Origin of the sequence: Flavobacterium sp. LS1P28 (genome assembly GCF_003970335.1) — a bacterium.
Classification (GTDB): domain Bacteria; phylum Bacteroidota; class Bacteroidia; order Flavobacteriales; family Flavobacteriaceae; genus Flavobacterium.
Window position 1 is genome coordinate 57,672 of the sequence record NZ_RYDI01000009.1, and the last position, 57,671, is coordinate 115,342.

The 57,671-nt window shown below is 33.9% G+C and carries 51 protein-coding genes and 1 pseudogene (2 of these 52 cut by a window edge); 27 read left to right on the forward strand and 25 right to left on the reverse strand.

The window, feature by feature from the left end:
* Both EKL97_RS08685 and EKL97_RS08690 read right to left on the reverse strand, forming a co-directional pair.
* Window positions 1-730: the beginning of an outer membrane beta-barrel family protein gene (locus EKL97_RS08685; protein WP_126568658.1), read on the reverse strand. The gene continues 1,724 nt to the left of window position 1, outside the view; 730 of the gene's 2,454 nt are visible here — the first part of the coding sequence; its start codon is at window positions 728-730; its stop codon lies off the left edge, out of view.
* 97 nt (window positions 731-827) lie between these two features.
* Window positions 828-1,172, reverse strand: coding sequence for an ArsC/Spx/MgsR family protein (locus EKL97_RS08690; protein ID WP_126568659.1), 345 nt, complete (start codon window positions 1,170-1,172; stop codon window positions 828-830).
* Window positions 1,173-1,269: 97 nt separating this feature from the next.
* Between EKL97_RS08690 and EKL97_RS08695 the strand changes: the two genes are divergently transcribed.
* The 3 genes and pseudogenes from EKL97_RS08695 to EKL97_RS15835 form a co-directional block, all read left to right on the forward strand.
* Window positions 1,270-2,181 carry a CPBP family intramembrane glutamic endopeptidase gene (locus tag EKL97_RS08695; RefSeq protein WP_126568660.1) on the forward strand — a complete coding sequence of 304 codons (912 nt, stop codon included), beginning with the start codon at window positions 1,270-1,272 and terminating at the stop codon, window positions 2,179-2,181.
* Between the two features lie 40 nt (window positions 2,182-2,221).
* Window positions 2,222-3,271 carry an AMP-binding protein gene (locus EKL97_RS08700; protein ID WP_126568661.1) on the forward strand — a complete coding sequence of 350 codons (1,050 nt, stop codon included), beginning with the start codon at window positions 2,222-2,224 and terminating at the stop codon, window positions 3,269-3,271.
* Window positions 3,272-3,472: 201 nt separating this feature from the next.
* Window positions 3,473-3,685, forward strand: a pseudogene (locus tag EKL97_RS15835) (transposase); the annotation flags it as partial.
* A gap of 278 nt (window positions 3,686-3,963) precedes the next feature.
* Here EKL97_RS15835 and EKL97_RS08710 read toward each other — a convergent pair.
* The 7 genes from EKL97_RS08710 to prfB form a co-directional block, all read right to left on the reverse strand.
* A complete protein-coding gene (locus EKL97_RS08710; protein ID WP_126463356.1) occupies window positions 3,964-4,386 on the reverse strand; it encodes a DoxX family protein in 423 nt (140 codons plus the stop codon).
* Window positions 4,387-4,698: 312 nt separating this feature from the next.
* The gene (locus EKL97_RS08715) at window positions 4,699-6,327 is read right to left on the reverse strand and encodes an acyl-CoA carboxylase subunit beta (protein WP_126463354.1); all 1,629 of its coding nucleotides are present in this window, start codon (window positions 6,325-6,327) and stop codon (window positions 4,699-4,701) included.
* A 155-nt stretch (window positions 6,328-6,482) separates the two neighbouring features.
* Entirely contained in the window at window positions 6,483-7,484 is a 1,002-nt protein-coding gene (gene lpxD, locus EKL97_RS08720; protein WP_126463352.1) for a UDP-3-O-(3-hydroxymyristoyl)glucosamine N-acyltransferase, read from the reverse strand.
* Between the two features lie 302 nt (window positions 7,485-7,786).
* Window positions 7,787-8,785: an NADP-dependent oxidoreductase gene (locus EKL97_RS08725; RefSeq protein ID WP_126568662.1), complete on the reverse strand. Its 999-nt coding sequence runs from the start codon at window positions 8,783-8,785 to the stop codon at window positions 7,787-7,789.
* A 77-nt stretch (window positions 8,786-8,862) separates the two neighbouring features.
* The gene (locus EKL97_RS08730; RefSeq protein WP_126568663.1) at window positions 8,863-10,827 is read right to left on the reverse strand and encodes an aconitate hydratase; all 1,965 of its coding nucleotides are present in this window, start codon (window positions 10,825-10,827) and stop codon (window positions 8,863-8,865) included.
* A 55-nt stretch (window positions 10,828-10,882) separates the two neighbouring features.
* Window positions 10,883-12,265 carry an NAD-dependent succinate-semialdehyde dehydrogenase gene (locus EKL97_RS08735; RefSeq protein ID WP_126568664.1) on the reverse strand — a complete coding sequence of 461 codons (1,383 nt, stop codon included), beginning with the start codon at window positions 12,263-12,265 and terminating at the stop codon, window positions 10,883-10,885.
* A 664-nt stretch (window positions 12,266-12,929) separates the two neighbouring features.
* A protein-coding gene (gene prfB, locus EKL97_RS08740; RefSeq protein ID WP_126456165.1) for a peptide chain release factor 2 occupies window positions 12,930-14,028 on the reverse strand; the annotation gives its coding sequence in 2 pieces (ribosomal slippage) (window positions 12,930-13,964 and window positions 13,966-14,028; 1,098 coding nt in all).
* Window positions 14,029-14,219: 191 nt separating this feature from the next.
* Here prfB and EKL97_RS08745 point away from each other — a divergent pair.
* Window positions 14,220-15,242 (forward strand): threonine aldolase family protein, encoded by a 1,023-nt coding sequence (locus tag EKL97_RS08745; protein ID WP_126456163.1) that lies wholly within the window; start codon window positions 14,220-14,222, stop codon window positions 15,240-15,242.
* Between the two features lie 78 nt (window positions 15,243-15,320).
* Here the strand turns inward: EKL97_RS08745 and EKL97_RS08750 are convergent, their stop codons facing one another.
* Window positions 15,321-15,641, reverse strand: coding sequence for a YbaB/EbfC family nucleoid-associated protein (locus EKL97_RS08750; protein WP_126454841.1), 321 nt, complete (start codon window positions 15,639-15,641; stop codon window positions 15,321-15,323).
* A 70-nt stretch (window positions 15,642-15,711) separates the two neighbouring features.
* On the opposite strand from EKL97_RS08750, the gene EKL97_RS08755 reads away from it, so the two are divergent.
* Complete coding sequence (locus tag EKL97_RS08755) at window positions 15,712-17,847, forward strand: S9 family peptidase (RefSeq protein WP_199742827.1); 2,136 nt, start codon at window positions 15,712-15,714, stop codon at window positions 17,845-17,847.
* A gap of 69 nt (window positions 17,848-17,916) precedes the next feature.
* Window positions 17,917-18,957, forward strand: coding sequence for a PLP-dependent cysteine synthase family protein (locus tag EKL97_RS08760; protein ID WP_126568666.1), 1,041 nt, complete (start codon window positions 17,917-17,919; stop codon window positions 18,955-18,957).
* 83 nt (window positions 18,958-19,040) lie between these two features.
* On the opposite strand, the gene EKL97_RS08765 is transcribed toward EKL97_RS08760, so the two are convergent.
* The 3 genes from EKL97_RS08765 to gcvT form a co-directional block, all read right to left on the reverse strand.
* Window positions 19,041-21,113 (reverse strand): hypothetical protein, encoded by a 2,073-nt coding sequence (locus EKL97_RS08765; RefSeq protein ID WP_126568667.1) that lies wholly within the window; start codon window positions 21,111-21,113, stop codon window positions 19,041-19,043.
* A gap of 537 nt (window positions 21,114-21,650) precedes the next feature.
* Window positions 21,651-22,364 (reverse strand): YebC/PmpR family DNA-binding transcriptional regulator, encoded by a 714-nt coding sequence (locus EKL97_RS08770; RefSeq protein ID WP_126454832.1) that lies wholly within the window; start codon window positions 22,362-22,364, stop codon window positions 21,651-21,653.
* Between the two features lie 58 nt (window positions 22,365-22,422).
* Window positions 22,423-23,505 (reverse strand): glycine cleavage system aminomethyltransferase GcvT, encoded by a 1,083-nt coding sequence (gene gcvT / locus EKL97_RS08775; protein WP_126516245.1) that lies wholly within the window; start codon window positions 23,503-23,505, stop codon window positions 22,423-22,425.
* Between the two features lie 285 nt (window positions 23,506-23,790).
* On the opposite strand from gcvT, the gene EKL97_RS08780 reads away from it, so the two are divergent.
* A complete protein-coding gene (locus tag EKL97_RS08780; protein ID WP_126568668.1) occupies window positions 23,791-24,639 on the forward strand; it encodes an NAD(P)H-hydrate dehydratase in 849 nt (282 codons plus the stop codon).
* A gap of 27 nt (window positions 24,640-24,666) precedes the next feature.
* On the opposite strand, the gene EKL97_RS08785 is transcribed toward EKL97_RS08780, so the two are convergent.
* A complete protein-coding gene (locus EKL97_RS08785) occupies window positions 24,667-26,016 on the reverse strand; it encodes a TlpA family protein disulfide reductase (RefSeq protein WP_126563662.1) in 1,350 nt (449 codons plus the stop codon).
* Window positions 26,017-26,498: 482 nt separating this feature from the next.
* Here EKL97_RS08785 and EKL97_RS08790 point away from each other — a divergent pair, with 482 nt between their 5' ends.
* Both EKL97_RS08790 and EKL97_RS08795 read left to right on the forward strand, forming a co-directional pair.
* Window positions 26,499-27,293: a HipA family kinase gene (locus tag EKL97_RS08790; protein ID WP_126563663.1), complete on the forward strand. Its 795-nt coding sequence runs from the start codon at window positions 26,499-26,501 to the stop codon at window positions 27,291-27,293.
* Window positions 27,271-27,654 (forward strand): DUF3037 domain-containing protein, encoded by a 384-nt coding sequence (locus EKL97_RS08795; protein WP_126562034.1) that lies wholly within the window; start codon window positions 27,271-27,273, stop codon window positions 27,652-27,654. The genes EKL97_RS08790 and EKL97_RS08795 overlap by 23 nt, the downstream gene beginning before the upstream one ends.
* Window positions 27,655-27,660: 6 nt before the next feature.
* Here EKL97_RS08795 and EKL97_RS08800 read toward each other — a convergent pair whose 3' ends face one another.
* Both EKL97_RS08800 and EKL97_RS08805 read right to left on the reverse strand, forming a co-directional pair.
* Window positions 27,661-28,851 carry an NAD(P)/FAD-dependent oxidoreductase gene (locus tag EKL97_RS08800; protein WP_126568669.1) on the reverse strand — a complete coding sequence of 397 codons (1,191 nt, stop codon included), beginning with the start codon at window positions 28,849-28,851 and terminating at the stop codon, window positions 27,661-27,663.
* Between the two features lie 129 nt (window positions 28,852-28,980).
* Window positions 28,981-30,510, reverse strand: coding sequence for a S10 family peptidase (locus EKL97_RS08805; RefSeq protein WP_126568670.1), 1,530 nt, complete (start codon window positions 30,508-30,510; stop codon window positions 28,981-28,983).
* A 197-nt stretch (window positions 30,511-30,707) separates the two neighbouring features.
* On the opposite strand from EKL97_RS08805, the gene EKL97_RS08810 reads away from it, so the two are divergent.
* Window positions 30,708-31,253, forward strand: coding sequence for a hypothetical protein (locus EKL97_RS08810; RefSeq protein WP_126568671.1), 546 nt, complete (start codon window positions 30,708-30,710; stop codon window positions 31,251-31,253).
* 191 nt (window positions 31,254-31,444) lie between these two features.
* Here the strand turns inward: EKL97_RS08810 and EKL97_RS08815 are convergent, their stop codons facing one another.
* On the reverse strand, window positions 31,445-31,840 hold the full coding sequence (locus EKL97_RS08815; protein WP_126568672.1) for a response regulator: 396 nt from the start codon (window positions 31,838-31,840) through the stop codon (window positions 31,445-31,447).
* Window positions 31,837-34,671: a PAS domain S-box protein gene (locus tag EKL97_RS08820; RefSeq protein WP_126568673.1), complete on the reverse strand. Its 2,835-nt coding sequence runs from the start codon at window positions 34,669-34,671 to the stop codon at window positions 31,837-31,839. Before EKL97_RS08820 ends, EKL97_RS08815 begins: the two co-directional genes overlap by 4 nt.
* Window positions 34,672-35,049: 378 nt before the next feature.
* On the opposite strand from EKL97_RS08820, the gene EKL97_RS15695 reads away from it, so the two are divergent.
* The 6 genes from EKL97_RS15695 to EKL97_RS08845 all read left to right on the forward strand — a co-directional run bounded on the left by EKL97_RS15695 (window position 35,050) and on the right by EKL97_RS08845 (window position 39,411).
* Entirely contained in the window at window positions 35,050-35,199 is a 150-nt protein-coding gene (locus tag EKL97_RS15695; RefSeq protein ID WP_199742828.1) for a hypothetical protein, read from the forward strand.
* Between the two features lie 12 nt (window positions 35,200-35,211).
* Window positions 35,212-35,454 carry a hypothetical protein gene (locus tag EKL97_RS08825; protein WP_126463444.1) on the forward strand — a complete coding sequence of 81 codons (243 nt, stop codon included), beginning with the start codon at window positions 35,212-35,214 and terminating at the stop codon, window positions 35,452-35,454.
* Between the two features lie 17 nt (window positions 35,455-35,471).
* Window positions 35,472-35,852 carry a YchJ family protein gene (locus EKL97_RS08830; protein ID WP_126463319.1) on the forward strand — a complete coding sequence of 127 codons (381 nt, stop codon included), beginning with the start codon at window positions 35,472-35,474 and terminating at the stop codon, window positions 35,850-35,852.
* A gap of 89 nt (window positions 35,853-35,941) precedes the next feature.
* A complete protein-coding gene (locus EKL97_RS08835; RefSeq protein WP_126463317.1) occupies window positions 35,942-37,060 on the forward strand; it encodes a vWA domain-containing protein in 1,119 nt (372 codons plus the stop codon).
* A gap of 84 nt (window positions 37,061-37,144) precedes the next feature.
* Window positions 37,145-38,608 carry a magnesium chelatase gene (locus EKL97_RS08840; protein WP_126568674.1) on the forward strand — a complete coding sequence of 488 codons (1,464 nt, stop codon included), beginning with the start codon at window positions 37,145-37,147 and terminating at the stop codon, window positions 38,606-38,608.
* 209 nt (window positions 38,609-38,817) lie between these two features.
* On the forward strand, window positions 38,818-39,411 hold the full coding sequence (locus EKL97_RS08845; RefSeq protein ID WP_126463313.1) for a 2OG-Fe(II) oxygenase: 594 nt from the start codon (window positions 38,818-38,820) through the stop codon (window positions 39,409-39,411).
* Window positions 39,412-39,432: 21 nt separating this feature from the next.
* Here EKL97_RS08845 and EKL97_RS08850 read toward each other — a convergent pair whose 3' ends face one another.
* On the reverse strand, window positions 39,433-40,428 hold the full coding sequence (locus tag EKL97_RS08850; RefSeq protein WP_126568675.1) for a metal-dependent hydrolase: 996 nt from the start codon (window positions 40,426-40,428) through the stop codon (window positions 39,433-39,435).
* A gap of 175 nt (window positions 40,429-40,603) precedes the next feature.
* On the opposite strand from EKL97_RS08850, the gene EKL97_RS08855 reads away from it, so the two are divergent.
* The 7 genes from EKL97_RS08855 to EKL97_RS08885 all read left to right on the forward strand — a co-directional run bounded on the left by EKL97_RS08855 (window position 40,604) and on the right by EKL97_RS08885 (window position 46,542).
* Entirely contained in the window at window positions 40,604-41,503 is a 900-nt protein-coding gene (locus EKL97_RS08855) for an MBL fold metallo-hydrolase (protein ID WP_126568676.1), read from the forward strand.
* Window positions 41,504-41,653: 150 nt separating this feature from the next.
* Entirely contained in the window at window positions 41,654-42,508 is an 855-nt protein-coding gene (locus EKL97_RS08860; protein WP_126568677.1) for an EamA family transporter, read from the forward strand.
* Between the two features lie 353 nt (window positions 42,509-42,861).
* Window positions 42,862-43,572, forward strand: coding sequence for a PepSY domain-containing protein (locus EKL97_RS08865; protein WP_126463305.1), 711 nt, complete (start codon window positions 42,862-42,864; stop codon window positions 43,570-43,572).
* 47 nt (window positions 43,573-43,619) lie between these two features.
* Window positions 43,620-44,489 (forward strand): DUF2911 domain-containing protein, encoded by an 870-nt coding sequence (locus tag EKL97_RS08870; protein WP_126568678.1) that lies wholly within the window; start codon window positions 43,620-43,622, stop codon window positions 44,487-44,489.
* 610 nt (window positions 44,490-45,099) lie between these two features.
* Window positions 45,100-45,309, forward strand: coding sequence for a helix-turn-helix transcriptional regulator (locus tag EKL97_RS08875; protein WP_126463301.1), 210 nt, complete (start codon window positions 45,100-45,102; stop codon window positions 45,307-45,309).
* A gap of 2 nt (window positions 45,310-45,311) precedes the next feature.
* Entirely contained in the window at window positions 45,312-45,626 is a 315-nt protein-coding gene (locus EKL97_RS08880) for a HipA N-terminal domain-containing protein (protein ID WP_126463299.1), read from the forward strand.
* Complete coding sequence (locus tag EKL97_RS08885; RefSeq protein ID WP_126562024.1) at window positions 45,619-46,542, forward strand: HipA domain-containing protein; 924 nt, start codon at window positions 45,619-45,621, stop codon at window positions 46,540-46,542. Before EKL97_RS08880 ends, EKL97_RS08885 begins: the two co-directional genes overlap by 8 nt.
* A gap of 176 nt (window positions 46,543-46,718) precedes the next feature.
* Here the strand turns inward: EKL97_RS08885 and mnmE are convergent, their stop codons facing one another.
* Window positions 46,719-48,107 carry a tRNA uridine-5-carboxymethylaminomethyl(34) synthesis GTPase MnmE gene (gene mnmE, locus EKL97_RS08890; RefSeq protein ID WP_126459159.1) on the reverse strand — a complete coding sequence of 463 codons (1,389 nt, stop codon included), beginning with the start codon at window positions 48,105-48,107 and terminating at the stop codon, window positions 46,719-46,721.
* 177 nt (window positions 48,108-48,284) lie between these two features.
* Here mnmE and EKL97_RS08895 point away from each other — a divergent pair, with 177 nt between their 5' ends.
* The 4 genes from EKL97_RS08895 to EKL97_RS08910 all read left to right on the forward strand — a co-directional run bounded on the left by EKL97_RS08895 (window position 48,285) and on the right by EKL97_RS08910 (window position 52,891).
* Entirely contained in the window at window positions 48,285-49,115 is an 831-nt protein-coding gene (locus tag EKL97_RS08895; protein ID WP_126568679.1) for a universal stress protein, read from the forward strand.
* A gap of 74 nt (window positions 49,116-49,189) precedes the next feature.
* A complete protein-coding gene (locus EKL97_RS08900; protein WP_126568680.1) occupies window positions 49,190-50,023 on the forward strand; it encodes a universal stress protein in 834 nt (277 codons plus the stop codon).
* Window positions 50,024-50,139: 116 nt separating this feature from the next.
* The gene (locus EKL97_RS08905; RefSeq protein WP_126568681.1) at window positions 50,140-51,912 is read left to right on the forward strand and encodes a MutS-related protein; all 1,773 of its coding nucleotides are present in this window, start codon (window positions 50,140-50,142) and stop codon (window positions 51,910-51,912) included.
* Window positions 51,913-52,000: 88 nt separating this feature from the next.
* Entirely contained in the window at window positions 52,001-52,891 is an 891-nt protein-coding gene (locus tag EKL97_RS08910; RefSeq protein WP_126568682.1) for a hypothetical protein, read from the forward strand.
* Window positions 52,892-52,972: 81 nt separating this feature from the next.
* Here EKL97_RS08910 and dnaN read toward each other — a convergent pair whose 3' ends face one another.
* The 5 genes from dnaN to EKL97_RS08935 form a co-directional block, all read right to left on the reverse strand.
* Entirely contained in the window at window positions 52,973-54,091 is a 1,119-nt protein-coding gene (gene dnaN / locus EKL97_RS08915) for a DNA polymerase III subunit beta (RefSeq protein WP_126459175.1), read from the reverse strand.
* A 103-nt stretch (window positions 54,092-54,194) separates the two neighbouring features.
* A complete protein-coding gene (gene gldG / locus EKL97_RS08920) occupies window positions 54,195-55,880 on the reverse strand; it encodes a gliding motility-associated ABC transporter substrate-binding protein GldG (RefSeq protein ID WP_126568683.1) in 1,686 nt (561 codons plus the stop codon).
* Window positions 55,880-56,605 (reverse strand): gliding motility-associated ABC transporter permease subunit GldF, encoded by a 726-nt coding sequence (gene gldF, locus EKL97_RS08925; protein WP_126459181.1) that lies wholly within the window; start codon window positions 56,603-56,605, stop codon window positions 55,880-55,882. The genes gldG and gldF overlap by 1 nt, the downstream gene beginning before the upstream one ends.
* Before the next feature lie 68 nt (window positions 56,606-56,673).
* On the reverse strand, window positions 56,674-56,970 hold the full coding sequence (locus tag EKL97_RS08930) for a putative quinol monooxygenase (RefSeq protein ID WP_126459184.1): 297 nt from the start codon (window positions 56,968-56,970) through the stop codon (window positions 56,674-56,676).
* 58 nt (window positions 56,971-57,028) lie between these two features.
* Window positions 57,029-57,671, reverse strand: the 3' portion of a protein-coding gene (locus EKL97_RS08935; protein WP_126568684.1) for an S-adenosyl-l-methionine hydroxide adenosyltransferase family protein. Its footprint extends 185 nt past the window's final position; the window shows 643 of its 828 coding nt (coding positions 186-828); its start codon lies off the right edge, out of view — the gene reads right to left on this strand; the stop codon is at window positions 57,029-57,031.

Sequence of the window (57,671 nt, forward strand, 5' to 3'; positions counted from 1 at the left end):
AGCCAATAAATGTTCCGTTTAAACCGCGGTTTTTTCCTTTTTTCAAAATGATATTTAATAATCCACCACCACCTTCCGCATCGTATCGTGCTGATGGGTTAGTGATCACTTCTACTTTTTCAATGGCATCCGCAGGAATCAATCGCAAGGCTTCCGCGATATTTATGGCATTTGAGGGTCTGCCATCAATAAGAACGCGAACATTATCGTTTCCACGAAGACTTATATTTCCTTCAATATCTACCGCTACAGAAGGAATGTTGTCTAACACATCGCTTACAGTTCCACCTTTTACCATCAGGTCATTTCCTACGTTGTATACTTTTTTATCTAATTTGATTTCGACAGTAGTTTTTTCAGATCGAATAATAACCTCATTTAATTGATTTGCATCCTCCTCTAAACTAATCAATCCTAAACTGGTGTTAACCTGAAGGTTTTTTTGCTTAATTTCATTTACTTTGAAAGAAATAAATTCAATATTAATATCGTAAACACCTGGAATAACTTCTATATTAAATTCTCCTTTTGGATTTGTTATTCCTCCGGCAACCGGTTTTGGATTGTTAGGATTCAGGAATGTTATAGTAGCATATTCTAAGGGTTGTTTGCTGATTTTTTCTATTACTTTACCGGAAATTTTAATTTTTTGGGTGGGAGCTTGTTGTGCAAAACTAAATAGTGTAGTAAAGAAAAGCACTACAATTAAAACAGATTTCATTTTTTTCATTTTAAAAAAACTTTGGTTACAGTCGTTAGATTGTAAAAGTAAGAGATGGTTTAATAGTACAAATCATAAAAAAATGTTAATTAAAAAAATAAGAATTTTAGGAAATAAAGACCTCTACTTTTTCTAAATCTCTTCCTATTATTGCTTTATTTCCCATGATAACCAGGGGTCTTTCTATCAGAATTGGATTTGATAGCATAGCTTGAATGATTTGTTCCTCATTCATCGTTGTTCCTTTGAAATTTTCAATCCAAATTTTTTCTTTTTGACGAACCAATGCTATTGGTGCTATATTTAGTTTCTTTATAATTGCAGACAATTGCTCAAAAGTGGGCGGACTTGTCAGATAATTGATTACTTCAAACTCTTTTTCAGATTTTTCTACAAATGCGAGGCAATTTCTAGATTTTCCGCAACGTGAATTATGGTATATTTGTATCATATTTAGTCGTTTTTAAATAATTGTTAAAAGCATTAGATTAGAGGTAACAAAAATAACGTTTGTGAAACTAATCAAGTATAAAATTAAATTAAAATAGATGTTTATAGCGCAGGGTTTAAAATCAGAGAATACGTTTTGGAAATATATTAAAGGATCATTTATATTTATTTTTGCTTCAATCTTGGGTCAGTTGCCACTTCTGATCCTCTTAATTTATGAAACAACCGTTAAAGGAAAGCCATATCCTTCAAATAATGAAGCTTTAATGCAGTTTTTTGAGCCCAATTTAAACTTATTTTTAGTCCTGATTTCATTTGTGGTTCTTATGGGAAGTATTATTTTGGTTGTGCGTTATTTGCATCATCAAACGCTACTTTCGGTAACTACTTCACGGGTTAAAGTAGACTGGAAGAGAATCGTATTTTCCTTTTTAATTTGGGCGGCATTTACTGTTGTATCCACATTGTTATTTTATTTTTATAGTCCAAGTGATTTTGTGATCAATTTTAAGCCTGTTCCATTTGCTATTTTGGTTCTCATCGGTATTGTTTTAATTCCGATACAAACTAGTTCTGAAGAATATATTTTCAGAGGCTATTTGATGCAGGGATTTGCGAACCTTGCTAAAAACAAGTGGTTTCCTTTGCTGATGACTTCTGTTATTTTTGGGGGAATGCATTGGTTTAACCCTGAAGTAGCTAAGATTGGTCCTATTATTTTAGTATATTATATAGGAACCGGATTGTTTCTTGGAATGATTACCTTGATGGATGAGGGTATGGAACTCGCATTGGGATTTCACGCAGCTAATAATTTAGTGGGTGCATTACTGGTCACTTCGGATTGGTCTGCCTTTCAGACACATTCTGTTTTTAAGGATATTTCGGACCCATCTGCGGGATTAGATGTTATTGTGCCGGTTGTTTTTATATACCCGATACTTTTATTTATCTTTAGTAGAAAATACAACTGGACAAATTGGAAAGAAAAATTAACTGGAAAAATTTAATAAAAGAACAGTTTCAATAATTTATAAAAAAAACGCAATCATGGTCAATACAATTACGTATCAAAATGTTCATAATCTATTTAAAATGAATGGTTATCATCTAAATCGAAACGATTTATGCAGAGTAGCGTATAGTTTTATCAAAGAAGGGGAAGAATATGAAAAAGCTGTGGGTGATTTTATCCTAGATTGGTTTGACAACAAATCCTATCTAGAATTGAATACATCAGGCACCACTGGAATCCCAAAAGTGATTCGAATAGAAAAACAAGCCATGGTAAATTCAGCCATTGCAACCGGTGATTTTTTTGATTTGCAACCAGGTAATAAAGCTTTACATTGTTTGCCAACTAAATATATAGCCGGAAAAATGATGTTTGTAAGAAGTTTTATCCTGGGTCTTGATATTGATTTTGTTGCGCCAAGTTCACATCCTTTGTTAAACAATGAAACTAAATATGATTTTGTTGCCATGGTGCCTTTACAGGCTCAAAATTCATTGACAATGTTGAAGAATGTCAAAAAAATGATTGTTGGCGGAGCTAAAATGAATAAAACTCTTGAAAAAGGACTTTGTAAATTGAAAACCAAAGTATATGAGACCTATGGAATGACGGAAACCATCACGCATATTGCGGCAAAGGAAATAGGTGAGATGGCTTTTTCAGTATTACCTAATATAAAAATAGCTAAAGACGACAGAGATTGTCTGGTTATTAATGCACCTAAAATTTCAAGCGAAGCAATTGTTACTAATGATATAGTAGAACTGATCAATGAGAACCAATTTATTTTTTTAGGTCGAATTGACAACATCATAAACAGCGGAGGAATTAAATTAATTCCAGAGCAAATCGAGGAAAAATTAGCTACTATGATTCATTCCAGATTTTTTGTCACTGCAAAACAAGATCTTGTTTTAGGAGAAAAATTAGTATTGATTATTGAAGGGGAACAACAAATTATAGCTGAAACTGTTTTTGATGTTTTGGATAAGTATGAAAAACCAAAAGAGGTTTTGTTTGTTGCAAAATTCGCTGAAACACAAAACGGAAAAATAAAGCGAAAAGAAATTACAGAAAGTATTTAAATTGTTTTTAATAAAAAAACATCCGCCTAAACGAGGGCGCCGAAAAAGTCTTTTTCCGAATAAATCGATAAATAAAAAGAGGGTAAATCTTAGGATTTATCCTCTTTTTTGGTATGTTTAGTTCTAATTATAAGAGTTTTTTTAGATGTTACTACGACAGTAATCAACACATTTCAATGAACATTCTTTGTCTATGATTTAATTATTCCAAAGAATAATTTTTTGAAAAAGATCAATGATTTAATAGATTTTCCTTAATTTATGATAAATTGTTAAATAAATACTGCACCAATAATGGACGTATGGCAGAAAGTCCCAATTCGTATGTTTAAGTATTTGCTTCTTAAAACAATTTGTAGCGTTTCGGATGTTGATGTAGTGGAAGGTTTGCGTTACAACATGTTTTTTAAATATAAATCCAGAACCATTCCGGTTTAAACTGTACAGGTGAAATAGCAATTTTCACAGTCAATTTAAAAAGAATATTTAAATTAATATAAGAAAAATGCAATCTACCGGAGTTACTTAAAAGGACTCTAGCTAAGCCTAAAGTAGGTTTATTGAACCTCCATTAAAAATCAATCATAAAAAAAGAAAAAACGCTTGTAACCGATTATATAAATCCTGTTACAAGCGTTTTTTTATTATCTGAAAAATGATTCTGATCAAAATTAGGAATGTTTTTTATTAAATTATTGCTGCATTTTAAAATAATAATCAGCTGAATTTTTCCCGCTTCCGTAGAATAAGAAAAATATGCAAGCTCCTAATATTAGCAATGCCAATAGTAAATTTTGAGAATGCATTGCTCCCATAAAATTTATTATAGTAGCACCTACCAATATGGGAAGTTGTGTTATTATAGCCCATCTTGTCAGTAAACCAAAAGCAATCATTATACCACCTACCATGTGTGCTGGAGCAATATAGTGGATAAGGAACATTCCGCCACCAATCCTGTCAATTGGAGATATTAGATCATTTAAATATTGGATGTTCGTTATAAAAGAGATTCCTTTCATAAACAAAAATACACCAAGTGTTATTCGTACCAAATCCACGGTTAAATAAGTGTGCGTATTCGCCCATTTGTTTAAATTTTTTACGCTATTCATAATACTATAGTTTTAAATATTTAGTACTAAGTTACTGAATTTTAATATAATAAATTATAATTGTTAAAGAAAACTAAACTTTGATTGTTTTTTTGTTTAAAAAAATAGAATTTCAGCTGTTGAGAATAAACCACTAATAATGCCGTCTTAATTTATAAGTGCAGCGTAAGTAAGTATATTAAATAATTAAAATGAATTTGGTTTAGATTTTCAGCACGTTATATCGCAAAGGGGCTAATGCTATAACTACCAATCCTTTGAATAAATATAATTATAAACCTAAAAAAAAACTAAGTACCTGTAAATGACGGATTAAACTTGAATAATTCCTAAGTTAAATTTTTTATCAATAGGCGAGTGGTTAGCCGCTTCTATTCCCATAGAGATCCAAGTTCGGGTGTCTAAGGGATCAATAATAGCATCTGTCCATAATCGTGATGCGGCATAATAAGGCGAAACTTGCTCGTCATATCTGGCTTTTATTTTATCAAATAATTCTTTTTCTTTTATTTCATCTACGAGTTCTCCTTTTGCTTTAAGCGAAGAGGCTTCAATTTGAGCCAGCACTTTTGCAGCTTGGGTTCCGCCCATAACGGCTAATTCCGCACTTGGCCAGGCGAATATTAATCTTGGATCATACGCTTTTCCGCACATGGCATAATTTCCAGCACCATATGAATTTCCTACAATTACAGTGAATTTTGGTACAACGGAATTGGATACCGCATTTACCATTTTGGCACCGTCTTTTATAATTCCTCCATGTTCTGATTTAGATCCTACCATAAATCCAGTAACATCTTGAACAAAGATCAATGGGATTTTTTTCTGGTTGCAATTGGCAATAAAACGGGTGGCTTTATCTGCACTATCGGAGTAGATTACGCCACCAAACTGCATTTCACCATTTTTAGTTTTTACCACTTTTCGTTGGTTGGCAACAATTCCCACTGCCCAACCATCTATTCTGGCATAACCAGTGATAATAGTTTGGCCATAGCCGTCTTTATAAGCTTCAAATTCTGAATTGTCTACTAAACGATTGATGATTTCCATCATGTCATACTGCTCATTTCTGGCTTTTGGCAAAACACCGTAGATTTCTTTTTCGTCTAATGCTGGTTTTTGGGATTTAATTCGGCTGAAACCAGCTTTATCAAAATCACCTATTTTATCAACTATATTTTTTATTTTATCCAATGCATCTTTATCGTCTTTGGCTTTATAGTCGGTCACACCGGAAATTTCACAATGGGTAGTTGCTCCGCCCAGAGTTTCATTATCAATACTTTCGCCAATAGCAGCTTTGACAAGATAACTTCCTGCCAAGAAAATACTTCCTGTTTTTTCGACAATCAAAGCTTCGTCACTCATGATGGGTAAATAAGCTCCACCGGCGACGCAACTTCCCATTACAGCAGCAATTTGGGTAATTCCCATGCTGCTCATTTGGGCATTATTTCTAAAAATACGTCCAAAATGTTCTTTGTCCGGGAAAATTTCATCTTGCAAAGGCAAATATACTCCGGCGCTATCTACTAAATAAATAATTGGCAGTCGGTTTTCCATAGCAATTTCCTGTGCCCGTAAGTTTTTCTTGGCCGTTATAGGAAACCAGGCTCCCGCTTTTACGGTAGCATCATTGGCTACAACAATACATTGTTTGCCTCTGATGTATCCTATTTTTACCACAACACCACCTGATGGGCATCCACCGTGTTCTGCATACATTCCTTCACCAACAAATGCTCCAATTTCAATGCATTTCGCTTTTGGATCCAATAAATAATCAATACGTTCACGAGCGGTCATTTTGCCTTCACCATGTAATTTTTGAATGCGTTTTTCACCGCCGCCTAATTTAACTATGCTTAATTTTTGTCGCAATGCGGAAAGTAAAAGTTTATTGTGGTCTTCGTTTTTGTTGAAGTTCAAATCCATGATGAAAGAATGTTAAAAATAATTTTGGGCTAAAATACAAAATTCAACTAAATAAATTTTATTGGTTTAGAAAGAAAACGGAATATTTTTTTGATTTAAAAACAAAAAAACAGAAGTTACCTCCTGCTTTTTTATGAATTTAATAAAAAAAAAGGTTATTTATGTTTGGATTCATTTACAAGTCTTTTTAAAATTGCCCATTGTTTGAGTGCATCACGAGCTTCAACGGCCGGATACCCTAGCATGGTTTTTCCTGCAGGAATATCTCCTGTTACACCGGAACCGGCACCTACAATCGCACCATCGCCTATGGTGGTGTGATCCTTTATAGAAGCGCTTCCGCCAATGATTACGCCATTTCCTAATGTTACAGAGCCTGCTAATCCACTGTTTCCAGCCATAATACAAAACTTACCTAGTTTGCTGTTATGCCCAATTTGGACTAGATTATCAATTTTACAGCCGTCACCTAAAATGGTTGAACTGAATTTGCCTCTGTCCACACAGGTATTAGCGCCAATTTCGACACTATTACCAATAATTACATTTCCAATTTGCGGAATTTTGACCAAACCTCTTTGTGGGTCAGGCCGAAAACCAAAACCATCCGCACCTATAGTCGCATTAGGATGCAAAATACAATCATTGCCAATGTGACATCGTTCTCTGATAACCGTTCCTGACCAGATTACTGTGTTTTTACCAATCGTACATTCATCTAGAATGGTCACATTAGGATATACAGTGGAGTTGTCTCCAATTATGACATTAGGTCCTATATAACAGCCAGCACCAATTCGGGCACCAGTGCAAATAGAGGCAGTTGGATCAATCACAGCACTGGGATGAATGTCAATAGTAAATACTGGTGTTGGTGGAGCAAAGAGTTCTAGTACCTGAGACATCGCTAAATCAGCATTTTTAACTTTTATGAAAGCTCTATTTTCTCCGGGTTCTATAGCAATATCTTCATTGACCACTGCCGCACAAGCATTGGAAGTAAACCATAATTTTTCGTATTTTTTGTTTCCAATGAATGAAATTTCGGAAGCGGTAGCCATTTCTAATTGTTCAGGAGCAGTAATGTTTTGGGTAGTATTCCCTATAATTACGCCATTAAGAATCGCATTAATTTCTTGGATTGTATAAGATTTCATTCCGTGTAGATTGGATTTGGTTGTTTAATATTTTTCAAATAAAAGAATTTAGCGTTGAAATTCCTAATCTTACTAATTTCTTTAACAGGAATAAATGGAGTGGTTATATAAATTGTGAATACAATATTGTAATTGTTCCTTATCCTTTGGACATGAGAAAATGCTGATTGATTACAATAAATAGCAAACAACAGTTAGCGGTAGAGACTTTGTTGATTGAATGGTTGGGGTTAATTATAAAACAAATAGCCGGTACTTAATTATAAGTACCGGCTATTTTCTATTTATTTGACTCGGATAAATTATCTTTTCACAATCATTTTTCCATTGTTTTCTCCTTTAAATAAACCAAGTAGCGCTGTAGGTAATTGATCAAAACCTTCTACTATAGTTTCTGTAAACTTCAATTTTCCTTCATTGACCCATTTTGATAAGTGTGCAATTCCTTCTGGAAAGTCTTTTTGAAAATTATTGATAATAAAACCCTGCATTAATACACTTCGGGTTAATAACATGGGTTGGATTCGGGGTCCCATTGGTATTTCGGTGCTGTTGTATAGGGAAATTTGTCCACACAAAGCAATTCTGGAATGAAAATTCAGGTTTTCGATAACCGCATCAGAAATACTGCCACCTACATTGTCAAAATAAACATCCACACCGTTTGGACATAATTTAGCAATTGTGGATTTCATATTGGTATTTGTTTTGTAATTGACGACTTCGTCATAGCCAAATTCTTCTTTTAGCATTTTTACTTTTTCATCAGAACCGGCAATTCCTATTACACGAGCACCTTGGATTTTTGCAAGTTGGCCTACTACTATCCCAACGGCTCCTGCGGCTCCTGATACCACAACGGTTTCTCCCGCTTTTGGTTTTCCAATTTGCATTAGACCAAAATAAGCGGTAAGTCCTGTCATTCCCAGTATTCCTAAATAATACGTTAGGGATTCTACTGTTGATTCAATTTTTTGCAGGCCTTTTTCAGAGGTAATCATTTGTTCGCTCCAAGGCAAAGCGCCCAGAACAGTATCTCCTGTTTTGAAAAGATCGGATTTTGATTCTACTACAGTAGCCAAAACTCCGCCCTCTATAGGTTGGTCTAATTCAAATTGAGGTACATACGATTTTCCTTCATTCATTCGACCGCGCATATAGGGATCTACGGAATAATACAATCCTTTTAAAAGGACTTCTCCTTTTTTTAGATCGTTTAATTCTATATTTTCAGATCTAAAATCATTCAATGTTGGAATTCCATTAGGTCTTGATGCTAATACGATTTGTTTCGTTTTCATTTTTTTTTGTTTAATAAAAACTCCATTAGCCATTAGCTAATGAAGTTTTGTTTCCTATTTTCTTTTTTAAAACTAATTTATAGTTTGGTTCTGAAATCATTTATGATTCCCCCTTTTGCAAGTACGTTAATTTGACGATCACTTAAACTGTGTTTGGTTTCAAATTCTAAAGTGCTTCCGTCCCCTTTTTCGATCACTACTTTTATATTATTTCTATTGACAACATCTTCACGGAGGTTTTTAAAACGGATCAAATCTCCCTGTTCCATTTTGTCATAATCAGAAACGTTTATAAATTCTAAAGGCACAATTCCAAAATTGACTAAATTTTGCCAAGCAATACGGGCATAACTTTGGGCAATAACAGCCACTTGTCCCAAATATTTAGGAGCAAGAGCGGCATGTTCCCGACTGGAACCTTGGGCATAATTTTCTTTTGCAATAACGATATGTCCACCAAATTCTTTTTTAGATTTCATGGCTCGATCATAAAAACTAGGATCGATCACACTAAAAGCATATTTACTGATTTCAGGAATATTACTTCTTAAGGGAAGTACATCGGCTCCAGCTTTCAAAATTTCATCTGTAGATACATTATCGCCCATTTTTAATAAAATAGGAATTCGATAGTCTTGTTGTAAAGCTTCAATTTCAGGAATCGATTTGATATTTGGACCTTTATGTAATTCAACTCCTGATCCATCTTTTAGGGGAGCCACGAGCATATCAGTATTGATAATTTCTACTTCAGGATTCTCAAATTTAGGATATTTCATGCCATAGATTTTTTCCATATCTCTAGGATCTGTGATTTTTCCTGTCAGGGCAGATGCAGCAGCCGTTTCGGGACTACACAAATAAACCTGATCATCTTCTGTTCCAGAACGACTTGGGAAATTTCGAGGCATGGTTCTTAAACTGATTGTTCCGGTAGCGGGAGCTTGCCCCATTCCTATACAACCCATACAACCTGATTGATGAAAACGAGCACCAGCAGTAATCAAATTTGCAAAAGTAAAATTCTTTAGCATGTTTTGAATTGTCTGTCTCGAAGTAGGATTGACATCAAATGAAACTGCACTGTTGATTGTTTTGTCTTTTACGATCACTCCGGCAATCCAAAAATCTCGTAATCCAGGATTTGCAGAAGAGCCTATTACGACTTGACCAATTTCTTTTCCGGCAACTTCGCTCACAGGAACTACATTTCCAGGACTTGTAGGCAGGGCAATCAAAGGAACTAAATCGCCCAAATTGATTGCTGCATATTCATCATAAGTTGCTCCTGAATCGGCAATTAATTCCGTCCAGTCAGATTCCCGATTTTGGGAAATTAAAAACCGTTTGGTTTCATCATCACTGGGGAATACAGTTGTTGTAGCACCTAATTCAGCACCCATATTGGCAATTACATGGCGGTCCATCACGCTCAGATTTTTCAATCCTTCACCATAATATTCTATAATTTTTCCCACTCCGCCTTTTACATCATAGCGTCTTAGCATTTCTAGAATGACATCTTTGGCACTAACCCAATCGGGTAGTTTACCGCTGAGTTCTACACCCATTACTTTTGGCATTTTGACAAAATAAGGTTGACCTGCAATTGCAGCTGCAACATCTAAACCACCGGTTCCAATGGCCAGCATGCCCAAAGACCCTGCAGCACAAGAATGACTATCGGACCCAACGAGTGTTTTTCCGGGTTTGCCAAAACGTTCCATGTGCACCGGATGACTTACGCCATTTCCGGGACGACTGTACCAAAGACCAAATCTTTGTGACGCCGAAAGTAAAAATAAATGGTCATCGGCATTTTTAGAATCCGTTTGTAAAAGATTGTGATCCACATATTGAACCGCAACTTCTGTTTTGGCTTTTTTTAGACCCATGGCTTCTAATTCTAATTGGACCAATGTTCCAGTTGCATCTTGTAATAATGCCTGATCTATCCGGATTCCAATTTCTTGACCCGCAATCATTTCACCATGTAAAAGATGCGATTGGATTAATTTTTGACTAACGTTTAATTTTGACATATTTTGTACTTTTAGATGCTTTTCTTAAATGTAAAAATCGAGATATTGTCTTATTCTAGAAAGGATCGGATAATCCACTCACACGGATTAATTTTTTATTTACAAATTCATGAATTCCAATTTCAGAGAGTTCTCTACCGTAACCAGAACCTTTGGTTCCTCCAAAAGGTAAATCGGCTTGTGTCCAAGTTGGGTGATTGATAAATACCATTCCAGAATCAATCTGATCAGCAAGTCGTTTTCCACGTTCAATATCTTTAGTAAATATGGATCCTCCTAAACCAAAATCAGAATCATTCGCCAAGGCAATTGCAGCAGCTTCGTCTTTTACTCTGTAAAAAGAGGAAACTGGTCCGAATAATTCTTCGTGATATGCTGGAATTTCAGGATTTAGATCCGTTAGAATGGTAGGTTCCATAAAGGCTCCCGGACCATCAACTCTTTTTCCTCCGAGTAAAACGGTAGCTCCAGCAGCAACTGATCTTTCCACTTGATCTACTAAGTGTAATAAAGCTTCTTCACTACTCAATGGACCTAATTCTGTATTTGAATCCATTGGATCTCCTACTTTTAATTTAGCTAGTTTGGCTGTGTACTTTTCGATAAATTCATCAGCAATAGCTTCTATAGCAATAATTCTTTTGGAAGCAATACAACTTTGTCCATTATTGTTCATTCTACCTACTACGGCCCATTCTACAGTTTTATCAATATCGGCATCTTCTAAAACGATTAAGGCATCATTACCTCCTAATTCTAAAACTGATTTCTTAAGGTTTTTACCAGCTTCTGCAGCTAAACTTGCACCAGCGGCTTCACTACCGGTAAGTGAAACACCTTTGATTCTTTTGTCAGAAACAATGGCTGATGCTCTTTTTCCTGAGATTAACAAATTAGTGTATAATCCAATTGGCGCTTGCGCTTCTTTAAATAAATCTTGAATTGCAATTGCACATTGAGGAACCATAGAAGCGTGTTTTACTAAGATAGTATTTCCTACCATGATGTTTGGCGCAATGAAACGAGCTACCTGATAAAAAGGGAAATTCCACGGTTGAACACCCAGTAAAACGCCTATTGGGCTTGATCTGATAATGGCTTCGCCAAGTTCAGGCGCTAATTTTTTATCGGCTAAAAAGGCTTCGCCATTTTGAGCATAATAATCTAATATATTAGCACTTAATTCAATTTCACCTTCTGCCTGTGAAAATATTTTTCCCATTTCGAGTGTAATCAAAGTAGCCAAAGCTGTTTTCTTCTTTCTCATTAAAGAAGCTACTTTGTTTAAAACAGCCGCTCTTTCAGAATATGATGTTTTTTTCCAATCTTGGAAGGTATTGGCAGCTTGTACAATGGCATCATCTACTTGCTTGTCGGTCATTTCATCAAATGATTTCAAAACTTTGTTTGTTGCGGGATTCGTTGTTTGTATGGCCATAATTCTAATATTTAAAGAAGATTAATTTTTGGCTTCTGCCAAAAATAATTTATACTGTAAAACAAATGGTTTTAGCATGTATAATTCAATAATTGGTTAGGAAATTTTTACGAAGTAGATTGGTTTTTTTGAAAAAAATAAAATTGTTCTAGTTTGTAATAACAATTATTGAATAACAAAGATAAAAATATTATGAGGAATAAGACTTACATAATTCCCACATTAACTTTTTTTTATGCGTAAAGTAAACACATCTAAAAGCCTTCTTTTTAAATGTTGTTTCTTTTCGTCTTCCTTTTTTTACATTTGGATGGATGGTGCTAATTTTTACTTTTTTTAATTAAAACAAGACAAGAAATAGTAATTATAGCGGTTTAGATTAATACAATAGGATATTTTTTAAATTAATTTTTCTTCATAATAGTGTTACTTTCAAAACAGAAAAAAATTAGCATTGAAAATGGGATGCAATTGTGAGTCGTGAATAATTACCAAGCAGAAAATAATACCGTTTTCTAATGGCTTTAGAAAAAAAGGTAAAGAGTAGTATGATGCCTTAAGTAACATGATAAAATGTAGCCGCTAAAAAAAGGGTTTATCTATAAAAAAAATCCTACCGACTTTAAAGCCGGTAGGATCTGTTTTATTTTAACTAAATGGTATTTTATTCCTCTTCCTTTTGTCCCATCATCATTAGATAAGCTTTCAGGAACTCATCAATTTCTCCATTCATAACGCCGTCAACGTTGCTGGTTTCATAACCGGTGCGAACATCTTTGACTAACTTATAAGGTTGCATTACATAATTTCTGATTTGGGAACCCCATTCTATTTTCATTTTACCAGCTTCAATATCAGCGCGTTGTGCCTGTTTCTTTTTTAACTCAATTTCGTACAATTGAGAGCGTAACATCTGCATGGCACGCTGTCTGTTGTCTTGCTGCGATCGCGTTTCGGAACATTGTATTTGAATTCCGGTAGGTTTATGAAACAATTGTACTTTAGTTTCCACCTTATTTACATTTTGTCCACCAGCTCCGCTGGATCGCGAAGTCGTGATCTCAATGTCAGCAGGATTGATGTCAATTTCGATGCTATCATCTACCAGTGGATACACGTAAACGGATGCAAATGAGGTATGACGTTTGGCATTGCTGTCAAAAGGAGAAATTCGTACCAGTCGATGCACGCCGTTTTCGCCTTTTAAATATCCAAAAGAATAATCGCCTTCAAATTCGAGTGTTACGGTCTTGATACCGGCAGCTTCTCCTTTCTGGAAATTCAGTTCTTTGATTTTGTAACCGTATTTTTCGCCCCACATCATGTACATGCGCATGAGCATTTCGGCCCAATCACAACTTTCGGTTCCACCGGCACCAGCAGTAATTTGTACCACAGCACTCAAAGTATCCCCTTCGTCCGAGAGCATGTTCTTGAATTCAATGGCTTCAATATGCGCTTGAGTGGCGTAGTAATGTTCGTCTAATTCTTCTCCGGTAAGTTCACCTTCTTTGTAAAAATCATAGGCAAGTTGCAATTCATCCGTCATTTCGACTGCTTTATTGTAATCTTCAATCCACTTTTTCTTGTTTCGGAGATTTTTTACAATGATCTCAGCTTCTTTTGGATTGTTCCAAAAATCAGGGGCAAAGGTTTTTTCTTCTTCGTTTGAGATCTCAATTAGCTTGGCATCAACGTCAAAGATACCTCCTCAACGCACCAAGGCGCTCTACAATACCTTTAATTTGTTCGGTAGTTGTCATAAAATTATATTAATTTGGTTGGTCTGTTTTCAATAATTTATCAAAATTGCTGCCGTGTACTACAATTAGTGTAGTTTTAACGGAACTAGTTGGAATTAATAAACGGTATTGTGTAAATTTGTGGCACAAAAATAGAAAAATTTTACGAAGGGACAATTCGCGAATTGTCCGTACTGAAAATAAAAATAAATATGGAAATAAATTTAGTTAGCGACACAATCACGAAACCTTCACGTGAAATGCTGGTTCATATGTTAAATGCTGAAGTAGGCGATGATGTTTACAAACAAGATCCTACAGTTATAGCCCTAGAAGCCAGAGTTGCTGAGATGTTTGGTATGGAAGCGGGTCTTTTTTTTCCCTCAGGAACGATGGCCAATCAAACAGCGATAAAATTGCATACCCAACCCGGAGAACAATTAATTGCTGACAAATATGCACATGTATACCATTATGAAGGCGGCGGTGTTTCCTTCAATAGTGGCGTTTCTTGTTGCTTATTAGACGGAAACCGCGGAATGATAACTGCAGAGCAAGTGGCTGGAGCCATCAATGATCCGGAGTTTTACCACAGTCCTTTAACAAGTTTAGTTTGTGTAGAAAACACCACTAATAAAGGTGGCGGCGCTTGCTATGAACTGGAAGATTTGCAAAAAATAAAAAAGGTTTGTGATGCTAATAATTTGAAATTTCACCTGGATGGCGCCCGAATCTGGAATGCTTTGGTAGCCAAAAATCAAGATCCAAAAGCATTTGGGGAATTATTTGATACCATTTCGGTTTGTTTGTCTAAAGGTTTAGGAGCACCAATTGGTTCGGTGTTGTTAGCGGATAAAGCCACGATTCACAGAGCATTGCGAATTCGAAAAATATTAGGTGGCGGAATGCGTCAGGTAGGCTATTTGGCAGCAGCAGGAATATATGCCTTGGACAATAATATAGAACGCCTTGCTGAAGATCATAGGCGAGCGAAAGAAATTGCCGAAGTTTTGAAAAAGGTAAGCTGGGTTGCATCAGTAGAGCCGGTTGAAACTAATATTTTGATTTTCTCGTTGGTTCCAAATTGTATCGAAAAGAATTTAATTGAATTGTTAAAGCAAAAAAATATTTTAATCAGTTCCATGGGGCATGGAAAACTGCGAATAGTCACGCATCTTGATTATAAGGAAGTTATGCATACCTATGTATTGGAAACTTTGCAGAAGTTAGTATAGTACTTCTTGGAGAATTTGTTTAAAGTTTAAGGTTTTTATCGTGATCAAAAAACGTTAAACCTTAAACTTTAAACTTTTTTATTTAAACAAATCTTCCATTCCGGGAATCATTGGCATATCCATTTTAGTAACGACATCCAGTTCGCTCTGATTGACATTTGTCGCTTTTTCGATTGCTTTATTCAATACTAAAATCAAATAATCTTCCAGTTGCTCTTTATCTGCTAATAGAGTGTCGTCAATAATAATTGATTTTAGGGTTCTGTTGGCAGTCAAAGTAACTTTCAATAAACCATCAGTGCTTTGTTCGTCTATAAGAACAGTATCTAAACGTTTTTTTGTGTCTTCTATCTTTTGTTGGGTCTCTTTAAGTTTGCCCATCATTCCCATTAAATCCATGTTTTAATTTTTTAAATTAATTTGATTTACAAAATTACTATATTGCATAGTTATAATCAATAAAATATTCATGAAAAATAAACTCGTCTTAAGTTGTCTTTGTGTTATTTTTGCACCATCAATTACTAATATAAAAGCGCAACAAATGTCAAAAAATATTCCTTCTCCCGTAGCTAAAATAATTCCAAAAATTTTAGAAAAACACAACCAAAAACGGGTAGATAATTATTTCTGGTTAAACGAGAGAGAGAACCTGGAAGTGATTGATTATTTGAATCAAGAAAATACGTATTATGAAGCCATGACTGTGGATACAAAAGGGTTTCAGAAAGAATTATACGAAGAAATGAAAGCCCGCATCAAGGAAGACGATCAATCGGTTCCTTACTTATACAATGGTTACTATTATATCACGCGTTTTGAAACCGGAAAGGATTATCCCATTTATTCCAGAAAAAAAGGAAGTCTTACCGCTACTGAGGAAATTTTATTCAACTGTAATGACTTAGCTAAAGACCATTCTTACTTTCAATTGGGTGGTTTGAGCGTGAGTCCGGACAATAAATTTGCGAGTTTTGGTATTGATACCGTTGGAAGACGTATTTATACGATACAAATCAAAAACTTAGAGACGGAAGAAATTCTTTCGGATAAGATTGAAAATGCTACTGGAAGTTCTGTTTGGGCCAATGATAATAAAACGATATTTTACACCAGACAAGATAAAGTTACCTTGCGGTCTGATAAAGTTTTTAAACATAAATTAGCCACAGATTCAGCTACTGATATATTAGTTTTTAATGAAAAAGACGATACGTTCAATGTTTCTGTAGGCAAAGAAAAATCAAAAAAATATATTGTAATAGGCTCCGGAAGTACCTTAACAACCGAGTACAGAATTTTAAATTCAGATACTCCAGATGGAGAGTTTGTGGTTTTTCAACCAAGGGTTCGCGGCTTAGAATACAGTATTTCTCATTTTGGAGATTCTTTTTATATCATGACCAATAAGGACAAAGCAACTAACTTCAAGTTGATGAAAACCCCTGAAAACGCTACTGCAAAAGAAAATTGGAAAGATGTCATTGCGCATCGAAAAGACGTTTTACTGGAAGATATCGAAATTTTTAGAAACTATTTAGTTGTAGAAGAACGTTCCAATGGTTTGAACCACATTCGTATTATGCCTTGGAGTGGAGAAGGAGAATATTATTTGCCTTTTGGAAGCGAAACGTATAGCGCATATACGACGACAAATGTGGATTTTGATACTGATATTTTGCGTTACAGTTACCAATCATTGGCAACGCCATCTTCAGTTATTGACTTTAATATGAAAACCAAAGAGAAAGAAATCAAGAAAGAGCAACAGGTTCTTGGGGGTAAATTTGATAAAAATAATTATATCGAAGAGCGTGTTTGGGCCACAGCAACAGATGGTACCAAAGTACCCATTTCTATGGTGTACAAAAAGGGGTTGAAAAAATCCGGGAATAATCCGGTATTGCTTTATGCCTACGGTTCATACGGCGTTACCATGGATGCTTATTTTTCATCTACGCGTTTGTCAATTTTGGATCGAGGATTTGTATTTGCCATAGCACACATTCGCGGTGGTGAAGATTTAGGAAGACAATGGTATGAGGACGGAAAATTATTGAAAAAGAAAAACACCTTCACTGATTTTATTGATTGTTCTAAGTTTTTGATTCAGGAAAAATATACTTCACCAAAACATTTATATGCCGAGGGCGGTTCAGCAGGTGGATTATTAATGGGAGCAGTAGTCAATATGGCGCCGGAATTGTACAACGGAGTAATTGCGCAGGTTCCTTTTGTAGATGTTATCACCACGATGCTTGATGACACGATTCCGCTGACAACCGGAGAATATGATGAATGGGGCAATCCAAACGAGAAAAAATATTATGATTATATGGCATCCTACTCTCCTTATGACAACGTAAAAGCTCAAAACTATCCTAATATGTTCGTTTCTACCGGACTTCATGATTCACAAGTACAATATTGGGAGCCTGCCAAGTGGGTTGCAAAGCTCCGTACTCAAAAAACAAATGATACCGTTTTATATCTTAATACGAATATGGATGCGGGTCACGGCGGTGCTTCAGGTCGGTTTGAAGCCTTAAAGGAATTAGCAAAGGAATATAGTTTTTTATTAGATTTAGAAAAAATTAAAAACTAAACAGCTTTTTTTGTTAAATTTGTAACTTTCGAGGTGTAATTAGAAATTGCTGCAACTAACTATTTTTTTATGAAAAAAAAAGTAAACGCTTACAATAATGTCTTAGAACTTATAGGTAATACTCCTCTTGTTAAGTTAAATAAAGTCACTGAAGAGTTAGAAGGTGCTTTTTATGCAAAAGTAGAAGCTTTTAATCCGGGACATTCCTCCAAAGACAGAATAGCATTGCACATAATTGAAGAAGCTGAAAAGAGAGGTGTTTTATCTCCTGGTGATACTATAATTGAAACAACATCCGGCAATACGGGTTTTAGTTTAGCAATGGTGAGTATCATCAAAGGATATAGCTGTATTCTGGCTGTTAGTTCTAAATCATCTAAAGACAAAATAGACATGCTTCGCAGCTTAGGAGCTAAAGTGTATGTTTGTCCGGCGCATGTTTCTGCTGATGATAAACGTTCGTATTACAATGTTGCCAAACGTTTGCATGAAGAAACGAAAGGCTCGGTGTATATCAACCAATATTTCAATCAGTTGAATGTTGATGCGCATTATAAGTCTACCGGTCCGGAAATTTGGAAGCAAACAAATGGAGCAATCACACACTTAATTGCTTGTAGTGGAACAGGAGGAACTATTTCCGGTACTGCAAAATACTTAAAAGAACAAAATCCAAACATTAGAATTCTTGGAGTCGATGCTTTTGGATCCGTATTAAAAAAGTACCATGAAACTGGAGAATTCGATAATGATGAAATTTATCCGTACCGAATAGAAGGTTTAGGGAAGAACTTAATTCCATCAGCAACGGATTTTGATATTATTGATAAATTCATGAAAGTAACTGACGAAGAAAGTGCTCATGCGGCTCGAGAAATCACAAGGAAAGAAGGTTTATTTGTAGGATATACTTCAGGAGCTGTTTTGCAAGCCATCAAGCAATATGCTGATGAAGGAGAGTTTGATGTTAACAGTGTTGTTATTGCCATATTTCCAGATCACGGTTCTCGTTATATGAGTAAAGTATTTAGTGATGATTGGATGCATGAACAAGGTTTCTTTGACAGTATAAACCAAGAAGAAGTTCAAAAAATAGAAATGATAAAATAAGTTGAAATTATAAATAAAAAGTCCCATTAGCTTTTGCAAATGGGACTTTTTTATTGATCATATAAGGAAGAATACTTTTTTGGTTAATCCAATAATTCAGGAGTACTAAGTATTAATTCGATTTTTTTAATAGTGATCGTGATCTGGCTCATTTGTAATTCTATGTTTCTAAAAAAGAGACTAATATCTCTGTTGACCCAACTTTCAGAAATAACTCTTGCTCCTAAACTAATTCTTAAAATAGCACTTTCAATTTCAGTAGTATATTTTACATTAACTGCTTGACCAATATGGCATTTTTGGGCAGCAAGCCGAATGATTTCTAATGAAGAACCTTCAAACTGATCCGATAAATCAGTATTTAATAACGTATATAATTTTTTTACGTTATCAACAGATAAAACTTCATTATCTTTAAAAATAAAGAAAGGAAAAATGGTACGGATATTTCGTATTCCAAATTCTTTACTGCTGTAACTCTTCGTTTTTGTTTCATCACCATAAATAGGCTGTAAAAAAGTGGCTTCTTTTATGGAATCATCAACAAAATTGCAAAACATCTCAATACCCATATTTCGATATAAAACAGGTGTTTTGTAGTATCTGTCCATTTCAACTACGGCCGCATTCCAGCGCATATAGGAACCATAGTTATACCCATCGGATAATTCATTGGAACAAAACCAAGAAGCCGGCCAATCAGAATGATTGTAATATTGGGTTAAACCTTTGGGTAATGTGTTTTTTACAGAATGTATTAATTTGTTGACACTTTTAGGTAAAATTAATGCACCGCAGTATGGAGGGCCCGTGAAAAATTTACTTCCTGTTATAGTAACAATATACCCTTTGTTTAAATAATTTTGTATGTCTTTTGGATCTAATCTAAGCTGTGAGCCATCTACAATAATCTGAATTGATAAATTTTCAAGTGTATTTAGTTTTTTTATAAATTCGTCACTGGGAGATTGATACCCTAATTTTGATTGGTCCATAGTATGTAACACGATGTGCCTGCCTTGATTTTTGGTCTTGATAACGGCATCAAATACTTCCTTATCTAATTGAGCAGAAGATTTTGATGCGCCATTTTCATCTCGAAAAGGGATTTTAATTAAATCAACCTCTCTAAAGCCTTCAATTTTAGTGTCTTTTTTAATTGGATAATTTAGTGCAGTAGTGTTTTCAAAGTGGCATCCTTTTAAGGCGGCAGCAACGCCACTACCAGTTTCATCAGAGGCCACCAAAATGTGTGTAATTTCTTTGTCGGAAATAATTTGTGTTATAGCTGCTATTTGCAGCGACGAATCGGTACCTGATGGAGAAAAAATTATTTCACATTCCTCATTTAATTTAAATATTTTTCTAAGGTTATTTTTTAGTAATTCAGAAAACTCGGTAGTAGTATTTTTAAAACTGTTTTTCAAGCTGTTTCTAATTAATATACTTCTCACTTTATCGGTTTTATCAAAAGCAAAATTTGAAACGCTGGACGCCGTAGATGAGGCAAAAGTAAATGCATCAGGTCTTGGGAATGGGCGACATCCGTATTTGTTTAGCAAATGAATTTCGTCGATATTCAATCTAAGATCTCCTCCAGACATTAATAAGTATTCGGTGGGTTTTGCTAGATTTTCAATAATAGGTTTCCAAGATTCTTTGAGTTCAGTATTTAAATTTTTTAAACCATGGAAAGATTGTAGCTCTTCGTTTATTAATGAAGATTCTGGATTTAAGTAGGTATCATTTTTGATTAAATTAATTAAAACATAATCAAGATCTTCTAATTTTTCTTTATCATCTTTAGGTAGTAAATTATAAAATATTCGAATCACTTCAAGTGCAGCGATATCGCATAAAACAGCCTCTTTTTTTTCGTTATTCAACGCTTTGTACCATAACTGCCATTCAATACCATATCTTAAATAAACTAGAGCTAAAATAGGTTTGTTCAAAAAGGACGAGCCAATTATAATCGATTTATTGGGTATAATTTTGAAAATAGTAGGCTCACTAGTTGAGGTGATTATATTGATGTTATTTATCTTTGGTACAGTATTAAACCTTTTTAAAATACGCACTAAATAGTTTACATTTTCTTTTTCAAATAAACTGGTTCTTTTATATTGATTTTCAATTAGAATGTTGTTTGTCATATATGTTATAATTTAAAACGTTCCTTAGAACGATATTCTGTATTAGGAATATTTAGTTAATTCACTACACGCATTCAATCAGGGACTACATTCTGCTGAAAATTGTCACAAAAAATAATTTTCCCTTTTATTCTTAATATTCAATGATGGTGCTCTATTTTTAAATAATTATGTTCTCACTTGCTGGCTGTTTCGCTTGTTTTTTGGGCGTCGCATTTATCAAAAAGTAGGCAAATATAAGAAACTTGATATCAGGAAAAAATATATTAAAAATACTCGTTTGCTAAATCTCTTCGTGTTAATTGTAGACCGTGAATTAAACTTATATTCACTAAATAATGGAACTTGTATTTTTTAATTAAATATTGTATTTTTTTATTTTTGATTTATTACTTGAGCACCTGATAAAAAAGGATATGGGACACTCCAGAGAATATTTAAAACAATAAATGACCGAGGCTTAATTTTAAAGTCATACATTTTCAGGCAAAAAAACTCCAGCCGAAGCTAGAGTTTTAGTTATTGTAGAAATTAAGTTTATGCTTCTTCCATAGTATGATACACGTTCATGACATCATCGTCTTCTTCCATTTTTTCAATTAATTTTTCTACATCGGCCATTTCAGCTTCCGATAGTTTTTTAGTAATTTGGGGGATTCTTTCAAATCCGGAAGAAAGAATTTCCAGTCCTCTGTTTTCTAATTCTTTTTGAATGGTTCCAAAACTTCCAAAGGGCGCATATATTAAAATACCATCTTCGTCTTCAAAAACTTCTTCAGCACCAAAATCGATTAACTCTAACTCTAGTTCTTCAGGATCAATTCCGTTTGCCGGGATTCTAAAATTACAGGTGTGATCAAACATAAATTCAACTGAACCTTGTGTTCCCAATGTGCCATTGCATTTGTTAAAATAACTCCTAACATTAGCCACCGTTCTGTTATTATTATCAGTAGCAGTTTCAACCAGAATGGCAATACCATGGGGTGCATATCCTTCAAATAAAACTTCTTTATAATTGGCCGTGTCTTTATCGGTTGCTTTTTTAATGGCGCGTTCCACATTTTCTTTTGGCATATTCACTGCCTTAGAGTTCTGGATCACGGCTCGTAATCTGGAATTGGCATCAGGATTTGGTCCGCCTTCTTTTACGGCCATTACAATATCTTTTCCTATTCTGGTAAATGCTTTGGCCATTGCTGACCAACGTTTCATTTTTCTTCCTTTTCTAAACTCAAACGCTCTTCCCATTTCTATTTCTTATTTTGAACTGCAAAAACACAGTTATTCTAAACTTTATCCAATGATTTTATTTCTTGTAAAAAGGTAATTTTACCACTTTGGCAGGGACGTCATTTTTACGGATTCGGATAAAGATATCGCTTTCCAAAGCACTGTTTTCTGAAGTTACATACCCCATTCCTATTCCTTTATTCATTGAAGGTGACATCGTTCCCGAAGTTACAATTCCGATTACATTTCCTGTTGCATCTACAATTTCGTAATCGTGTCTTGGCACCGCACGTTCCTGCATTTCAAAAGCAACCAGTTTTTTAGAAACACCCGCTTCTTTTTGTTTTTTCAGATTTTCTGAATTCGTGAATTCTTTTGTGAACTTTGTAATCCATCCCAAACCAGCTTCCAGTGGCGAAGTCGTGTCATTAATGTCATTTCCGTACAAACAGAAACCCATTTCCAATCGCAACGTGTCACGAGCTGCAAGACCAATTGGCTTGATTCCAAATGCCGCACCTGCTTCAAAAACTTTAGTCCAAATTTGTTCTACTTCTGAATTTTTGCAATAAATTTCAAAACCTCCAGAACCAGTATATCCTGTAGCCGAAATGATTACATCTTTGATACCCGCAAATTCACCCACTTCAAAATGGTAATACGGAATCGCAGATAAATCTTTTGAAGTCAACGATTGCATTGCTTCAACCGCTTTTGGCCCTTGAATTGCCAATAATGAATAATCATCCGAAAGGTTTTTCATCTCCACACCCAAATCATTTTGAGCCGAAATCCAATCCCAATCTTTCTCAATATTCGACGCATTTACTACTAATAAATACTGCTCATCTTTCATTTTATAAACAAGCAAATCATCTACAATTCCACCATCATTATTTGGCAAACAAGAATATTGCGCTTTTCCGATAGTCAAAGTCGAAGCGTCATTTGTAGTCACTTTCTGAATCAAAGCCAATGCATTTGGACCCGTAAGCAGGAATTCACCCATGTGAGAAACGTCAAAAACACCCACGGCATTGCGCACCGTTTCATGTTCCGCATTCACTCCTTCATATAAAATGGGCATATTGTATCCGGCAAACGGTAGCATTTTTGCTCCCAAACTCTCGTGTATGTGCGTAAGCGCAGTATTTTTCATTGTGTTTTTCTATAAAATTTAATTTTGCTAATTTATTGATTTTATTTCGGGTGACAAAGGCAGAGCGAAGCAAAGTTTAAAGTTTCAAACGTTTTCGGAACAATCTGTACTGTAGGATTTGTAATAAGTATTTTTAGGAGCTATTTCCTGCTTTTCACTGCAATCTTATTATTCGCCAAAAAGGCGTATAATAAGGATTTCCGTTATAATCAGGGCTAGGGAATTTCGGTTCAAATAACGAATTTGTTTCCTATTAAATTCGTAATTTTAAACAAATAAATTTCCATGACGAATCCTATTTATATTGACCAAAAAGAAATTCTAAAACGCCTCAAACAACCAGACAAACATACCCACAAAGGTATTCAAGGACACGCTTTAATCATTGGCGGAAGTTACGGCAAAATAGGAGCAGTGAGCTTATCCTCTAAAGCAGCTTTGAAAACCGGCTGCGGATTAGTTACCGTTTTCATTCCGAAATGTGGGTACGATATTTTACAAATCTCAATCCCAGAAGTCATGGTTTTAACTGACAATCAGGAGAAATCAATTTCCAATATTACTTTCGACATTACACCACAAGCCATCGGAATTGGTCCTGGATTGGGTCAGGCCGTAGAAACCCAAAATGCGCTGCATCAGTTTTTAAAAACAAATAAAACGCCTTTAGTGATCGATGCCGATGCACTGAATATTTTATCCCAAAACAAAGAATGGTTTTCTTTAGTACCGCCCAAAACAATCTTAACGCCACATCCCAAAGAACTGGAACGATTAATTGGAAAATGGCATTTCGAAGAAGAAAAAATGAGTAAAGCAATCTCTTTCTCCAAACAACACGAAATTATAATCGTTATGAAAGGTGCACCCACCCGAATCATTGATGGTAAAACTTTCTACGAAAATACCACCGGAAATGCTGCGCTTGCAACCGCTGGAACGGGTGATGTTTTGACGGGAATGATTACAAGTCTCTTGGCACAAGCCTATGAACCCATTAGTGCCGCAATTCTTGGCGTGTATCTTCACGGATTAACCGCGGATATTGCCTTGCCAGAAACGGGCTATCAATCTTTTATCGCTTCAGATGTAATTGCGAATATTGGGAAAGCTTTTTTGAGTATTACAGAATAAAATTTCTTAAAAAGGTTTCAAAAAAAATTATATTTTCAATTCGTTAAACAAATCAATCAGTTTGGTTTCTGATGGTTTTGGAGCATTTGAATTTACAATATTGCCATCTGGGCCAATAAGAATAAATCTGGGAATTTCCTTTATTTCGTAAGCTTTAATAAATTCAGAACTGAAGTCCAGATCTGCTAATAATTGAATTCCTCCTAATTTTTTTTGATTTACAAGATTGCTCCATTTTTGTCGGTCTTTAATATTGTCAACAGAAATGCTAACAAACTGAATATTTTTACCTTGATACTCTTCTTCCACTTTTTTCAAGGATGGTACTTCTTTAAGACAAGGCCCACACCACGTTGCCCAAACATCAATGTAAACATATTTTCCTTTTAGACTTTCTAAAGATGTTTTTCCTCCTTTTTGGTTTTCGTAATGAAATTGTGGTGATGCTTTGTGAGGCTGTGTCGCTATTATGGTATTATAAATAGCACTAAGACTCTCTTTTAATTTTGGATTATTTGTAATGAAAAGATATTCTTGGTATATTTTTTCATAATTGGCATTATCAATATTTATGTCATAAATGGAATTATGAATTATGAAATTCTTAAGGTTTTGACTTTTAAGAACTTTAATATTAATGATTTTAGCTATGATGAAATCAATATTAGTTCCGTTAAATTTTATATTATTAAAGAATTTTAACGTAGCTAATTTTTGGTATTCATGGGAAAATAAAAAATCTGCATCATTATCTAAATCTATTTTTTTATCAAATTTCGGGAATACATCTGAAACTTGAAACCCTTTTAAATGGGCATGAAGTTGATGGTAATTCTTATAAAATAGTATGTGTTTTTGCTCTAAATAATTAATGTTAGCAACTTCTTTTTCTTTGAAATAGGCGTTAGAAAATTTAATAGTATTGTACAAGGCCGAAATAGTAGTTTTGATTTCATTCACTTTATTCAGAAACTCCATTTCATCCAATTTATACAATTCTTCATCTGAAATTTGAGAGGTTATCTTTAATTTTTCAATTATATATTGATTCTCGATACTACCTTTGCCTTTATATTTTAAACTTGTGTTAAAAATGTTATCATCAGCGAGTAGCATTAGATTAGTCTCTTTTGATAAATAAATTGGTATACTGTTTTTACCAGTTTCAAGGGTATATATTCCATCATATGGAATATTTATGTTTTCTGAAAAACTATCATCAGCTTTTAATTTGATTTTTTTCTCAAATAATTCTCCTTTTATACTGATAGTCCCGTTCGCGGTATTGGTTATTTTCCCGGAAATTGGTATTAGCTCTTTTGAAGTTGTAAATGAGGCTAAAACTAAAATTAGCAATAGATAAATAACTTTTTTCATTGAGATTTATTTTTAATAATAACTCAAATATAAACTATTTCTTAAAAATTAGTACTTAATTCTTTGATAATTAAATAAAAAGGGATTGTTTGCTTTTTTAAATTTAGACACGAATAGTGTATTAACATAAACGGCTATCAATCTTTTATCGCTTCAGATGTGATTGCGAATATTGGGAAAGCTTTTTTGAGTATAGAAAACTTGGAGTAGTATTTTGTCTTTTACCATTTCATTTTATTTCTTTTCCTTTTGTCATTCCGACGAGGGAGGAATATCATTGTAGTTTCCGGTAATTTTTTTATGAATAGCTAATTTATTCAACTTATTATTGATACAATTTAGCAATAAAAAATATTCTTGATAAGGTTAATTTTTCGTCAGATTGACAGATTGTTAGCAATCATTTTGCAAAATAGACACGAAATTCTTCTCACTTATTTGTAAGTTTGTATCCAAGCAAAATTGCTTTATCCAATTTGATTATGGAAAAAATACCACATCTTAGAACCGTAAATGTTACACGATACATCGCTCCTTTGCGGGAAGGTGGCTCTTTGCCCGCGCTCGCTGAAGCCGATGACGATTTTAAATATGTACTGAAATTCAAAGGTGCCGGACATGGCGTAAAAGCCTTAATTGCCGAATTAATCGGTGGAGAAATTGCTCGTGTATTAAACTTGAAAATGCCGGAACTCGTTTTTGCAAATCTCGACGAAGCTTTTGGACGTTCCGAAGGCGATGAAGAAATTCAGGACTTGCTTCAAGGCAGTCAAGGACTTAACTTGGCATTGCATTATTTATCGGGAGCCATAAATTTTGATCCTGTTGTCACTTTAGTAGAGCCAAAACTAGCTTCCCAAATTGTTTGGTTAGATGCTTTTATCACCAATGTGGACCGAACCTTTAGAAACACCAATATGTTGATCTGGCATAAAGAATTATGGCTTATTGATCACGGCGCAAGTCTTTATTTTCATCATTCGTGGACCAATTGGGAAAAGCAAGCACAAAGTCCTTTTGCACTGATTAAAGACCATGTTTTGTTGCCTCAGGCTTCTTTATTAATAGAAACGGATGTAGCATTCAAAAAAATAATGACAGACGATGTATTGCAAAATATCGTGAATCTGATTCCGGAAGTATGGCTCCATTGGGAAGATACCGATGAAACTCCGGATGCAATTCGGGAAGTCTATTTTCAGTTTTTAATAACACGTTTGAACCATTCCGAAATTTTTATAAACGAAGCACAAAATGCAAGAAAAGCACTTATATGAGTATGCCGTAATCCGGGTTGTGCCTAGGGTAGAACGCGAAGAATTCCTCAATGTGGGTATTATTCTGTTTTGTAAAAAAGCAAAATTCATCAAGGTTTTGTATGCAGTAAATGAATCCAAACTCCAAGTTTTTTCGGATGATTTGGATATAGAACAATTGCATTTAAATATACTGGCATTTGCCAAAGTAGCGCATGGCGAAAAATCAGGAGGACCAATAGGACAATTTGATATTCCATCGCGTTTCCGTTGGTTGACAGCACTTCGCAGTTCCGCCATTCAAACCTCAAGACCACATCCAGGATTGTGTGATGATTTAGAACAAACAACACAACGCTTGTTTGAAGAAATGGTGTTGTAATAAAATCTAAGAAAGACTGTTTAAGTGGCGCGCGAGGTGCATTCCCATACTAAAACAAGCTTGCAAGAGATAGCCTCCGGTAGGTGCATCCCAGTCGAGCATTTCACCAATGCAATAATTACTTTTTTTATCTTTTAGTTGAAAATTTTCGTCCACAGCATTCAGTTGGATACCGCCTGTCGTTGATATCGCATCGTTCAATAACGCAGCACCGGTAATTTCGAGGCTTAATTTTTTAATATTTTGAGCCAATAATTCTGGATTCAAGTAGATTTCTTTCGAAAGGTATTTTTTCAAAAGTCCAATTTGAGCGGGACTCAATTTTACTTCTTTCTGTAATGTTTCGCTCGTCTTTTTAAAAGTTGATTTTCTAATTTTGTCAAGCAAATCTTCATAACATAAGGTTGGTTTGAGATCTAGGAAAATTGTAGCTTTTTGTTGGCTTTCCAATTCTTCCCGAATGTGTGGACTAAGTGCATAAATAGCATTTCCTTCTAAACCGAAACGTGTGATAACCGCTTCGCCTTTTTGTCTTTTATTCAAACAGCTAATCGCAATATTTTTAAGCGGACTGCCTTCATGTTCCAAGATGAAATCTTCCGGCCAGTTCACCCGATACGCACAATTCGAAGATTGAAAAGCAACGATAGGAATATTTTCTCTTTCAAATAAATCTAGCCAGGTACCATCAGAACCGGTGATCTTCCAGCTACCACCGCCCAGGGCAAAAATGGTATAGTCGGATTTTATTGCTGTATCTATATTGAAAACGATGTCTTCTTTGTTCCTCCAGCCCGTCCAGGTGTGTTGGTATTGAATAGCGACACCTTGCTTAGTCAAAACATCCAGAATTGCGTTGAGTACTGTTATGGGTTTGATGCCACTTTCAGGATATACTCGTTTGCTACTGCCAATATAGGTTGGGATACCGATGGTATCTATCCACTGTCTAAAGTCTTCATTATCAAAATCAAGCAATGCTTTTTCCAAAAAATGAGGTGGTGTATAGCGTGCAATCAATTCAGCAATGGGTTCCGAATGGGTGAGGTTAAATCCCCCTTTTCCGGCCACCAAAAATTTCCTTCCCAGTGTTTTGTTTTTTTCGTAGACTGTAACCTTGAATTTCTCACAATCCAATAATGCAGCCAGTATAAGTGCTGCGGGTCCTCCTCCAATAATTGAAACTGATTTTTTCACGTCACAAAAATAGGTTTTGTTTTTCCCATAAATGCCGTTACGTATTTTATATTAGCCAATGTATATGTAAAAAATAAAAAAGGCTGTTCAAAATTATTTTGAACAGCCTTTTTAGAAATTTTTTATCCACTAATATTTTGCCGACTCTCCGGCTTTCGGCAAGGACTGTTTTATAAATTGTCTGATATCCTCGTTGGCAGTTTCTAAATCTACTTTTCTCAAATACATCATGTGCCCGCTTCTGTAACCTTTCCAGGACATTCTGTCATTTAGTCTTCCGCTTGGATCCATTTGCCACATGTTGTATTTCGAGTTGAAATAATCACAAGCCCCGTCATAATAGCCGGACTGAACCATTACATGCAAATACGGATTTTGAGCCATGGCTTGTCTCAGGTTTTCTCCAGTTTTATCATTGGAATCATCCCAAGGCCGCACAGAACCAAACATATTGTATTTGAAATCGGTTTTGTAATTCAAATTATTGCGCAAGTACATATTGATGGCAGGAGTAAAGGAGTGGAGCCAAGAAGTAAGTTCGGCATTAAAATCAGGACTGTCACCAGCGGTTTTACGGTCAATTCCTTTGTAACGAGAATCTAATCTTCCTACGGTAAATCCTTGATCGCGCAACAATTCTTTCCAGAAATAATCATAGGGAACATCTAAATTATTTTGTAAAACCACTTTTTCCGAAAGTCCGGAATAGCGCGCAATTTTGGACGCCATTTCTTTTCTTTTTTGATCGTCCAATGCGCCTCCTTTGCTCATTGCGGGAAGCAGTTCATTTATGGTAAATTCTTCTACTTCAGGCAGCATATCCGTTAAATCTTTGTTCTGTAAATCAGCAGGTAATTTTTTATGGAACCAAGCCGTAGCAGCAAAATAAGGCAGTTTCAGTGCTGCTTCAGAAGCGACTCCACGAGTGATTCCCAATTCAGTTGGAGATACTAAAATAACGCCGTTCAAATACATCCATTCACTGTTTTGTAATTCTAGTGCCAATCCGGAAACACGCGTAGTACCATAACTTTCACCAATGAGATATTTGGGTGAAGCCCAACGATTGGTTCGGGATACAAATCCATTAATCCAATCAGCAAGGTATTTAATGTCGGCATTTACACCAAAGAATTTAGTGGTTGGTATTTCTTTACTTGTCGCTCTTGAATAGGCGGTATTAACAGGATTTACAAAAACAATATCGGCAACATCCAATATCGAATATGGATTTTCCTTGATTCCATAAGGCTGTAACGGATAGCCTTCATCATCAATATTAATTAAAGTGGGACCCGTATAGGCAATCTGCATCCAAACCGAAGCGGAACCTGGACCGCCATTAAAGGAGATGACTAAAGGGCGGGCAGCACGATCTTTTACATCAGAACGCTCATAATACGTGTAAAATAATCCGGCAATTGCTTTTCCATCCTCATCCCAAACCGGCATCGTCCCAGTGGTGGCTTTGTAAGGCACTTTTTGACCTTTGATAGTTGTGCTGTGTTCTGTTATGACCTGCGAATCCGGATTGAAAATAAGATTTGCAGCTGAATATTCTTCTTTTGGAGCAGGAGTAGCTGCTGGTGTTTTTGATGGTTGGGCATGCATTGTCGTAAAAAATCCAACTAAGAGCAACGATAGTACTGTTTTTTTCATAAAGAGATCGGTTTGAGGTGTTTTTAATAACAATTTTTTGATAAAATTTAATTTCACTAATGTATTGTTTTTTATTGGAGCATCTATAAAAGAATGCAGAATTATGATTTTAATGCGTTTGACCTGTCATTCAAGCACCTGGAATAGGAATCAAATAACTGTTGTGTTTGCCCTGATTTTCTGATTACCTTTGCATCATGGATAAAATTTTTCGTCCCAACCCTAATTCTTTCAAAAATACTTTCTGTGTATTTGATGAAATTTCTATTGATGCTATAAATGGATTGAAAATTCAGTATGACAGCAAATCGGGCAGTAAATATTATTATACTAAAACGGGAATGTATCGGTTGTCCAATCATTGGGGACGATTAGCTAATAGCAAATGGCGATTAGAACCTTTAGAACCAGAAACAATTTCTAAAATTAAATTGGGTTATGCTTCTTGGGATCGTTTTTATCCAGATAATGCTATAGAAGAACTCTATTATTTAGAAGCAAATTATCTAAAGAAAAGAGTCAATTACCAACACAGAAATAATCCAAAGTATGATAAAAAAGCGATCTTGAGAACCAGTTTTGAAACCACTAAACGCATCAAGCAGATCCGAAATTTATTCAATCTGACTTCGTGGGCGAACTATTTTGATTGCGACGATATTGATCTTTTGAGAGAGAAAATTATCAATCAATTAATTTTTACCACTAAAACGTTAGAGGAAATAAAAAAAGAATTTATTTGATGCCAGCCACGGAATCATCTGAAAAATATTGATTTTTCGCCTTTTAAGTAATAACCATGGTATAATGTCGTGTTTTAAAATCAGGATAAAATTATGTAACAATCTGATTTAAAGTCGTTTTACTTAAAGTTAATTCTTTTGACTTTACGACTTTTAAACTTTCGACTTACTTAATAGACTGCTTCGTGTTTTTAATCACATAAAGAAATCAATAATAAATCATTAGTAGTGATAGGTTTAGACAGGTATCCCAGAATATTTTTATATGATTTAGATTTGTTTTTATCTTCAACTGCAATGGAGGAACTCACGATATACACAATGATTTGTTTATCAAATAAAGGTTTTATAAGTCCCATTTCTTCCATAAATTCCCAGCCGTCCATTATTGGCATATTAATATCCAATAAAATGATATCCGGAAGTGCAGCATTATTTTCTACAGCAATATGAAGATGGTCAATTGCTTCTTTTCCATTTTTGAATGATGAAACCCTCGAAAATATTTCGGACCTTTGAATTATTTTATTTACGATAATTTGGTAAATGGCATCATCATCGACTATCCAGATTGCTTTTTTTGTCATTGAATATAGATTTTAAATGTTGTTCCAATATCGGGTTCACTTTCCACGGTGATATTTCCTCCCATAGCATCAATTTTATTTTTAGTAATAAACAATCCAATTCCTTTTGAATCAGAATTAGGGGTAAAGGTCTTGTACATTCCAAAAATTTTATCGGCATTTTTAACCAGATCAATCCCAATGCCGTTATCCGAAATTTGAAGGACTTTCATCTCGTTTTCTATAACCAAAGTAATTTTTATGATGGGTTTTCGCGAGGGATGTCTGTAACGAATAGAATTTGAAATAATATTATAAAGTATACTTTCCAGATAAGCCGGATTATAATTTATCATTATTTGATCTGAAATGGCTGAAATAATAGTGACTTCATGGGCCATAATTTGTTCCGAAAGTACATTTTGTGTTATCTGAATGTACTGTTTTAGGTTCAAAGGTTCGGATACTAAACCAATATTTGTGCTTATATTTACGACTTCATTCAGGTGTAACATGGTTTCGTTCAGCGAACTAGAGACTGTTTTTAAAAGTTCCATCATTTCTGCTCTTTCTTCTTCGGATTCTGAGGAGGTGATTAATCCTATAATTGAAGTAATATTGCTAGTATGTGATCTTAAGTTATGAGAAACGATATAAGAAAAATTCAGCAATCTTTTATTTTGTTCCGTAACAAGAGTAAAGGATGATTTTAACTCTTTTTCAGCTTCTTTTGTTTTAGTAATATCAATCATAATGCCTTGTAATCTTGCTACTTTACCATTTTCAATGACAACATTTGCGATGTCACGCAGCCAAACTACATCCCCATTTTTGGCAACCATCCGATACTCAAAATCAAGGTCTGCCTTGTCATTTATTTGTATAGTACAATAATTCTGAACCCATTCACTATCTTCTAAATAGAGATGGTCACTCCAAAAAGTAGGGCTTTTAAGCCATTCTTCAGGGGTATAACCTAATATGTTTTCAACTTTCTGACTAATGAATTTAAAAGTAAGATCAGTAACACCGCATTCCCAAACAATTCCGTCAATGGTATTGATCAGCGATTTAATTCTTTGTTGGGAATCTATAATTATTTTTTCAGAGTATTTACGATCAGTAATGTCTTGTGTGGAAACAATGATTCGTTCAAATGTTTTTTCATAACCACGAATAACATTCCATCTTAAGTTAATGTCCCGTAATTTGCCTTCTGAATCTTTTATTACGGTTTCAATAATAAATTGTTTGTTATATTGAGTGATTGAGACCAAATTTTTTATGAAATCTTCTCTGGACTTCATATTAAACAATTCTCCTTTAATACTTATTAATTCCTCTAATGAGGAAACCTTATAAAGCAACAAGTTAGCTTTGTTAACATTGATAATTTTAATTAAAGAATGACATTTGTCAACAACTGCGGGATTATTGTTGAAATATTCTGTTACCTTTTCTTTGTTTTCCCCAAACAAATTTAATTCCTCCAGATATTTTTTAACATCTAAAAAATCCTCTTCTCTAAGAGGTAATGGAGAGTCCAGAAAAAGGCTTTTGAACCGGTCTTCACTTTTTTTGATTAATTGCTCCGCTTCTTTTTTTATTGAAATATCCTCTATAATAGCGATATTAGTGGATGCTTTTTTATTTTTTTTATAGAGTGCTGATACCGTAAGATTGACCCAAAGAATAGTACCAGTTTTTGTAAAATACCGTTTTTCCACTGAATACTCAGTAATTTCACCATTCCGGAGTTTTTCAAGTTTTATTAAATCTTGTTCTAAATCATCGGGGTGCGTTACTGATTGGAAATTTAAGTGTTTCATTTCCTTTTCAGAATATCCTAATAATTGGCAATATTGGTTATTGATTTCAATAAAATTACCGGTTAAGGAATTTATGTGCGCTATTCCTACAGGTGCCTGATCAAATATGGCTTCAAATTTTATTTCAGAATTCAATAATTTTATGGCCTGAGTATTTACAAGAGACTGCAATTCTTTTGGTATTTTCAGTACTATAAATAGTAAAACACCAAAAAGCGCAGCAAAAAATACACCAATAATTCCAGGAATTAAAATTTGAGGATAGAGGTAATTCTCGTGTTTTGATATCAGATATAATTTCCAGTTGCCATCCGGAATAGAAGTTGAAATAGTATAATTTTTTGAAAATTCAGTTCTAATGGGCAAATAGAAAATTTCTTTTTCATTATCAAATTTTGAAAACTGGAAGTAATATTTAGAATCATCAATATCTGTTATCCCTGAAGTTTCTAAAAAAGTTTCTAATGTAATGATAATGGCTGAAAATCCCCAAAATTTATTGTTTTCAAATACTGGAAACCGTCCTATAATTCCCATTCCGCCTTGTTTTAATTTCAAAGGCCCGTCAAAATACATTTTTCGGGTTTTTATAGATTTTAAAGATTCCTTTTTTTGATGTGGTGCTGTTAAAACATTTAATTCTAAGGATGCTTCATTGCCTTTTAAAGGATAGATGTACTTAATTATTCCATTAGGAATCAGCAGAATTGCACTGATGTCGGTATTTGTTTCAATCAGTTTTTTACTTACGGAATCAAAATTTTCAGGAACACCTTTGTCATTGATGGTCAGTGCTAATGTTAACGTTGAAGTGTAACAGTTTTTAAGCGATTGATGAATGTTTTGACGAACAAAATGAAGAATAGTATTCATTTCGCGTTGTTCATCTTCTTTTATTAGTTGGTATTGCTGCCAAACGATGAAACCAGTGAGACAACTTAAAATGAGAAATGTCATGAAGCCCATTGTCCTGGGCTTGTCTATAAACCATCGGATGAATTTATTATGTTTTTTTTTAGACATTATGTAGTATTTTTAGTAGGTTTTTGGGGCAATATCATTAAAAAAATAAATATATAAAAATAAAGATTAAAGTATATTTTTTTTTTGGATTTAGTTGCAGTATCAATTTTTGTGTTTTATATATTTTTTAGTGTATTTACAGTATTTGCCTCATAATCTTTGATGTCAAAAAAAATGATTTTCGCAAAAAAAAAGTACACTACGGAGAAGATATTTCAAAGCCCATTTGAAAATTTAAAGCGTAAAGTAGCCTGTTGACAATTAAAAGAAGCACTATCAAACTAAAAACAATTTTAATTTCAATAATTAAACCGAACTTTGCAGTAGTTTTTGAATCGAAAAATTGATTCAACATTTGATAATTTAGAGCGCAAGAGCATGAGTAGAAATAACGAAAAAAATATTAAAAAACACAACGATAAGTTGCACAAAGCGCAGGATAAATTAAAACAAGCTGAAATGCTGCGCAAGGAAAAACTAAAGCAAATCACTAAAAAATTTAATGAAGATAAGGCTTCAGAAAAATAATGTAACTACATCATGGAAAAAAATAAATTTAGCGAAGTAAAAAGTGGCGTTCAGCAAATAATAGATTTTATTGCTAAAAAAAATGCCCGGGAAGCCAATACTAAATTAGCAGAAGTTAGCGAGCAATTAGATGAACTCCTGGATTTTGCCGAAGAGGATGAAGACCTAATGGAGATAAGCCGCTATCAAGTCTTGTTGAACCAGTTGCATCAAAAAATAGTAGGGTTAAATGGACAGGCAACCGAATCCATTTAGACGAATTTTATCAAAGAATGATCAAAAATAAATGTTATTGCGGTTTTGATAAAAATTTCCAGGATTGTTGTGAACCCATTATTAATGGAGTAAAAAAAGCGACTACTGCGGAGTCTTTAATGCGTTCCAGATATTCAGCTTATGCAACGCATCAAGTAGATTATTTGTTAGCCACGACCCATATTACGGTGAGAAAGCAGCATTCAAAATCTGAAATTCTAAATTGGGCCACCTCAAATAAATGGCAGCAATTGGAAATTATAGAATCCACAGAGAACACGGTAGAATTCAAAGCTCATTTTTTAGACACCAAACTTCATAAACAAATTCATCATGAATTTTCTACTTTCAAACTTGAAAATGGATGTTGGTTTTATGTGGACGGACAATTTTTTTAGGTAGCTTTTTTTGGATTTTATCGTTTTTAACTAAAAATTAATAAATGTTTGTATAGCATACATTTTTTATTGGTGTAATTTTATTGGCTATGAAAAATGACACTAAAAAAGGTTTTTATTTCAAGCAATACGAAGCCCCCTTTCAGTCTCCGTTTGATAAGCTCTTTGGTATTTTCAAAGAATTAATTACACATACTTCAGGAGATTTTGATGAAGCAATCGACTGGTTACGGGAATTGGACAAAGAATATAAACTCACTGATGAACACTACAGTATTGATGATTTTATTGAAGATTTAAAGAAAAAAGGATACATCCGCGATGAACTTAAAGAGGATGGAACTGCTGGAATTGGTATTACTGCCAAGACGGAGCGCGCAATCCGGCAACAAGCCTTGGACAATATTTTTGGTAATCTGAAACGCTCCGGAAGTGGCAATCACAAGACTAAACATTCCGGAAACGGTGACGAACATACCGGGGAATTTCGGGAATTTCATTTTGGTGACGGACTCGAACGAATTTCCTTGACCGAAAGTTTACGCAATGCCCAAATCAATAACGGAGTAGCAGATTTTATGTTGACCGAAAATGATTTAGTTGTCGAAGAAACGCAATATAAATCACAGATGAGTACTGTTTTGATGATCGACATCAGCCACAGTATGATTTTGTACGGTGAAGATAGAATTACTCCCGCCAAGAAAGTAGCAATGGCTCTTGCTGAATTGATTACGACACGTTATCCAAAAGATACTTTAGATATTCTGGTTTTTGGAAACGACGCTTGGACCATTGCAATTCGGGATCTACCGTATTTAAAAGTGGGTCCTTACCACACCAATACAGTTGCCGGTTTACAACTAGCCATGGATATTCTGCGCAGGAAACGAAACACCAACAAGCAAATTTTCATGATTACCGATGGGAAGCCAAGTTGTGTCCGCGAAAAAGACGGTTCCTATTATATGAACAGTAACGGACTCGACGAATATATTGTGGATAAATGCTACAATCAGGCGCAGCAAGCCCGAAAACTACACATTCCAATCACCACATTTATGATTGCGAATGATCCGTATTTGCAAAAATTCGTCAATAAATTCACCGAATCAAATCAAGGAAAAGCATTTTATACCGGATTAAAAGGACTGGGTGAAATGATTTTTGAGGATTATGAAACCAATCGTAAAAAGAGAATAAAATAGTAATTAGTCACAGTCTCAGTTGTCAGTTCGAGCACAGTCGAGAACAAATTGACAGTTAACAATAATAACAATTTTAAAAGCAATATGAAAATAGAAAATATAAAAACTCTCGGAGAATTAAAAAAATCAGGTTACAAAAGTATAAACATCAAAGATGAGTTGCGTACGAACTTAAGAAATAAAATTAAATCAGGACAACCAACTTTTGAAGGTGTTCACGGTTTTGAAGATACCGTAATTCCGGAACTAGAACGTGCTATTTTGTCGCGTCACAACATCAATTTATTAGGGCTTCGTGGTCAAGCCAAAACCCGATTGGCGCGCAAAATGATCGAATTGTTGGACGAATACATTCCGTTTGTGACAGGTTCCGAGATTAATGACGATCCGTTGCAGCCCATTTCTCGTTTTGCCAAAGATATTATTGAAACTAAAGGCGATGCAACTCCCATTTCCTGGCTACACCGAAGCGACCGTTTTTTCGAAAAATTAGCTACGCCGGATGTAACCGTTGCAGATTTGATTGGAGATGTCGATCCAATTAAAGCAGCAAATTTAAAACTGTCCTATGCGGATGATCGTGTGATCCATTTTGGGATGATTCCAAGAGCGAATCGTTGTATATTCGTTATCAACGAATTACCGGATTTACAGGCGAGAATCCAAGTAGCACTATTTAATATTTTGCAGGAAGGCGATATCCAGATTCGTGGATTCAAATTGAGAATGCCCCTTGATCTGCAATTTGTATTTACAGCAAATCCAGAAGATTACACGAATCGTGGGAGTATTGTAACCCCATTAAAAGACAGGATAGGTTCTCAAATCCTGACACATTACCCGGAAACCATTAAAATTGCCAGAACCATTACAGAGCAGGAAGCAAAGCTGGACGCCACACAAAATAATATGGTTTACGTGCCTTCGTTAGCGAGAGATTTATTAGAACAAATCAGTTTTGAAGCAAGAGAAAGCGAATATATTGATAACAAAAGTGGGGTGAGTGCCAGATTGAGTATTACCGCTTTTGAGAACTTATTAAGTACTGCAGAAAGAAGGGCTTTGAAATCCGGAGTAGATAAAACAACGTTGCGATTGTCTGATTTTATGGGAATTATTCCTGCTATTACCGGAAAAGTCGAATTGGTTTACGAAGGAGAGCAGGAGGGAGCTGCCGCCGTAGCACAACATTTATTGGGCGATGCGATCCATACTTTTTTCCCTGCATATTTTCCAAAAATCGAAAAATTAGAGAAAGAAGGTGTCAAAAATGCCTACACGGATATCATCGAATGGTTTTTTGCCGAAAGTGGTTTCGAATTATCAGACGATTGTTCTGATGAAGAATACGAAAGAATATTAGGAAGTATTGTTCCTCTTGAAATTTTAATCAAAAAACACCAACCGCAACTGGAAAAAGAAGATAAATTTTTCATGAAGGAATTTATTCTTTGGGGATTGGTTGAATATAAAAAACTAAGCAAAGACCGTTTTTCTAAAGGGTATCAGTTCAAGGATATTTACGGAAGCTTTATTAGTAAATTGTAAATAACATACGTTTTTTACACTATAAGTCATTTAAGGAATCACTATTGTGTAGTTCCTTAAATGACTTTTTGTTTAAAAAATGATCTATTTTTGGCGTTTTTTCTAGAGAATAAAGTAAGTGTCCCATTTATTTATTTCTTTATCGGCGTTACTGATTTTTATTAGTCTACCTTGCCTCATTGACCGTCTAAGCAGTCAAAAAGAAAGACATGGAAAATAGCTTTGAAGCCTTGATTGCTACTTATATTGAAAATAAGGTAGGCATATCCGAACATTTTTTGAGTACCGATTTAGCTAATAATCTAAAACAAAATTTGATTGTTTTAAACCAAAATAGTCTGTTGACGGAAGCAGGAATTGGTAACGCAGAAAAGGTTTCTTATGATGGTGCAATACGAAGCGATTCCATTTATTGGTTGGATAAAAAACACAACAACGCATTCGAAAATGAGTTTTTTGCTCAAATAGAAGCTTTTATTATTTATTTGAATGAAAGTTGTTATGCTGGAATAACGGGATATGAATTTCATTATTCGTTGTATGAATCGGGCGATTTTTATCTCAAACATTTGGATCAATTCAAGAATAATCCCAGCCGAAAATACTCTATGATCAGTTATCTGAACAGTAATTGGCAAGAAAGTGACGGTGGTGAGTTGCTGATTCATCAAGCTAATAACAATCAAAAAATAGCCCCAACTCAAGGTAAAACAGTTTTCTTTAAGAGTGACGAATTAGTTCATGAAGTTTTGGTCACCCAAAATACCAGAATGAGTATTACGGGATGGTTGAAGAGTGATTAATATTTCTAAAAAAAAAAATACTCAGTTTCCCTTTATCCGCGTAACTATTTTTTGAAGTAATCGCTTTCCGTCCCTTTTGTTTTTAGGAACTTCAACCGCTTTTAGTTCCGTTTTGCTTGCAATAAATTGATAGCTGAAAGCAAATTGAGGGTTTTTTGAATCGTCATTTAACAGTCCAAAGCGCAAATCATTGAAATATAAAGATTGATTTTTTTTAGAAATAATATACCAGCCTTCGCTCGCTTTTTTTAGTTTTTCAAAATCTGAATTTCCTTTTAGCTGCGATTCTAGAAATTTATTTTTGCTATAAGCAGTAAATAAAATGGGTTGCGTGTCAAAAAGAGAGTAGTCGCCTAATGCGTAATTGTTTGCTGTGGCTACGTTAGCATTCCACAAAATGAGGTTGAAAGCGGTGGGTTTTACGATGATTTCAGAATACTGAATTTTTTGTTTTGTTAATGCTTTTTCAAATTGGTTCAAGGCATATACTTTTATAAAACAGGACAAAAGGAGATACGCACTACTGATGGATAATCCTCTAATTATATATTTTTTGCGAAGTACTGCGTTTTTTGTTTTCCAAGTCACAATCAATGTAATAATTAGTGGAATGGTGTACAACGGGTCAATTACAAAAATGGTTTTTAACGCAAATCTATAGTCTAAAGGCCATAAAATTTGTGTACCCCAAGAAGTGAACATGTCCAATAACACATGGGTAAACAAACACCAAAACGCCATACGAGTTGCCTGAAAAAAGTTGATTTTATCTCTTTCTATTTTTGAAATAATCCAACCCAAAACAGGCGATAAAAATAGAAAAAGAAAAAGAGAATGACTGATGCCACGGTGAATCAGGATGGCATCTACAGGATTTAAAAACAATCCCACTACAATATCTAAATCGGGAATTGTGCCCAGAATTGAACCATATAAAATTGTTTTATTTTTGAGCTTTTTGCCTGCGCATACTTCGGCAATGGCAATTCCTAAAGCAACTTGAGTAAAAGAATCCATTCTGTAAAAGTAGCTGAAATCAATAGATATCTTGATGACCAGTAGTAAATTTTTGGTGTGAATTACACTTTTTTTTATTGTACTTGAAAAAGTATCTTAAAATAAAACTATACTGATCAGTAGAGATTTTAAAATAAATATGTGCTATCTTGTCCCATAATAAATAAACCAAGCTATGTATAAAATTCATACTATTGATTTACACTTTCAATCCGAAAAACATTCTATTGGTGCTTTTTTAATTGAAACCGAAAAAGGTCCGATACTTATCGAAACCGGACCGGAATCTACTTGGGAGTATCTTGAAAAAGGAATCCAGAAGATAGGGTATGAGATCAAAGATATTCAGCATGTATTCCTGACGCACATTCATTTTGACCATGCCGGAGCAGCATGGAAATTGGCACAAAATGGCGCTAAAATATACGTACACCCCATTGGAATTCCACATTTAGCTAATCCAGAAAAATTATGGAATTCGGCCAAAATGATCTATACCGATAAGATGGAGCTTCTTTGGGGGAAAATGGAATCTATCCCAGAGCAACAATTGATTGGGGTTACGGACGGTGATGTTGTAGACTTGGGAGATATTCAAATAAAAGTATGGTATACACCGGGTCATGCCGTGCATCATAATTCGTATCAAATTGAGGATGTGATATTTACTGGGGATGTGGCCGGAGTAAAAATAGGAGATGGTCCCGTTGTTCCTCCTTGTCCTCCCCCGGATATTAATATTGAATTATGGAAACAATCCCTTAGAAAATTAAAAGATTTAAAGCCCAGAGCCTTGTATTTAACACATTTTGATTTTCAAAAAAATCCGGATGAATTACTATCAGGATTAGAAATAGTTCTGGATGATTGGGCTAGTTTTATCAAACCTTTTTATGACAATCAAACTCCGCCAGAAAGTATAGTTCCTCAATTTATGGAATACACCCGAAAGCAGTTTTTGGACAAAGGACTCGATGCGGAAGAAATTCAAACCTATGAGTTTGCTAATCCAAGCTGGATGTCTGTAAATGGTTTATTGCGGTATTGGAAACTCAAAGAACAAGGAAGGATTTAAGATTGCCATAATTTGATGGCTAAATTCTCCTTTTGTACTACTGAAACCGGATGCGTACTATTCTTGTTCTGGAAATATTACTTTCAATACTTTCATAAAAGAGCAAAAGGAAAGACAATAAATGGTAGTTTTACCCTCTAAAAATTCGCTATGCTATTTCTTGTTTTAAGTATTATTTGCAGTGTCACTGTGGGAGTGTTGTTTAAAATGGTTCGCGGATATGAAGTCAGTCCTATTCAAATTGTTGCTTGGAATTATGTATTTGCGCTTATTCTTTGTTATTTTTTCTTCAGTCCGGATCTTACCAATATTGGCACTTTAGCACCTTGGGGAATTTATGTTTCTCTTGGGGTTTTGTTGCCAGCAATCTTCCTTTTTTTGGCGGCTTCAATCAAACAAGTAGGGATTGTAAAAACGGATGCTGCTCAAAGGCTATCTTTGTTTATTCCTATTTTAGCGGCTTGGCTACTCTTCAAAGAGGATTTTACTATCCTAAAAATAGCGGCGCTTTTGGCAGCATTTCCAGCGCTGTTGCTAATCCTTGCTAAACCTTCTGAAAACACAAAAAATAAATGGATCTATCCTGCGGTGGTGCTATTAGGATTTGGAATTATAGACATCCTTTTCAAGCAAATTGCCCTTCACACCACTTTACCATATACAACGTCATTATTTGTAGTTTTTGGAATTGCGTTGTTTATTATGATTGGCGCTGTTATTTATAACGTGATGATAACTAAAGTCTCATTAAACTTCAAAAATATTATTTTTGGTGGTATGGTAGGTATTTTCAACTTTGGAAACATACTCTTCTATCTAAAAGCGCATAAGGCTTTCGCTGAAAATCCTTCAACGGTTTTTGCCGGTATGAACATGGGTGTAATAGTAATGGGAAGTCTTGTTGGGATTTTTATTTTTAAGGAAAAACTAACTAAAATGAATTTTGCTGGACTTTTTCTGGCTTTAATAGCGATTGTTTTAATCGTAATCTCGCAGATCATTTAAAGAATAAGTTGCAATTAAAAGAGTTTTCATATACAATTTTTGGTTTTTTTGATTGCATTTAAAGCAAAAGTATCCGATCTAAAAGCGGATCTACAGTCGAATCAAAATTCCGTAAAACAAGGTTGCATAAAAAAGTGATATTTTTTGCATTTAATTTTACAGAATCATTGTTTTTTTTATAATTTACCGTATACAATAAATTATTGGTCCGAAACTGGTGTAATGGAATAGAAAATTAAGCACTAAATATTCAAATATATGTTGTTTTATATAATTGCAAGTTTAATGCGATTTTCAAGGTTGGTTCAGTTTATTTAACAATTTCAAAAATAAATAAATAAATAACAAGATAAATGATTAAAGGAAAAAAAGCAAAATGGATTAGGAAGTCTCACCGATATTTAGGGATATTTTTGGGTCTTCAATTCTTAATGTGGACTATTAGTGGACTATATTTTAGTTGGTCAAACATTGATGACATTCATGGAATGCAATTTCATAAAAAAGGAATTGTTGCTGAGTCGTTTTCAGGTTTAATTAGTCCTTCACTTCTTCATCCTTCGATAGCAATTCAATCTATCGAATTAAGGAAAATAAATAATCAACCTTTTTATTGGGTGAATGAGAAGATGCTTTATAATGCGAAAACTGGAAAATTAAAAAATGGGATCTCTAAAAAAGAAGCATTGTCAATTGCAGATAAATACATTATATCGGGTTTAAAAGTAAAAGAAATACAACTCATTAAAGAAGTAGGGAAACACCATGAATATAGAGAGCATTTACTACCTGCCTACGTTATTTCATACCAAGAACCGGATAATTTAAAAGTTTATATTTCAGTCAATGACGGAGGTTTTCAGACGATTAGACATAGAAATTGGCGATGGTTTGACTTTTTATGGATGACCCATACCATGGATTATGAAGGTCGAGATAATATGAATAATATTGTTTTGCGACTATTTTCATTGTTAGGGTTAATAACTGTTTTAAGTGGTTTTTTACTTTGGTATATCTCTTCGCCTACCGTTAGAATAATCTGGAAGAAAATAAAAAAATAATTTAACATAATAAAACAAACCATAAAATCAATTTAAAATCAAAAACTATGAGAAAAATAATTCTAATACATTTCTTTATTTTACAAGCATTAGTAATTTCGGCACAAGAAAAAGTTCAAATAAAACTAACTTCGGCAAGTCCATCTGCATCATTTGAACAAGAATTGGGTAGCACAATGATTAAAGTTTCTTACAGCAGACCACTAGCAAGAGGCAGAAAAATATTTGGTAAATTAGTGCCTTTTGAAAAACTTTGGCGAACTGGCGCTAGTGATTGCACTTTAATAACTACTAACGAAGATATTGTATTTGGAAATACTACTTTAAAAATGGGTAGCTACTCAATATTCACAATACCTTCTAAAAAGGAGTGGACAATAATTGTAAATGCAGATACAACATTACACGGCGAAACTGGATATGATGCCAAAAAAGATGTTTTTCGTTTAACAGTTCCTGTAGAAAGCATATCTAATTTCTATGAAACATTTACAATCGAAATAAATGATATTAACAGCAAAGGAGAGGGGTTTCTAAAAATAATATGGGAAAATTCGATGATTAAAATTCCATTAAAAAGTAAAGCAGATGAAACTATTTTAACAGTAATAGATAAAAACATCATTAAAGAAAAAACCCTTGATGCTAATTTATTATTTCAAGCAGCAAACTATTATTACAGTACAAACAGAGATTACAAACAAGCAGTGGCTTGGCTTTTAGAAGCCGCGAAATTGGATCCAGATAATTTTTATTATCCTAATTTGAGACAAAAATTAGCAACGGAATTAAAAGACTATCCAAGTGCAATTGAAGCAGGTAAAAAAGCTTTATCTATAGCAGAATTTAAAAAAATGAAAAGTGTAGAATCACTCAAAAAACAAATTTTAGAGATGGAGTTACTATTGAACAAATAAATTAATTTTAAATCAAAAATTATGAAAATGAAACACACAACAGAAGAGCATACACAAGAATCAAGTTTAACTATGTGCAAAAAATTGACGATTATGATAGTGGTGTCATTTATAGCTATGTACATACTAATGTATTCAATGGTAGATATTTTATCTATATTTATAAGGGGTTAGAAGGGTAGAGGTGTACAAAAGGAGTACTGATTTTGATCAAGTAACTATCTTTAGTGTTAGTAAAAACAATTTGTATTTTTTATTCATTCAAAAACTGCTGAGTTCTATACTTTGTTTTTATGATAAAAAACGTTCTTTCTGTGATGGAAAAAATATTGAAATGAATCGCTTAGCTTTTGACAACTTTTCTTCAATTTTGTTATATACAAAGCTAAGTTGCTTTTCATTCAAGTCTAACACTGATACAAATTTATCATTTATATTTTAGTTAATTTTACCGCCTTAACAGTAATTCGTCCTTTTGTTTCTTTAATTAGATGCTATGTCACGTCCTAATAATGATTTTACTGCTATAACAGTAAAATAATAAATTTTTTAATGATTTAAGCCGTGCGTGTTATTAAATTGTATATTTTTACCGCTAAAACAGTATATAATGAATGATTTTGATTTAGGTGCTTTAATTAAAGACCATCGAAAAAAAGCAGGACTTACACAGCTTGAACTAGCCGACTTAGCTGGAGTAGGCAAGACCACTGTTTTTGATATTGAAAAAAATAAAGAGACAGTTCGTTTGAATAATCTTTTTGCAGTACTCCGAGTGCTAAATATTAAAGTAGAATTCAAAAGTCCTTTAAATAAATAATTATGAGAAGAGCAATTGTATTTGCACACGGAAAAAGAGCTGGAATTTTAACGGAAATTGCTGCTAACGACTATCATTTTGAGTACGATGAAAATTATGATGGCGAAGCGGTTTCATTGACTATGCCTACAACTCAGAAAAAATATAGCTATACATTTTTTCCACCGTTTTTTGAAGGGCTATTACCTGAAGGTGTAATGTTAGAGGGATTACTACGTATTGTCAAAATTGACAAAAAAGATTACTTCTCTCAACTGATAGCAACGGGAAATGATTTAGTGGGAGCAGTAACGGTTAAATTGATGGAAGATGAATAGATGTCCTATTACGTATGACTTGTGTGGTACAGATAAGTACAGTGAAAAAGGATTACGCATGATAGCTCCTAAGCTGGCTTATTTAAATGATTTACCTTATACAGCTGTTGAACTTCGTCAGGAAGCCGCAAATAGAGCTAAAAAGCTATCCATTCAGGGAGTGCAACCAAAGCTTAGTGCGGCTATTTCAATAGTGGATCAAGAATTTAAAATTGTGGACCAATTTGGAACGTACATTATTAAGCCACAAAATGATTTATTTCCACAATTACCGGAAAATGAAGATGTAACTATGCGAATGGCGAAAGTGTTTGGTTTAGAAGTGCCATTTCACGGGATGCTATATGGCAAAGATGGTAGTTTGTCTTATTTCATTAAACGTTTTGACCGCTACGGTAAAGGAAATAAGTTCGCAACAGAAGATTTTGCTCAATTGACTGGGAATACAAGAGACACAAAGTATCGTTTTACGATGGAAAAATTGATTCCTGTACTTGATGAATATTGTTCATTTCCCGCAATTGAAAAAGCTGATTTTTTTAAAAGAATTCTTTTTTGCTATCTGACCGGAAATGAAGACATGCATTTGAAAAATTTTTCGCTAATTACCAAAAATGGAAAAACAACACTGACACCTATTTATGATTTTCTAAATTCTACAATAGCGATTAAAAATCCTGACGAAGAAATTGCTCTAACTTTGAAAGGAAAAAAAAGTAATTTAAGAGCAACTGATTTTATAGATTACTACGGCAAGGAAAGATTACAACTCAACGAAAAAATTATAGCAAGTATTCTCGAACAAATGAAAAAAGCAACTCCTGAATGGAAGGAGCTGCTTGAAATTTCTTTTCTTACTGATAGAATGAAAGAGAAGTATTTGGAGTTGTTGGAAAGTAGGGTAGGGATGTTTTAGTAATCTCCGCAAAAATGCGGTGAATAAGCAACTTATTCACCGCATTCATTAAATTTGATTAACAGGTAGTTTTTGAAGTGTAACAAATGTATGAATTAAACTTAATAGAAGAAAACTAAAACACTGCTAAATCAATGGGAGTCAACTAATAGAAAGTAAAGTTAAAGAAAGTGCTTTTATTTCCCGATGCAGAAATTAGCAAAAATATTCCCTAACAATTCGTCATTAGTTACTTGTCCCGTAATCATTCCAAATTGGTACAAAGCTTCCTTAATATCTAATGCCATCAAATCGGAGGACAAGTTCGTTTCAAGACCAAATTTTACTTTTTGTATTTCATCTAACGCTTTTAATAAGGAATCGTAATGTCTGGTATTCGTTACAATTGTTTCATTATTTCGTAATGCTCCGGTATTGACAAATGAAAGTAATTGATTTTTTAAATCCTCAACGCCTAGTTTCTCTTTTGCAGAAATCAGTAAGATTTCAGGAATTTCTGATTTCAAATTTCCTATTTCACTTTCTTCTAATTTATCGGCTTTGTTACCAATAATTACAAGAGGTTTCAACGGAAACTGGTTTTTAATTTTTTCCAGTTCCACTTTTAACTTTAAACCAGAAACTTTAAACTCGGAACTGTCAAATAGAAAAACGACAACTTGCGCTTGTTCAATTTTTTCAAAAGTCTTACGAATCCCGATGCTTTCTACCACATCTTCCGTTTCCCGAATTCCAGCCGTATCAATGAATCGAAAACCAATGCCGCCAATCACTAACTCATCTTCAATGGTATCACGTGTCGTTCCCGCAATTTCCGAAACAATGGCGCGCTCTTCATTCAATAAAGCATTCAAAAGTGTCGATTTACCTACATTGGGTTCGCCCACAATAGCTACAGGAATTCCGTTTTTAATCACATTTCCTACGGCAAATGAATCGATTAATCGTTTTAGGACAAATTCGATTCGGTTCAGTAATTCATGAAATTGGGTTCGGTCAGCAAATTCTACATCTTCTTCGGCAAAGTCCAATTCGAGTTCGATTAGTGATGCAAAATTCAAGAGTTCTTCTCTTAATTTTGCTATTTCATTAGAGAAACCGCCACGCATTTGCTGCATTGCAATTTGGTGTGAAGCTTCATTATCTGATGAAATTAAATCGGCAACAGCTTCTGCTTGGGACAAATCCAGTTTTCCGTTTAGAAATGCTCTCAACGTAAATTCGCCAGGATCTGCCATTCGACAGCCTTTTCGAAGCAATAATTGAATAATTTGTTGTTGTATATAAGTAGAACCGTGACAGGAAATTTCGATCGTGTTTTCGCCAGTATAGGAATTTGGTCCTTTAAAAATGGAGACCAGGACTTCATCCAAAGTTTTGGAACCATCCATTATATGCCCTAAATGTAACGTATGCGTTTTTTGGGTTGTTAATTCTTTGTTTTTGATGGATTTAAAAACAGAATTTCCAATAGCAATGGCATCTTGTCCGGAAATCCGAATTACGGCTATAGCACCCGCTCCCGAAGGAGTTGCCAGTGCCACTATGGAATCGTGAGGTATCATATTTAAAGTCAATTTGGTGTAAAAGTAAGTAAATTTGACATGGCTACAAGTCTCTTGTACTAAACCATTAAGGTTATTTTTTGTTAAAAATTAGCCAAAGTGATAATTATCATACTATTTTGTTTTTTGTTTTGTAAATTTATATAAATAATTAATTTGCAATAAATTAACTATAGTATGAAGAAAATCTTATTTCCTACCGACTTTTCGGAAGTGTCTAAAAATGCGTTTATCTATGCATTAAGATTGGCAGAATCTATTAATGCTGAAATAGTTACAATGCATGTGTACCAATTTTCACAAGCCAATTATGTTAATGTTTCTAAGTATTTACATGAAATTTATGAGGTTACAGAACTCAGTAATTTTGAAAATTATAAAGATGAAGTGCCACTTTTAAGAAAAATTGCGGAAGCAAATAATTTAGGTCATATCAAAATAAGCCATGTTTTGATTTTGGGAAATTTGGTTCCCGAAATTAAAAAAATAACCGAGAATGAAAATTTTGATTTCGTAGTTATGGGTACTAAAGGCGCCACTGGTATAAAGGAAACTTTTTTCGGTACGATAGCCACAAAAGTAATGAATGATGTCAAAGCATTAGTTTTGGCAATACCGGAGCATTGTACATATCATCCTATTGAAAAAATACTGTTCATTACGCAATATAAATTGGAGGACACAGGGTCTTTTGTAAGAGTTCTGTCTTTGTCCAAAATATTTCAAGCACATATTGATTGCCTGCGTGTCGAGTCTCCGCATCATGAAGTTAAAGAGGACAGTAGAGAAGATTGGAAGGTATTAGTAGAAAATAATGGAGTTGCATTTCACTCCATTAAAGGAGAAGATGTAGAAGGAATTATTTTAAATTTTATCGATTTGCATAAAATTAATTTGATTGCAATGCATGTGTATCACAGAAATTTCTTTGAGAAACTTTTCGAAATTAGTCTTTCAAAAAAATTAGCATTTCATATCAATGTACCCATTCTTGCTATTCATGAATAAAAATATTCTGATTTGACTACGTAAAGACACCAATATTTTATTTTAGTAAATCAATTATTTTAATAAAAGATAAAATGAAAAAAATTCTATTTCCAACCGACTTTTCTGAAGTGGCTACTAATGCTTTTGTACATGCTTTAGAATTTGCAAAAATAGTTCAGGGCGAACTCGTTTTATTGCACACCTTTGAATTGCCCATTTATGACAATCAGTTTTTTCCCGAAAATTACGCCGTCATTTATGATTCCTTGGCCTTAGCTCAATTTGATATGTTTAAAGATGAAATCCCAAAATTGCGCGCCATAGCCGATGAGCGGCATTTGGACAAAATAAAAATGTCTCATAGGCTCATGGATGGGAATTTGCTTTATAATATTAAAAAATCAATTAAAGAAGATAAAATAGATTTTGTGATCATGGGTACTTCAGGAGCTACAGGATGGGAAGCTTTTTTTATGGGTACCAATACAAGTGCTGTTATTTCTGGAATAGATATTCCTATGTTGTGTGTTCCGTTAGAAGCAAAATTCAAAAAAACAGAAATTATTGGATTTACAACCCGTTTTAGAACTAAAGATAAAAAAGCATTGAAAATGGTGTTAGATATCGCTAAAAAAACGAAAGCTAAAGTAAAATGCTTGTATGTAAAAACTAGTGATTCCGATGTTTCAAATGATACAGTAACTGCTTGGGAGGAAGAATTTATTAATGAACCCGTTGAGTTTTTTGTGATCAATAGTGACGAAGTCAAAGAAACAATTCTGGATTTTATAATGTACAAAGAAATTGATGTACTGACTATGCTTACGTATAAAAGAGGTTTTTTTGAAGGGATTTTCAAACCTAGTTTAACAAAAAAAATAGCTACGAATTTTGATATCCCAATTTTAGCGATTCCTATTGATTGATTCAGTTTTAATTCAATTGAAATCTTGAATTCTATATAGTGCGGCATCGCCATTGCCTTTTAATTTAGCCTTCAAAGTAATCTATTTCGTTATATTTGCAATTCATTAATTGAATTATGGAAATATACAAAGCAAAAAAGATACGCTTTTCAACAGCATTGACAGCAATCAATAAAAAGTACAATAGTATAAGTATTTTAAGACTTCTTTCTATTGTACTTTTTTTGGTTTCTATTTATTACTACATCAAAAACAGCGAAATTATTTTCATAATTGCCGCCATTTTTCTTTTTGGACTATTCGTAGTATTTATGCGCATTCATTCTAAATTAGTTTTCGAAAAACATGTCAATCAAGCCTTACTTGATATTAATGAAAATGAAATTTCCTACCTGGAAAGAAATAAAATCCCTTTTGAAAACGGACAGGAATTCAATGATTTTCACCATCCGTATGCCTATGATTTAGATATTTTTGGCGAGCATTCTTTGTTCCAAAACTTGAATAGAACCGCTACTTTTATTGGTAAAAAAACATTCGCAAACCAGCTTTTATCAATTTTGCCCAATGAAGAGATTCTTAGAAATCATCAAGCGGTAAAAGAATTAACCAAAAAATTAGACTGGCGTCAGGAATTTTTGGCTTTCGCCAAAATAAGCAATGACAATCAATCGAATTATGAGACTCTGCTCAAGTGGTGTACATTTAATAGTACGCCCTTGGCTAAAATGAGTGTTTTCATTTCTTATTTTTCACCACTTCTTTTTCTGGGAGTTTTGATTGCCTATTTAGTAACTTCGACTACTGTTTTTGCTTCCGTTTTATCGTATTTATTTGTATTTAATTTAATTGTTTTGGGTCGGTTTATGAAGCGTATCCAGGCAGAAATTGCTAATTCTACGAATATAGATAAAACCATTCATCAATATAGTTTACTGTTGCAAAAAATAGAAAATGAATCTTTTCAGTCGAAAAAATTAATCGATTTACAGCAAAAATTAATGTTCAAAAAAGAAAATGCCAGCGTGCATTTGAAACAGTTAGCCGGTTTGTTTTCTAATATGGACAGTATCTCAAATTTTGTTACGGCTATCGTATTCAATGGAACGTTCCTTTTTAATTTACATGTTTTAAAATCATTAATTCAATGGAAAAAAGATCATGCCCAAGCTTTAGAAAATTGGTTGGAAGTTATTGGTGAATTCGAAATGTTGAACAGTTTGGCCAATTTTTCGTATAATAATCCGGAGTTTGTATATCCAACATTGAACAGTAATTTCGAAATAGATTTCAAGGATTTAAGCCATCCTTTATTAAATGAAAAAACTAGAGTAGGAAATGACGTGCGTTTTCATCCCGAATCGTTTATGATTTTAACAGGTTCTAATATGTCCGGTAAAAGTACTTTTCTAAGAAGTTTAGGAATCAATATGGTTTTGTCAGGAATAGGTTCGCCGGTTTGTGCTCGTCAGGCTAGTGTACATCCGTTACCCGTTTTAGTTTCCATGCGATTATCTGATTCGTTGTCCGATAGCGAATCGTATTTCTTTGCCGAAATCAAACGCTTAAAGCAGATTATGGACGAATTGGAAAATAGACCGGCATTTGTTTTATTGGACGAAATATTACGTGGTACCAATTCAGATGATAAACGCAACGGAACAATTGAAGTGGTCAAAAAAGTAATTGGTAAGAAAGCCGTTGGAGCTATTGCAACGCACGATATCGAAGTTTGCCTGACAACCAATGAATATCCAAATATATTAACCAACAAATGTTTTGAAGTAGAGATTATCAATGATGAACTCCATTTTGATTACAAACTTCGGGACGGAATTTGTAAAAATAGAAGTGCTACTTTCCTGATGAAGAAAATGGGAGTGATTTAAAAATCCATTTTTCTAAAAAAATATTAAAAAAAATAAAATGAATTAATTTAAATTATTACTTTCATAATTCAAAAGAAAGATAAAATTTATGAAAAAAAATATATGTGTATTTTTGTTATTTGCCTTCACCTCGGCAATTTTTTCTCAGCACAATCAGTTGAATTTGCATAGTAAAGTTATTTACATGGAATACAAAAATTATAAATCATTGAAAAAAAGTGGTAATAAAGTTATAGATTCAATTGGTTTTAATATTGTCAAGAGTGATACTTTAATCATTATTAATGGATATGATGAGAAAGGAGTAAAAGTTTTGTATGAAGAAAAAGATTCTATATTTTTAGAACGCTATAAACAATTAGTTTTCAATAAAAAATATCAAAAAAAAGAAGAGAGATTAAAACCAAGAATGAAAATTTGGAAAGATGAAGTAAAAATTTATTTTGACAAATCAGTTAGCCAATATAATAGTAAAAAGCTTAGTAAATTTATTCATTATCTTGATAACGAAATTGATTCACTAAAAATTACAGTGGTAAAAGATAAAGAAAAATCAAACTATTTAATTTATTCTATAGACGATACCAATGATGTCAATTTAGATATAAGAATTAAAGGGAATGACGGATATTATCTTTTATGGAATAACAAACAAAATATTTATAGTTGCTCATTAAAAATTAACGCGAAAAAAAATCTAAATGAAGAACAGGTATTAACTAATTTGAAAGTTAATTTTATACGATCTTTAGGTTATTTTTATCAAGAACTAGATTATTCAGATTGCAATAGTTACTTTTCAATTTGTAAATCAGATAAAAAAGAATTTGGAACGAAAGATCTTGAAATTCTAAAATATCATTATTCTTATGGAATTTGTAAAGGAACTAATTTAGAAACATTTGAAAAAAATCATAAAGATGCGAAAGAATCAATAAAAAAAGGAAATACAAAGTTTTATTTTATTCATAGTGAATAAGCAAAAAAACCGTCTCGTAATTAATCGAGACGGTTTTTTAAATATAAAAATGGTTTGGTTAATAGCGTATTTTAAATTGAATTAACTGTTCAACATTACTGGCATTACAAGCATCGTTACCGTTTCACCTTCTTCTAATCCATCAACAGGAGTTAGAATTCCGGCTCTGTTTGGCAATGACATTTCAAGCATAATCATATCCGATTGTAAGTTAGTCAACATTTCAGTTAAGAAACGAGAATTATACCCTATTTGCATATCATCACCTTGATAATCACAAGTCAATCTTTCTTCGGCTTTGTTTGAATAGTCAATATCTTCAGCAGAAACATTCAATTCAGCACCTGCTATTTTCAAACGGATCTGGTGTGTAGTTTTATTCGAAAAGATAGCAACACGACGTACAGAACTCAAAAATTGAGAACGGTCAATCATTAATTTATTCGGATTTTCTTTTGGAATTACTGCTTCGTAATTTGGATATTTTCCATCAATCAAACGACACATTAAAACATAATTATCAAAAGAAAAAGTAGCATTCGAATCGTTATATTCAATTTTTACTTCAGCATCCGAAGTACCAAGAATATTTTTTAAGATATTCAAAGGTTTTTTTGGCATGATGAAATCAGCCACCTGAGAGGCGGTTACATCGGTACGCGCATATTTTACTAATTTGTGTGCATCAGTTGCAACAAATGTCAATCCTTGTGGCGAAAACTGAAAAAATACACCAGACATTACCGGACGTAAATCATCGTTTCCGGCCGCAAATATAGTTTTACTTATAGCAGTTGCCAAAACATCAGCAGGAACAAGCGTTACAGATGGGTCGTCTAAGTTAACCGATTTTGGAAATTCATTTCCAGGAGCATAAGCCAAAGCATATTTACCAGAATTAGAACTGATTTCTATCGTACTGTTTTCTTCAACTGTAAAAGTTAAGGGTTGTTCAGGGAACGTTTTAAGGATTTCCAAAAGTAATTTTGCAGGCACAGCAACGCTTCCTTTACTTTCTGAATCAATTCCTAAAGTAGCAGACATGGTTGTCTCTAAATCAGAAGCAGAAACTGTTAGCACATTATGGTCTAAATCAAATAAAAAATTATCTAAAATAGGCAAAGTATTACTGCTGTTGATAACGTTACCTAAAACCTGTAATTGCTTCAATAAGTACGAACTCGATACTATAAATTTCATCTGTTTTGTTTTATTTTTTAAGGTATTTCTCTAAATTCGAAATACGTTACATTTTACAAATATATCGTAAACTATTCTAGTTTCGAAACTTTTTTATTAACATCTATTTGCTGTATTTTCTTTTTCGAAGAAAAGTAAATAAGATCCCAAAAAGTACCAAAATAAGAATTGGAAGCCCGATAGTTAGGATTTGTGTTCGGGTATAGTTTTCATAAACTTTTTCTTTATCCAACAAAGGTAAATCAAGATCTTTGCTTCGAATGTTAATAAGTCCTGTATCATCGAGTAAATAATTCACGCAATTTATCAGGAAATCTTTATTATCATACAAATTTCCAGACCTTTGGTCATAACCCAATTCTACGGGTTGAAAGTTTTTATCCAATTGGTTTTTTATCAAATCTCCATCCGAAATCACAATCATTTTGTTCTCTTTTCCTGTCGTTTGAAATGTTTTTTGTTTAAATGGTAACACTCGATTTTCAAACATAGAACGAAACGAACCTTCCAATAAAACAGAAAGCGGAATCTTTCCTTTGTTCAAGTAATCATTTGGCGAAGTTTCTTCGGCAACACTATTCAGGTTGATCTCTGTTGGAGTTCCTATTTTTTTCGAATATTGAGACGACTCCAACAGAATAGTTTTCTTAATTCCATTTTTCAAAGTATCGATTGGATTCGCAAAATCAAATTTGATTCCACCTAAATTTTTAACTATCGGATGTACACTATTTGGATACACTTGTGGCGCAAACTTCCAGTTGAATTCCTGAAATTGTGTCGCACTTCCTTGTTCTCCAGTGGCTAGTTTTATGGGGCTTCCCTGTTCGTCTTTTACTAAATCATGATTGATTCGGATGCCGTATTTAAAGAACATATCATTTAAATTTAGATCTCTTGGATACGCTAAAGTAGCTCCTGAAGCATTGTACAAACTGTCCATTTCAGCCGTAACTTGGTCAATCAACCATAATGTTTTTCCCCCGTTGATGATAAATTGATCCAAAACTTGTTTCTCCGCATCGGTAAACGTTTCAGTTGGTTTAGCGATAACTGCCAAGTCATATTTTTCTAAAGCTTCTAAACTTCCAATCGGATTTTTGGCAACCGAATCTAAAGTAAAAGGACCAATATGGTAACTTTCGCGCACTTGCAAAAGAAATTTAGCCATCATGATATCTTGCAATTCACCGTTTCCTTTGATAACAGCAATTTTCTTTTGTTTGGCTTTGGTAATTTTATTCAATCCTTCAGCAATTGAATATTCCAAATGCTGAACAGATCCAATGACTTTTTGGGTAGTTGACGCACCCATAATGTTTTTCAACAAGGGGATATTAACTTCTTTATTGTCATAAACGGCTGTGGCCCAAGGAAAAACCATCGCTTGTGATTGCTTTCCTTTGTCGCCAACGGTTATGTTTATTGGCGTAAGCCCCTTTCGATACAAGTCTTTAATATTGTCCATGCTGGTGTCATCATTCTCCAATGGATCTACGAATTCAAAAATAATATTGGAGTTATAGGCCTGAAATTCTTCCAGTAATTGTTTCGTTTCTTGTTGTAAACGCTTGAATTCAGCCGGTAAATCACCTTGCATATATACTTTTATAGACAACGGATTTTGGACTTGCTTTACGATAGTCAAAGAAGTAGGAGAAAGAGTATATCTGTTGTCTTTTGTTAAATCAAAACGATGAAAAAAGGAATTTCCTATGACATTCGCAAGAACTACAAGGACAAGGACAATCAATACTGATTTTAGGTTGTTTTTCTTAGAAGTAGTCATTACGATTTGAAAGATTTTAGATTATAAACAGTAAATGAAAGAAAGACAACGGTTATACTGGTAAAATAAAGAATATCTCTGGTATCTAATACGCCTCGGCTCATGCTTTTGAAATGATCTTGCATTCCTAATGACGCGATTATGGAAGATACATTTGGAACAACAGCAGCTAACCCTTCAAACCCAAAATAGAAGAAAAAACATAAAAATACGGCAATAATAAATGCCACAATCTGGTTATCCGACAATGTTGAAGTGAATATCCCAATGGCAGAATAGGCTGCAATTAAGAATAATAATCCAAAATAAGAACCAATTGTGCTTCCCATATCAATATTGCCTTCCGGCATTCCTAAACTCGAAATAACGGCTACATAGATGAAGGTTGGAATAATTGCCATGACAATTAAAAGTAAAGCACCAAGAAATTTTCCGTTTACAATTTGCCAAATACTCAATGGCTTCGTCAGCAATAATTCTATTGTTCCTTGTTTTTTTTCATCCGAAAAACTACGCATGGTTACTGCAGGAATCAAGAATATCAAAATCCATGGCGCTAAGGTAAAAAACGGAGTCAAATCAGCAAATCCGGTATTCAAAATATTATAATCTCCTTCGAAAACCCAAAGAAACAATCCATTAATAATTAAAAAAATGGCAATAACTAAGTAGCCGATGGGCGAACCGAAAAAGGATTTTATCTCTCGTAAAACTATTGATTTCATGTTTTATTTTTTGTTTAAAGTTTAAAGTTTTTTTAGTTTAACGTTGCTCAACTTTAAACTAAAAAACTTTAAACCAAAGTAACTAATTTATCCACGCTCCACGCTTCTGGTTTGTCGTTGAATAATTTCTTGGTGAATGTCCAAACATCGTAAAAAAGTTCGGAATTTCGGTAATTTTCTAAATCGGCTTCGGTTTCCCAATAACTATAGGTAAAGAAAATGCTTTTGTTGTTTTTGTCCTGATACAATTCTAAGAAACGATTACCGGGCGCATTTCGTATTTTATCTTTCATTAATTCAAAATTTTCTAAAAAAGCAGGAATATTTTCCTCGTGAAAACTCAATTTTACTATTCGTACAAACATTTGGATTTATGATTTTAGATTAAAGATTTTAGATTTTTAAACTGATTACTGAACACTGCTATCTGAATACTATATTTATTATATCTCTATAATTCAATCCCAATAAGCTATTCGCTGAACCTACTTTAGAAGGATTGCTTCTGAAAATTGCAATTTCAAGAAAACCGGCTTCATTGAAAATGGCTAATTTTTCTCCTTCATATGATTTGATCGGATATTTATCGGAACTGGCAATTGCGGAATAATTGGGCAAAATTGTTTTAATATTTTTAGTTTTCAAAACAATTTCATACGCCCTTCCTTTGGCGACTTCAATAAAATATTTTTTAGTGATATTTGTAATTACATTCCCAAAATGATCAATGTAAATCACATGACCTTTTAATGAATTCCCATCATCCGAAATAGTGGCTTGCAGATTTGTAACTTGCTTAATAGTGTGTATTTCTTTACCAATGACGTTCATCAAACCCCCTTTGGCTAAATGGCAGGCTACTTTTACAAACACATCAAGATCAGCCGCATCACTCGGTAAACGATCATGAATATTGATTGCCACCATTTTTTGCGGAACAATTTTTTGCGAAAGCATGCTTAAAATACCATTATCAGCAGCAATAAAATAATGATCATTCCATTGCATCACAATATGTTGGTTTTCCTTATTGGCTTCTATATCCACACCTATGAGATGAACCGTG

Bases quoted from the DNA above. Each gene is read 5' to 3' on its own strand.
- EKL97_RS08690 (WP_126568659.1), bottom strand. From the start codon at position 1,172: ATGATACAAATATACCATAATTCACGTTGCGGAAAATCTAGAAATTGC.
- EKL97_RS08695 (WP_126568660.1), top strand. From the start codon at position 1,270: ATGTTTATAGCGCAGGGTTTAAAATCAGAGAATACGTTTTGGAAATAT.
- EKL97_RS08700 (WP_126568661.1), top strand. From the start codon at position 2,222: ATGGTCAATACAATTACGTATCAAAATGTTCATAATCTATTTAAAATG.
- EKL97_RS08710 (WP_126463356.1), bottom strand. From the start codon at position 4,386: ATGAATAGCGTAAAAAATTTAAACAAATGGGCGAATACGCACACTTAT.
- EKL97_RS08715 (WP_126463354.1), bottom strand. From the start codon at position 6,327: ATGGATTTGAACTTCAACAAAAACGAAGACCACAATAAACTTTTACTT.
- lpxD (WP_126463352.1), bottom strand. From the start codon at position 7,484: ATGAAATCTTATACAATCCAAGAAATTAATGCGATTCTTAATGGCGTA.
- EKL97_RS08725 (WP_126568662.1), bottom strand. From the start codon at position 8,785: ATGAAAACGAAACAAATCGTATTAGCATCAAGACCTAATGGAATTCCA.
- EKL97_RS08730 (WP_126568663.1), bottom strand. From the start codon at position 10,827: ATGTCAAAATTAAACGTTAGTCAAAAATTAATCCAATCGCATCTTTTA.
- EKL97_RS08735 (WP_126568664.1), bottom strand. From the start codon at position 12,265: ATGGCCATACAAACAACGAATCCCGCAACAAACAAAGTTTTGAAATCA.
- EKL97_RS08745 (WP_126456163.1), top strand. From the start codon at position 14,220: ATGGAAATAAATTTAGTTAGCGACACAATCACGAAACCTTCACGTGAA.
- EKL97_RS08750 (WP_126454841.1), bottom strand. From the start codon at position 15,641: ATGGATTTAATGGGAATGATGGGCAAACTTAAAGAGACCCAACAAAAG.
- EKL97_RS08755 (WP_199742827.1), top strand. From the start codon at position 15,712: ATGAAAAATAAACTCGTCTTAAGTTGTCTTTGTGTTATTTTTGCACCA.
- EKL97_RS08760 (WP_126568666.1), top strand. From the start codon at position 17,917: ATGAAAAAAAAAGTAAACGCTTACAATAATGTCTTAGAACTTATAGGT.
- EKL97_RS08765 (WP_126568667.1), bottom strand. From the start codon at position 21,113: ATGACAAACAACATTCTAATTGAAAATCAATATAAAAGAACCAGTTTA.
- EKL97_RS08770 (WP_126454832.1), bottom strand. From the start codon at position 22,364: ATGGGAAGAGCGTTTGAGTTTAGAAAAGGAAGAAAAATGAAACGTTGG.
- gcvT (WP_126516245.1), bottom strand. From the start codon at position 23,505: ATGAAAAATACTGCGCTTACGCACATACACGAGAGTTTGGGAGCAAAA.
- EKL97_RS08780 (WP_126568668.1), top strand. From the start codon at position 23,791: ATGACGAATCCTATTTATATTGACCAAAAAGAAATTCTAAAACGCCTC.
- EKL97_RS08785 (WP_126563662.1), bottom strand. From the start codon at position 26,016: ATGAAAAAAGTTATTTATCTATTGCTAATTTTAGTTTTAGCCTCATTT.
- EKL97_RS08790 (WP_126563663.1), top strand. From the start codon at position 26,499: ATGGAAAAAATACCACATCTTAGAACCGTAAATGTTACACGATACATC.
- EKL97_RS08795 (WP_126562034.1), top strand. From the start codon at position 27,271: ATGCAAGAAAAGCACTTATATGAGTATGCCGTAATCCGGGTTGTGCCT.
- EKL97_RS08805 (WP_126568670.1), bottom strand. From the start codon at position 30,510: ATGAAAAAAACAGTACTATCGTTGCTCTTAGTTGGATTTTTTACGACA.
- EKL97_RS08810 (WP_126568671.1), top strand. From the start codon at position 30,708: ATGGATAAAATTTTTCGTCCCAACCCTAATTCTTTCAAAAATACTTTC.
- EKL97_RS08815 (WP_126568672.1), bottom strand. From the start codon at position 31,840: ATGACAAAAAAAGCAATCTGGATAGTCGATGATGATGCCATTTACCAA.
- EKL97_RS08820 (WP_126568673.1), bottom strand. From the start codon at position 34,671: ATGTCTAAAAAAAAACATAATAAATTCATCCGATGGTTTATAGACAAG.
- EKL97_RS15695 (WP_199742828.1), top strand. From the start codon at position 35,050: ATGAGTAGAAATAACGAAAAAAATATTAAAAAACACAACGATAAGTTG.
- EKL97_RS08825 (WP_126463444.1), top strand. From the start codon at position 35,212: ATGGAAAAAAATAAATTTAGCGAAGTAAAAAGTGGCGTTCAGCAAATA.
- EKL97_RS08830 (WP_126463319.1), top strand. From the start codon at position 35,472: ATGATCAAAAATAAATGTTATTGCGGTTTTGATAAAAATTTCCAGGAT.
- EKL97_RS08835 (WP_126463317.1), top strand. From the start codon at position 35,942: ATGAAAAATGACACTAAAAAAGGTTTTTATTTCAAGCAATACGAAGCC.
- EKL97_RS08840 (WP_126568674.1), top strand. From the start codon at position 37,145: ATGAAAATAGAAAATATAAAAACTCTCGGAGAATTAAAAAAATCAGGT.
- EKL97_RS08845 (WP_126463313.1), top strand. From the start codon at position 38,818: ATGGAAAATAGCTTTGAAGCCTTGATTGCTACTTATATTGAAAATAAG.
- EKL97_RS08850 (WP_126568675.1), bottom strand. From the start codon at position 40,428: ATGGATTCTTTTACTCAAGTTGCTTTAGGAATTGCCATTGCCGAAGTA.
- EKL97_RS08855 (WP_126568676.1), top strand. From the start codon at position 40,604: ATGTATAAAATTCATACTATTGATTTACACTTTCAATCCGAAAAACAT.
- EKL97_RS08860 (WP_126568677.1), top strand. From the start codon at position 41,654: ATGCTATTTCTTGTTTTAAGTATTATTTGCAGTGTCACTGTGGGAGTG.
- EKL97_RS08865 (WP_126463305.1), top strand. From the start codon at position 42,862: ATGATTAAAGGAAAAAAAGCAAAATGGATTAGGAAGTCTCACCGATAT.
- EKL97_RS08870 (WP_126568678.1), top strand. From the start codon at position 43,620: ATGAGAAAAATAATTCTAATACATTTCTTTATTTTACAAGCATTAGTA.
- EKL97_RS08875 (WP_126463301.1), top strand. From the start codon at position 45,100: ATGAATGATTTTGATTTAGGTGCTTTAATTAAAGACCATCGAAAAAAA.
- EKL97_RS08880 (WP_126463299.1), top strand. From the start codon at position 45,312: ATGAGAAGAGCAATTGTATTTGCACACGGAAAAAGAGCTGGAATTTTA.
- EKL97_RS08885 (WP_126562024.1), top strand. From the start codon at position 45,619: ATGAATAGATGTCCTATTACGTATGACTTGTGTGGTACAGATAAGTAC.
- mnmE (WP_126459159.1), bottom strand. From the start codon at position 48,107: ATGATACCTCACGATTCCATAGTGGCACTGGCAACTCCTTCGGGAGCG.
- EKL97_RS08895 (WP_126568679.1), top strand. From the start codon at position 48,285: ATGAAGAAAATCTTATTTCCTACCGACTTTTCGGAAGTGTCTAAAAAT.
- EKL97_RS08900 (WP_126568680.1), top strand. From the start codon at position 49,190: ATGAAAAAAATTCTATTTCCAACCGACTTTTCTGAAGTGGCTACTAAT.
- EKL97_RS08905 (WP_126568681.1), top strand. From the start codon at position 50,140: ATGGAAATATACAAAGCAAAAAAGATACGCTTTTCAACAGCATTGACA.
- EKL97_RS08910 (WP_126568682.1), top strand. From the start codon at position 52,001: ATGAAAAAAAATATATGTGTATTTTTGTTATTTGCCTTCACCTCGGCA.
- dnaN (WP_126459175.1), bottom strand. From the start codon at position 54,091: ATGAAATTTATAGTATCGAGTTCGTACTTATTGAAGCAATTACAGGTT.
- gldG (WP_126568683.1), bottom strand. From the start codon at position 55,880: ATGACTACTTCTAAGAAAAACAACCTAAAATCAGTATTGATTGTCCTT.
- gldF (WP_126459181.1), bottom strand. From the start codon at position 56,605: ATGAAATCAATAGTTTTACGAGAGATAAAATCCTTTTTCGGTTCGCCC.
- EKL97_RS08930 (WP_126459184.1), bottom strand. From the start codon at position 56,970: ATGTTTGTACGAATAGTAAAATTGAGTTTTCACGAGGAAAATATTCCT.